Raw genomic sequence first — 54979 nt, 5'->3', positions numbered from 1 at the left:
CTGCTCATCGGGCCGCGGGGAGGTCTCGCGGCGTTCCGCCGCCCGCCGAACATCCCGTTTCCGCGGCCGACTTCAGAAGGCCCACGACCTCAGCAGGCTTCAGTGGCAGGAGCCGCATCGGCTTGACTGTGCGTTGTGTGTATCCGCCATGAGCCCCCTCGCTAAGCCTCGATCCACCGTCGGAACCGTCAGCCTCACCGCGCTACCCCACTATGAGTCCGGCGAACTCAGGCGCACAGTCGCCAATGGGTGGACTTTGCGGAGATGATGCCGCCGGCTGCCAGGCCGGAGGACGGTCACCAGGGTGGCGACGGTTTCGGCGCCGTCGTTGCGGTCAGTTGGCCGCGATCGGTGGCGGGTCTTGGCCGTGAGCGAAGAGCCGTCGCCAGGCGTCCTGCCAGGGCCACCCGACCGGGAGGTGCATGGTGATCCGTCGTGCCGAGGAGGCGATCCGGGCCGGGACGGCGATGAGTTTGCGGCGGATCGTCGCGGTGGTGGCCTTGGCCAGGGCTGGGCCGGTGATGGTCGCGGCGGCTCGGGTGAGGTTGAACGCCATGACCGCCAGCACCAGCCAGGCTGCGTTGGCGTTGAACACCCCGGACGGCATGTGCGCCAGCGCAGAGTTCTTCAGGTCGGAGTGGACCTGTTCGATGATCGCGTGGCCGCGGTGGGTCTTGTCAGCGGCCACGGTGTCTGCCACGGCCGGGTCGGTGGTGGTGAAGAACGCGTGGAAGCGCCAGGTGTCGAACAAAGTGGCCTGACCGTTCTTGGCGCTGGGTTTGAGGTCGGGGATCCGGCGGACCACGAGCCGTCCGGTGACCTGCTCCGCCTTCTTCTTGGAAGTGAACGCGGTGAACGGAATCTCGGCGACCTCGGCGCGAGAGACCCAGGTGCTGGTGGGTTCGTCGAAGATGGCGTCGGTGTACTCGATGGCGGTCCACGCATCGTCATCGATGGTGGCGATTGCGGCTTTGACCTTGGGATCCATCCGGACGGTGACCGAGACATCGGCGCCAGCTCGTAGCGCAGCACCGACCGTGGCGTAGCCGTAGAACGCGGAGTCGGCACGCACCAACGGCGTCGCCGGGGACAACGAGCCGATCGTCTTCAACGCGTCCGCGACCAGCCGGGCCGCGCCCCGCGGTGAACCACACGATCCCTTCCGGAGCCGTTGGGCCACGATCACCGGCGCCGACGCGCTGGTCGACACGGTCGCGAGCAGCGCGTTGAGTCCGCGGACCCCGGAGTAGCCGTAGCTCGAACCCTGCTTGGCGTAGCCGTGGACCTCGATGATGGTGTCGTCGATGTCGACCATCACACCCTCTCGCCGGAGTCACTTGAGGTAGCGACCAGCGGTGCCTGGGCAGCCAGCTGGGTCAGGAACCTCGAGGCGACCGCGTCGAGCTGACGGACGTGACCGAAGCTGAACGAGCGCAGGAACGAACCTAGGGTCGAGGGCGCGTAGGCGCCTGCGAACACCCGTCCCATCCCACCGTGGCGCAGCAGAGCCATGTCATCGATGCTGTCCGCGCCGGCGACCATTCCCGCGACGAGCGAGGTGACCTTCAGTCCGGCGTTCGCGCCCTTGTCGGTCGGGACGATCAGATGCGTCTGGGCCAGTTCTTGGAGCCCCGCGGACTGGGCCAGTGTGAGGACCGGGACCAGCCCGGCCGACGACACGAGATTCGGATCATCGAACACCGCCGAGGTCGCGCGGGGCGTGTGGCAAAGTTGCATCTACGAGATGCCCTTCGTGATGGCGTGAATTGGACCCTAGAGAAGTCAAATTCTTCCAGCACGTAAGGGCATTCTCACTTCACGGCACGCTCACCCGACCGACCTCATCGGTGGATCGAGGCTTAGGTGACCAGGAAGCGAGGTGGACCATGAGCACAGCCCAAACTGAGAACACGGGTCCCGGATTCGTCATTTTCACCGCGCTCGGCAACGCCGCGCTCGACCAACTGGCCGCCTCCCTGGCGGCCGAGTGCGACGGCTCCCCGACGAGCATCGCCGACCTCCTTGAGCGTGTTCTGGAGGCCGACGTCGAGGACCTGGCCGAATCTCTCAGCGAGGCCGCCCATCCGCCGGTGCGACATAGCCGTCCCAGTCGCGACGTCGAAGAGGTCGGTCCCGCGGCCGAGAGTCCGGACGGCGCGGCCCGCCGTCGTCTCACGGTCCGTGCACTGCTCGCCGGCGGCGCGGCCGACGCGCGCGGCATCACCCGTTGAGCAGCGCGCCGCGGGCATACAGGTCGTTACACATGGCTGACGTGTAACAAGATGTATGGGAGATCCTGATGTTGCCGAACCCCTACTCTCCGGGCGAGCTGCCTCGGGTGCTGGCCGGCCGGGAGGAGCAGCAGAACCGCATTCGCGGCTACCTGAGCCGGATCGGAACCTACGGCGAGATGGGTGGTCCGCTCCTGGTCTTTCAGGGCCCGCGTGGTGTTGGGAAGACCTCGCTCCTGCGCGAGGCACAGCGCGACGCTGAGGGGCATGGATTCATCACCGCCTGGGTCTCCTGTCGACGCAGCGCCCCGTTCTTGCCGGACCTGGTAAGCCGGATCGGGAAAGCGATCGAGACTGCCGACATCCTGCCCCGCGCCGAGAAGGGACGGTGGGGTCTCCGCCTGGAGCGAATCGGCGTGGAGATCGGCGTGCCCAGCGTCGTGAAGGTGAGCGCCTCGGCGTCGGCGGACCGCTATGAAGGCGACCCGCCGCGAGGCGCCCGGATCTCAGCCCTCGAGGACCTCCTGCACGAGACGAGTAGGCAGGTGCGCGGCCGCGGCGGCGCGGGCCTGGTCGTCTTCGTCGACGAGCTGCACGCCGCTGCGCGCGACGACCTCGCGGTCCTTCTCAACGCGATGCAGAACCTGGCCGGGAAACGGGAGGACAACCCCTTCGCCGTGATCGGCGCCGGGCTGCCCTCGGCGCCCGCGGCCCTGGTCAAGGCGGCCACGTTCGGGGAGCGCAGCACCTTCCTCACCCTCCCACGACTTCAACCCGCGGCCGCGGAGACGGCGGTGGCCGAGCCCGCGGACGACCTGGGAGTTCACTGGACCTCCCAGGCCCTGCAAGCGGTCGTGTCGGAGGCCCAGGGCTTCCCTTACCTGCTGCAGGTTCTCGCACACGCCACCTGGGAGGCGGCGCGCCCATCACGTGAGGGCGTTGTGCTCGACATCGACGACGTGAACGCCGGGCTTCCGGTCGCCGACGACCAGCTGACCACCATGTACTCCGCACGTTGGGCGGCCGCGAGCGATCTGGAGAAGAAGATCATGGCCGTCATGGCGGGCGCCGGCAGCACGACGGTGACGCGCGCGGAGATCGCCGCGACGCTCGAGCGACCCACCCAGGCGCTGGGTGTTCCCCGTGAACGCCTGATCGACAAGGGCATCATCGAGCCGGTCGGGCACGGCGAGCTCCGATTCACCATGCCCGGCTTCGACCGCTACATCCGGGAGACGCTGGCCACCGGAGCGCCCTCGGACGCCACGGACCCGGCGCTGGGCCGGCTCGGTGCCGGCCGCCGGCGGCGCGAACTCCCGCCCGCCTCCGACGGCGGTCACGACACGCCGCAGCTGTAGAGCTCACGGCAGCTTGGCAACGTAGAACCGCCTCGAGCTCGGCGATGCCATTCGCCGATTGGCGTTGGTCGCGCCACCTCGGCGAGGTCGTCGAGCAGCTCGTCGACGGTGGCGTCCTTAGTGCTTATAGTGCCGGCGCGCAGTAGGCGTTCCACTCCCCACCGCTGCGGCGCGCCGGGGGTAGGCCTCCACGTCGGCCGGGGCGTTGAACCACGCGGCAGTGGCATTGACGCCCTTCGTGCGATCAGAGCCCCCTGGTCGTCCATGGCCGCTCAGTCTCCCGCCCCCGGCCCTGTTGGGAGCCCCTGACCGGTTATCCACAGCCGCGCCGTCGGCCGAGCGAACACCGGCCGCGATCAGCGACACTTCGACAACCAGAGACCACATCATGACCGAAGGAGCAGCAGGTGGACGACGGTGGCGGACTCGAGGCAACAGCGCACGCGAAGGCGGCTCGCGAACACGTCTTCGGCTTCAACCGGATCACGATGTGGGAGCGGGACCGGATCCCGGCCGAGACGTCTGACCAGCTCGCTGAGTTCGCCGACATCGCGGCCGCGTTCCCACAGGCATTCTCGCAGCTGTCCAGCACGCTCGAGCAGGCCCTGGCCAACCAGGTGCTCAGCATGGACTCGATGCCCGACGAGTCCGATCCGTCCATGGCGATCGGCGTCGCGCGACTCCATCTGGAGGAGGCGCGCGGCCTCGCGGTCGACCTCCACAAGCACCTCAGCGCCGCCCACAACGCCACCGCCCACATCATCAGCCAGGGCGTCGACGACGGCCAGGAGTCGATGAACTGGGACCAGCCCTAGGAACACCCACCGGGCTTCGGTGAGCCGGCGCCGGATCCAGATTTCTTCGGCTCGGTGATCGTCCCGGCGGGCCGGGCTTCCTTTGGTGACTGAGACATGTACCCGGTCCACCAAGGAGCTGCCCGTGAGCACGCCCACCGATACCCCCGATCGTGACCCTGTTCAGGAGGTCCGCGATCACCTCGAGCAGGCCCTGGCCTCGCTCGACCGGCTGTGTGAGCTCGTGCCTCCGCCCAGCAGCTCTCCGGCGCCCGAGAGCGGAGGAGGCGAATCGGCATGACGTCCACCGACACCACGCTGCGCGCCGCCGACGCCGTCTTCGTCGCCGAGCGGGCCGTGGGCCGCGCCCGACGGGTGGTTGAGGACATCCAGACCACGATCACCTCCGCACTCCGCGTGCTCGACGACGCCGAGCTCGACTCAGCCAAGGCGAGACTCACCGACCGCGGTGACTTCTACCTCGGGGCGGCCAGCGAGCACCTGGGTCGGCTCCAGACCCGCTGCAACGAGATGCCGGAGCTGACCCGCGAGCTGTTCGGGCACCTCAACCGCGCTTCGGAGTCGCTCGCCGAGGCCCGCGGCTTCCTCGACCTGGCCGAACCCTCCAATCCCGTCGTCGCGGGCGACGTCGCGCAGCTGAAGCCACGCATCGCGGTCGTCGGCGAGATGGTCGCGCTTGCCAAGCCGGTGGCGCAGCTCGCCGCCCAGCACGTCGACAGCGCGCGCCGAGCCAGCCAGGACGTCACTCCGCCGGCGCTGCTCGAACCGGTCACCCTGGACCGCAGCATCCGCACTGCCGGCAAGGAGCTCGGCCGCGCTGATGAGGACGTTCGCCTCCTCGGGGACGTCGTCGACCACGCTGCGACCAGCGCCCGGCAGTCGGCCGGCATCGCCGCCGAGATCTCCGACAACGCCCGCCGCCGGATGTCCGAGCACGGCCGGGACCCGGATGCCAGCGCCGCCGCCCCGGCCACCGGGTCCCCGGCTCGGTAGGGCGGGATGAGGACGCCATAGACCTCGACCATGGCGGCCGGCACCTTGCCCGGCCGGCGCCGTTATGAGCGGGCTCGACGTCGACGAGCAGATCCCGGCCAACATCCCGCTCCCCCGGCCTCCGCGAACAGCAGCGGGCGGTTCCGGCGCCGGCGAGCGGCCCAGCTGCGGGTGGCCAGGTGAAGGCCCTCGGCGGCATCGCCACCGCGGCGATCGCCGTCCTCGCCGCCGGCGGGATCAAGGCTGCCTTGCCCGGCGCCCCCGCCGACCCCGCTGGCAGCGAGGCGACCGCGACCCGAGTCCGGGTCGTGGTGGTCCTCGACGGCGACACGCTTCGCGTCGAGGACCTCGACGGAGGCGATCTCGGCCGAGTCCGCCTGCTCGGCATCGACGCCCCCGAAGTCGCCCATCCCCCGACGCCGGCCGAGTGCTACTCCACCGAAGCCACCGAGCAGCTCGAGCAGCTGGCACCGGTTGGCAGCACCGTCTTCCTCACCACCGACATCGGCCAGCCCGACCGAGACCGCTACGGCCGGATGCTGCGCTATGTCGACCACGCCGGCACCGACGCAGCCCGCGAGCTCCTGGCCGCCGGCGCAGCACGGGTCTACGACACCGACCAGCAGCTCGCTCGCGAGACCGACTTCGCCGCGGCCGCACAGGACGCCCACGGCGCCGAGACCGGCCTGTGGGGCAACTGCTGAGCACCATGTGATCGCCCCCACGCCTGGGCCGGACTTAGGAGACCAGGAGGACCGGCGCAGCCGGTGCCGGTCCGCGGATCCACTGGGAGTAACCATGAGCGACTACACCGCTCGCGAGGAAGTAGCACTTGAGGAAGAGGCCCGCCAGCGCGCCGATGAGATCCGGGCCACCGAGGAAGCCGCCGCGCAGGCCGCGGCCGCCGATACCGGCCCCTCCCCCGACGCCGAGATCGCGCAGGTCCAACGATCGGGCCGGCAGCACGACCACACCGACACCGCCGCTTACCAGCGCCCCCAGCTCGGCCGCCGCCGCGGCCCTCGCCGATAGGCCAGGAGGTGTCAGCGATGGCTGCCCCGATCACCCCGGCCGCCCCCAGTCAGTCGACCGTGCGATGGGTCGACTGCTCGCACAAGCTCGGCCCGCTGCCGTGCATGAACCACAAGCCGCACGTCGGGGACGGCCGCGGCTGCGTCCACCACTCGACGTCCGGCTTCCAGGACGACGACTAGGTGCGTGGACTGCCCACGAGCGGCTCAGCCGGGGACCAGGTGCAGCCGCGGCCGCTGAGGCGGCTCCGCGGCCGCTTCGAGGCGCTGCCAGCCGCTCGAGCGTCATCGGATTGCCCGTAGCGGCGCAGCAGTCCCGCCAGCACCCCGCCCAGCCCGAGCTCGACCACCAGCTGGTCCGCAGCAACCTCCGCCCGGGCCTCGATCACGCGGCCGGCCGTCGGCACCAGGTAGGTCAGCGCGATGACCGCCCCACCCAGCAGCCCCGGCCAGGTCCGGCCCTCAGTGACCGACTGCACCACGCAGATCACGCCCACGACGCCGCGCAGCGTCCAGGCCACCCGCATGAACGGCAGCCAGGCAAACGCCCGACCCACACAGCGGAAGGTGGCCACCACCATCCGCCAAGGCGTCGTGGCCGCCAGCACCGCAGCCTCCAGCCGCGGGCGGATTGCACGACGCCGACCGACAGCATGCGCCAGTACCGCCACCGCCTCCGCGCCGGTCACGCCGCCGCGGTAGGTCCCCTCCACCAGGCCCGGCGTGATGACCACCGCCCTGTGCCCGATCGCCAACGCCACCGGCGTCTGCGGCCGCTGCACACGACGCACGTACAGGGAACCGACGTCGACGCCACGGCCAGCCGGCTCGGCCAGGAACGGCGCCATCACCCGGAACTCGGCCTCCGTCGCCGGCCGCGACTGGGTCAGCAACCCGATCGCCACCACCTCGAGCTGGCCCAGCGCCAACGCGCCCAGCACGGCCGCCGAGGCCAGGAACAGCACCAGGCCCAGCGCCGGCGGCAGCAGCGCGAACACCACCACGGCGAGCACGAAGCTCACCAGCAGCGCAGGCCCGAGGGTCACGACCCTCAGCACCGTCATCGGGACCTTCATCTCGACCACCTCCATCAGTCAACACTAGTGCGAATCTCTCGACTTTGCCGCGGGGTGATCGTCCGACGACCTCCGCGCGACCTAGGCGAACGAGACCAGTTTGTGCCCAGCCGCCGACACAACGGAGTTATCCACAGCCCCAATCCACGCCAGAGCAGGGACCGGCCCCGCCATGGGTTCATGAACCAGACCCGATCCCGGACGACTCCGACCGAAAGGAACCACCCCGTGCACACCCTCACCGCCGATGACACCTGGGACCGCCTCGGCTCCATCGCCCAGCTGCTCCACCAGGCCGCCACCCGCGCCTGGGAAGGGGCGGAACCAGACTCACCGCTGCAGTCCCTCGGTCTCGGCGTCTACCTGGCACAAGCACGGGCCAGCTCGCTCCTCCCCGAGGACTACCGGCTGCCCGACGTCGACCAGGAGGACCTCGAAGGGCAGAGCGCGCTGCAGCTGCTCACGGCCGCGGAGGAACTCACCCGGCCGCTCCCAGCCCACCGCCCCGACCTGGTCAACAGCTCCCAGCTCGTGGTCGACCTGTGCGACCTGATCCGGGAGGCACGCGACCTTGGATGCTGACCACCGGAGCGGCTTCGCCGACGTCGACGACGCGCTCTTCGACACCACGCAGATCCCGCTCACATCTCGGGACATCCGCACCGTCGGCGAGCTGCTGCACGACGTCGACCACACGGCGCGCCACCTCCTGATGGACGTCGCCGGCGACGACGCCGGCCGACTCCTCCACGGCTGGCCCGACCTCGTCGCGGCCGCGGCGACGCTGTGGAGCAGCCTGCCCGGGCAGCAGTTCGGGGCAGGCGCGCACACCCGCGACGAACCCATCACTCGCCTGGTCTCGGTCGGGGACGCGATCGGCAGGAGCCTGCGTAGCACCAGCTGGCCACCGGTGAGCCAGCCCGATCGGCGCATGACCCAGATGACCAGGACCCTCGGTCACGCCAGCGACCTGGTGCACCGCTTCGGCGCCGACCTCCCGGTCCAGCGCACCGAGAGCTACCGCGACCTCGAGGCCGCTCGCGCCCGGATCATGCACGCCCTGTACGTCAGCGCCCACGCCGTCGGTGTCTCCCTGCACCAGCACGGCCACAACCGGTACCAGGACGCCCTCGGCACTAACCGGCCCATCGAGCTCAACCGGCGTCACTCCCCCTACGCCGTACCGCCGACCACCGAGTGGATCCGCCGCATGGCCGTCTCCGAGGCGGCCGCGGGCAGGTACCTCGACGGACGGTTCACCCAGGCGCTCCGGGGCGAAGCCAACCGACCGATCGAGGACGACACCCGGATCTCCCGGGCCCTCGCCGGGTGGGACATCCAGGCCCACCGCACCCTCGCCTCCGACGCATGGCCGACCAACATGGTCCTCATCACCCGCACCCAGGGCCTCATCGCCGGCGCCGCCATGGTGCTCGTCGACGCCGCACAGCTCGCCGGCCACCTCGAGCCCACTGACCGGCTCTCACCGGCGATCGCCGAGGCCGGCCGTGCGTGGAGCAACCTCGCCAGCCGCTGGGGCGACCTCACTGCCCCAGATGCTCGTCTTGACCCCGACCTGATGCACAAGGCCGCCGAAGTTCGTGCCGCCTACCGCGAGCTGACCCACGCCTCCACCACCATGGCCAGCCTCGATGTCATTGCCGCCAGGCCCGGCCTTCTGCCCGGCATCGACGCGACCCTCCACACACTCGAGTCAAGCTCGGAGTGGCGTATGTCGTCGCGGAGAAGGCCGAGGCACCCAACCTGACCGGACCAGCTCGAGCGCTGTCCATCCGAGCGCACAACGACATCGAGGCCGGCCTCGTCGCCGCCGATCCAGTTGGCGACGTCGTATGGATCTCGCCGGTAGACATTCTTGCCCGCAAGATCGTTAGCGCACCTCGCCCTTTCGTCGAGGCTCTTCGTCGAGCCAGCGCGAGAACGGTTGAATCGAGCAACAGGGCGAGCGCGGCGTCACTCAACCACGAGCTCGAGGTGCACGCGGGCAGCCGGGCAAATGCCCCTCGCAGCTGTTCCAATGCCGAGCTACACAGTAAATATCTAGCGGAAGCACCTCATACAGGCGGTCACGCTCCTTCACGCTGAGTCGCCCAACTACACCCAGCGCCACAGGCACCCGCGGCATGGCTCGGGGTGAGTCGATGTTCCGCGGAAGGTGATCGTACGGACGCCACGTCCTTCCTTAGGTGACCAGACACCGTCTCCGGTCTCCAAGGAGCAGCCCCGTGAACGAATCAGTCCACACCACTGAAAGCGCCAACGCTGGCGCGCTGCGGGAGCGCACGCTCGATGACATGGCAAACGCTTACTCGCGCCGAGCACGCGAGGCCCGTGCCAAGCAGGGCAAATCTCCTGTGATCACCGGATCCGGAGTGCTCAATCGACTCGCCGAGATCATGGCTTTGGAGGGCCCGCAGTCTCAGCGATCGGGCCTGCCCGCAGCCTAGATCCTCCAAACCGGCTCACCGATCCGTGAATCGTCGAACCTGTTGTTGATCTTCTCTCGAGGCGCGATCTCGATCCTCTCGACTAGCACCTGGACGATCTCTCGCTTGCGTCGTACAGACGCCGATTCCCACCACTTCTCGATGTCTGGACGGTCTTTCGGCACATCAGACAGCACCGCGTGCAGGTTTGGCGCCCACGTCCCCAGCACGCGTTCTGCCTCGCGCTGGCGGAGCGCCCACCCCTCGCGCACGGCATCCCACTCTTCCTGGTGCAATCGCCCAGCTGCGAACTCCAGGCCGTAGTGCTTCCGCAAGCGACTGATTTCGGCAATTGTCTCCTCGGCCCCGCGTGCCGCAGCACCGTTGGCGGTGCGGCGTTGGGCGGTACCTGAGCGGACCTTGGCCTCCGCGACCGCGTCAATGATGGCCATAGAGACGATCCGATCAGTCTGAGGCCCTGCGATGGTAAGGCCACCGCAGGTGTGCGGTCGGCCCGGCTGCTTGGAGCAGGCATACCGGAACGGACCGCCGTTGCGGGTTGGTGACCCGGCCAGGCTAGAGCCGCACTTGCCGCACTTAAGAATGGCCGCGAGCAGATACTTCGGCTCACGGCCACGCTTTGTCCGGGGTCGGTCTGTAACCAGCCGGATGTCCTCAATCGCTTCCTTGGACAGAATCGGGGTCCAGTCCCCCGGCGAGATCAACTCGCCATAGCCTCCCCGCTGGCCGGGGCTGAACTCGCGCCAGCCACACAGTGATCCGCGGCGAACCATTGCGCGCACGTTCGCAGCCCGCCAGTATGACCGGTCCGCCGGCACGCCGGCCGCAAACAGCATCCGGGCAATGGTCGAGTCGTCCAGACCGTGATCGTGAGACGTGACATGTTCGACCCAGAGTTGGTCGCGGACCCAAGCTGCGGAGCACACCTCGGCGTTTCCGCCAGCCTTCCGCAATAGGCGCGCGAGAGCGCCAGGGGTGAGGGAACTGCTGCTGCGCGCGCCTTCGATGACGGCGGTGACAGCTTGACGCTCGTCCCGTTCGGCGGCCCGCTGAACCCGCCTCGCGTCCCACTTTCCACTACCAGGGGTAGGCACTCCGCGCTCGTTCAGGTCGGCCGCGATCGAGTACAGCGAGTCACCTTCGATGAGCCGGCGTGCAACGTCTCGGATGACGCCAGCCTCCTCGGGGATGATGCGCTGCTCATCGTCATAGCCATACCCGAGCGGTCCATGGGCCCGACCTGCCTGCGCAGCCTGTGCTCGTTGCGCGGAAAGACGGGCAGACTTCACGTCGCCTTCGTTGGCGGCGACGGCAGCGAGGATCCGGGCGAGAAGGCGGCCGGACGGGGTGGTTAGGTCGATTTCGCCAGCCTGGAGAAACACCACCGGGATCGCGGACCGCTGAGCCTCGATCGCATCCAGCACCCGCTCCAAGTCGACCACTCGCCGCAACACTCGGTCGAGGTGCCACGCGACTAGCCCATCGACATACCCGGCTTGCACGTCAGCCAGAAGTTGCTCGAAACGGGGGCGACGCTTGCCAGAGCGTGCAGAAATGTCGTTGTCTGAGTACACCTTCGGCTCAGGCCAGCCGAGCGCCTCGCATCGTTCGCGGCATGCTTCGATCTGCCGCTGGACACCGAGGGCTTGTCCAGTGCGGTCGAGGCTAATCCTCGCGTAGATCGCGGGCGCTTGGGGCAAACCTCGCTGCTGCTGCATGCCACCAGAATCTAGCAGTGGTTTTAGGCATTGCGGTCTTGACCGCCGAGAAGCCACGGCTGATGCCCTCGAGCACCACGTGGAGCCGGTGCCCCTCGGGCAGCATAGCGTCGACGAACGGGCGGCTCATGTCGATGCGCCGCCCGCTCGACTTCAGCATCCGCTCGACCAGCTCGGCGACCTGCGCCTGGGTGAGCATCAGGTTGGTCAGCTCGTGCCGGCCGTTGCGGGCCACGAAGACCCGGCTGGGGTCGTTGATCCACACCTCCTCCACCGTCGGGTCGTCGAGCAGGGGCTGCAGCGCCCCGAACCCGGAGACCCGCGCGACCAGCTCGCCGACCACCGCCTCGGCGTCACCGACCGGCACCACCGCGCCGGTCAGGCTGCGCTCGTCGTGCTCGCGCACCAAGGACTCGGCCAGGCGTCGTACGACGGCGGGGTCGCGCTGGGGGTCGATGCCCTCCCGGCGCACCACCTCGCGCAGCGCGTGGTCGAGGTGCTCGAGGGTCTCGGCGTGCCCCGGCAGCCGGGCGCCCGAGCTGGCCCTGGCGGCGGGGTGCGGGGACGCGGCGGCCCGCCGGGCGTCGGCGTGGGTCATCGCCATGGCAGGCCCTCTCCGAGTAGGGGTCCGAGCAGCAGGGTGCGTCGCCGGTGACGCTATGCGGCCGGACACCTACCCGGGAAGCCCCATTTCTTAACCTGTGGAGAACCCCTGCGGGTGTGCCCAGGTCGGCTAGCCGCCACACCGACATCGCTGGCCCCGGGAACCCCACCAGCCCCGCTGACCCAGCCCAGATCTCGCGCCGACCCGGCCCGAACTTCGCCTCGAGCCGTCCCAGATCTACCGGCGGAGCTGCGTCAGCCGGTGGACAGGCGCTCGAGGAGCTCACCGGAGTGCTTCACCCCGGTCAGCGCGGAGGGATGCACGTCCTCGCCGCGGCGCAGCACCGTGAACCGGCCGTCGGGCTCCACCACCGCGACCGCCACCTCCTGCGGCGAGCGCACGCCAGCCGCACGCAGCTCCGTCCAGAGCCCCGACTCGTCGAGCCCCAGGCGAGTCAGCTCGTGGCGCTGCACCTGCCCGGCCACCATCACCGCCACCGCCCGGTGCCGCCGGCGCGCGACCATCCGCTCGCTGCGCCGTACCCGCCCGGCGACGCCCTCGACGACCAGCAGGGTCGCGAGCGCAAGCAGCCCACCGCTGAGCGTGGGCACCTGGCCCAGGATCGAGCGGCCGACGATCGCACCCAGCACCGTGACCACCGCGAGGTCGAGGCTCGACGGCGAGGCGTAGAGGCGCTGGCCGGCGTGCGAGAGCAGCGTGGTGATCGCCAGGTAGAGCACGATCGTGGACACCACGATCGCCACAGCGCCGAAGAGGGGAAGGCCGAGGTAGTAGCCGAGGTCGTCCATCGGGCCATCGTGTCGCATCGGCGTCAGCGCCCGCTGTACGGCCTTGCCGACGCAGCACGGCTCGGAAGTTCAGGCCGGGTCGGCGGGAAGTTCAGGCCGGGTCGGCGGGAAGTCTGGGCCGGGTCGGGGGGAAGTTCAGGCCGGGTCAGCGGGAAGTTCGGGCCGGGTCGGGGGTCTCGGAGGAGGTGCTGCCCAGGAAGACCAGCACGACGACGGTGACGACGAGGCTGACCAGGGTGGCCATCAGCGCCAGCACCACCAGGCCGGTGCTCACCAGGCCGCCGACGGCGAGGAGGGCGTAGACCCCCGCCACCACGACGTACGTCGTGCGCAGCGTGCGGGCGCTCCCCGCACGGCGCGGCAGGACCGCCATCACCCCGCTCAGCGTGCCCACGACCACGACCAGGTCGACGACCCCCTCCAGGATCCCCAGCCACACCGCGGTCTCGCCGAGCAGGTCGGGGCCCGGCCACAGCGGCGCCGAGACCAGGGCCCCGACCCCGGCTGCCACGGCGCCGAGCCGGAAGCCCTGGTGCAGGTGGGCGAGCCTGCCCAGCGCGACGGCGACGACGATCCAGCCCACGGGATCGGGCAGCAGGTCGAAGGCGGCTCCCCCGCTGCCGATGCGCAGGTCGAGCAGGACGACGACCAGGCCGACGACGACGGTCATCAGGGGCTTCACGCGCCCAGGCTAGTGCCGCACCCGCGGGCAGGGGCTCAGCAGGCGGCGACCTTGCGGTAGACGCCAGCGCTGGTCTCGCGCACCGAGGTCACCGTGGCGTTGCCCTGGCCGAGGTAGTCCTGGCTGCCCAGCGCGTAGAACGGGTTGTAGGGGTTGCTGCCGTAGCTGACCGCCCGGCCCGCGCCCTCGTGGGTGGCGTTGGTGGTCGTCCAGCAGTCCACCGGGCCCGGCGACGTGGTCGGGCTGGGCGTGGGCGTCGGGGTCGGCGTGGGAGTCGGGGTGGGCGTGGGAGTCGGGGTCGGCGTCGGCGTGCCGGTGGTCGTCCCGCTCACGCGGCGGTTGTTGGCGAAGAAGAACGAGGTGACGTAGCGCGGGTAGTCGATGCTGCTGGCCTTGATGTAGCGACCGCCCGGGCCGCCGCCGGCGGGCCAGTTGTGGCCCAGGCCGGTGTTGGTCAGCAGCGAGACCCGCGGGCCCTCGGCGTCGGACCACATGGTGCCGCTGCCGGCGGTGCTGGTGCCGGGCAGCGCCGACATGGTGACCGGTGAGGTCGCGGTGGCGCCGTAGAGCCCGGCCATCACCTCGGCGTTGAGCCGGTTGTAGCCGGTGTTGACGGTGTAGTCGTCGTTGCCGTGGATCACCGAGGTCAGCTGGGTGTCGAAGCCGGCGGTGTGGCTGCCGGCGAAGCGGGTGCAGGTCGAGGTCGCGGCCGACTTCGTGGTGGAGACGCTCGAGATCTGCGAGGAGGTGGTGCCGACCGTGGGTCCGGCGTTGATGCCGACGCCGGCGAAGACGTCGGGGGCCAGGCAGCCCATCACCATCGTCTCGCCGCCACCGGAGGACAGCCCGGACAGGTAGACCTGGTCGGCGTCGAGGTCCAGGGCGGTGCGCCCGAGCAGCGTGTCGACCAGCGCCAGCAGGTTGTCGTCGTGGCGCGCGGGGTTGCTGCGGCTGTGGTTGGCGTCGTAGTAGTCCCAGCAGCCGGCGATCACGCCGCCGTTGGGGGCGGCGGGCACGGCCACGACCATGCCGTAGGAGTCGGCGGTGGCCTGCCAGTTGCCGGCCGTCTGCAGGTCGGTGTTGGTCTGCACGCAGCCGTGCAGGTTGACCATCAGCGCCCGGCCGTCGGCGATCGCGGGCGCCGTGGTCGGCACGTAGAGCCGCACGTTCATGCCGGCGATGGTCTCGCTGGTCCAGCTGCCGGCGGCCCGGGCGCTGGTGCCGCCTCCGGGGCCGAGGACCAGCGTGACGGCGGTGAGCACCACCGCGAGCACGCCGGCCAGGACGGCCGGGCCGCCGCGCCGGGCGGCGCTCGCCGCGGATCTGGGCAGCGGCGCGGGCAGGGACGGGGTCGGTACGTCGATCATGGTGCTCCTCCGAGTAGGGCCAGGCATGACGTGCGGGTGGTGCGGGCAGCAGCGGGTCGGGTCAGGCGGGCAGCTCCCGCGTGGCGGCGACGACGGCCTCAGCCCCGCGGGGGCCCAGCACGATCGTGTAGTGGTTGACGTCGTCGACCTCGACGTCGCGCAGCTGCGGCAGCCACTCGCGGGCTCGCTCGGCGGCGCCGGCCCCGTAGAGCGCCTGCGGCTCGTCCATCAGCCCGCGCGGGGCGCGCAGGAAGGTGGTCGGCACCCGCACGGCGCGCATCGCGGCCTCGTACGCCGCTCCCCCGAAGAGCTGCGCGGCGTCGGCGGCCACCGCCTCGACCACGGCCGAGGGCTTCAGGTGCGGCGCCTCGCCCTCGAGGTCGTAGTCGACGTACCCCTCGACGACCGGGCTCCAGTCGTGGGCGAAGGCGGGGTGGTCGCGCCAGAAGTCGCGGTAGACCTCGTGGCTCTCGAAGGTCATCCGCAGCCGCGCCGCGGCGGGGCCGAGCACGTCGTCGGGCGTCGCCGTCGGCGACGGCGCTCCCCCGGCCGGCGCCAGCAGCGGCAGCCCGCCGTCGACGAGCACCAGGCCGGTGGCCCGCTCGCCGATCCGCGCGGCGAGGGTGAGCACCACGAAGGCGCCCATCGAGTGCCCGACGAGGCCCACCCGGGCCACGTCGAGGTGGTCGAGCACCTGCTCGAGGTCGCGCGCGTGCTGCTCGAGGCCGTACGGCGCCGGCAGCGACGCGCTGCGGCCGCGGCCGCGCAGGTCGGGCGCGACGACCCGGTGGCCCGGCAGCGCCTCGGCGACCAGGGGCCAGCAGCGGTGGTGGGCGGTGATGCCGTGCACGGCGAGCACCAGGGGCGCGTCGGGGTCCTCGGGGCCCCACACGCCGCAGGTCAGCTCGCCGCCGTCGACGGGCACGCGGACGGTGCGCGGGCCGGTCGGGCCGGTCGGGGAGCCGGGCGCCGAGGGGTGCCGGGTGGCGGTGGTCATGGCTGGTCTGCTCCTGTGTCGCTGCTGTCGCTGCTGGGGGTGCTGGGGGTGCTGGGGGCGGGGTGGGCGGCGGCCAGGGCCCGCTCGATGAAGGCCATCACCTGCTCGAAGACGTGGTCGGGCACCGTGGCGGTCGACCCCGGGCCGGGGGCGGCGCCGGGCTCGTCGCCCCACAGCACCCAGCGCATCCCGACCATCTCGCCGATGCCCATCAGCACCCACGCGACGACCTCGGGGTCGATGTCGCCGACGTCGCCGACGGCGCGGGCCCGCTCGAGGTTGGCGATGTAGCCCTCGACGATGCGGGTGTAGTGCAGCTTGAGCGCGCGGGGCGAGACGAACTCGGCCTCGCGCACCACCCGGTAGAGCGCGGGGTGCTCGGCGGTGAAGGCGAAGAACGCCCGGAATCCGGCCCGCTCCCCCTCCAGCCGCGTGGTGGCGCCCGCCGAGCCCTCGGTCATGGCGTGGCGCACCCGGCGGTTGAGGTCCTCGACGAGCTCCTCGAAGACGGTGAGCTTGGAGTCGAAGTAGAGGTAGAAGGTGCCCTGGGCGACCCCGGCCTTCTCGGTGATCCGGGTGATCGAGGCGTCGGCGTAGCCGTGCTCGGCGAAGACGTGCTCGGCGGCGTCGATGATCGCCTTGCGGGTCGCGGTGCCGCGCTTGGTGCTCGGCGGCTTGCGTGCGGTCTCGCTCATGCCCGGACCTCCTGCTCGCGCCACCGGTCGGCCAGCGCGCGCCGCACGACCTTGCTGCTCGAGGAGCGCGGGATCTCGGCGACGACCTCGACGTGGCGCGGCGCCTTGAAGGCCGCCAGCTCGCGGGCGCAGTGCTCGCGCAGGTCCTGCTCGTCGGTGGCCACGCCGGGGCGCAGCACGACGTACGCCGCGCACACCTCGCCCCAGCGCGCGTCGGGCACGCCCACCGCGGCCGCGTCGGCCACGGCCGGGTGGGCCAGCAGCACCTGCTCGACCTCGGCCGGGGCGACGCTCTCGCCGCCGGTGATGAAGATGTCCTTGATGCGGTCGACGATGCGGTAGTAGCCGTCGGCGTCGCGGGTGGCCAGGTCGCCGGTGTGCAGGCCGCGGCGGCGCTCCTGCTCGGCCCGCTCGTGCTCGGGCTCGCGGAAGTAGCCGGCGAAGACGTTGGGCCCGCGCACCACCAGCTCGCCGGTGCCGGGGCCCTCGACCACCGCGCCGGTGGCCGGGTCGACGAGCTCGACCTCGACGTGCGGGTAGGGCGTGCCGGCCATCCCGACGCGTCGGGTGGCCTCCTCGGGCGGCAGGCACAGCACGTTGGGCGCGGCCTCGGTCAGGCCGTAGCCCTGGGTCAGCGCGACCCCGCGCCGGTGCCAGGTGCGCAGCAGCGGCTCGGGCATCGGCGCCCCGCCGACGATGGCGTGGCGCAGGCTGCCCAGGTCGGCTGCCACGAAGTCGGGGTGCTCGGCCAGCATCAGGTAGGTCGCGGGCACCCCCATCGTGGTGGTGATCTGGCGCTCGGCGATCAGGTGCAGCACCCGCCCGGCGTCGAAGGTGCGCTCGAGCACGACGGTGGCGCCCATCCACCACGCGAGCAGCGGCTGCACGTTCCAGCCGCCGACGTGGAACTGCGGCATCAGCGCGAGCACCACGTCGCGGCTGGTGATCTCGGCGGTGCGCGAGAGCGACAGGTTGGTCCAGAAGCAGTTGGCGTGGGTCAGCACCGCGCCGCGGGCCTGCCCGGAGGTGCCCGAGGTGAAGATGATCAGCAGCGGGTCGTCGTCCTCGACCGGCGCGGCCGCCGCAGCAGCGCCCGTCCCTGCCGTCGTACGCCGCTCGCCGCGGGCCCGCTCGGAGCCGCCCGGCGCCGGCGCGTGCCGCTCGACGCCCTGGGCGCCCATCGCGGCCACGGGGACCTGCCCGACGACCAGGTCGAGGGTGGCGCGGGCCAGCGCGGTGAACTCCTCCTCGACCAGCAGCAGCGCGGGGTCGGCCTCCTCGACCTGGCCGGCCAGCTCGCGCGGCGAGAGCCGCCACGACAGCGGCACCAGCACCAGCCCGGCCTTGGCGCAGGCGAAGAACAGCACCACGTGGTCGGCGCTGTTGCCGGTCAGGGTCGCCAGCCGGTCGCCCTTGGCGTAGCCGGCGCGGCGCAGGCACGCGGCGAGCCGCTCGGCGCGCTGGTCGAGGCGCTCGTAGGTGAGCACCACCCCCCTGTCGTCGATCGCGACCCGCTCGGGCGTCGAGGTCGCCCGGTCGGTGGTCCAGCGGCCCAGGGTGTGCAGCCCGTCGGCGGCCGCGGAAGGCGAGGTGGTCATGGGCCATCCTCCCCCGCGGCGAGCGCCCCGGGGCGTGCCGCGCGGCTGCGGGCCCCGGCGAGGCGGGCGCCGAGGCCCACGAGGCCGCCGGGCACGAAGAGCACGACGAGGATGAACAGGGTGCCGAGGATGAACAGCGGCTCGCCCAGCGGCACGCTCAGCACCGCCGGCAGCGACTCGACGGCGTCGGAGGCCGCGAGCGTGGTCAGCCGCTGGTCGAGCAGCGTGTAGACGATGCCGCCGACCACGGCGCCCCAGCGCGAGCCGAGGCCGCCCAGCACCACGATCACCAGGATCGTGAGGGTGAAGTCGGCCGAGGCGATGCGGGGCGTGGCGCCGCTCTGCAGCAGCAGGTAGACCATGCCCACGACCACCGCCAGCACCGAGCCGGTGACGAAGGCGAGCAGCTTGACCGCGAAGGGCCGCAGGCCCAGCACCCGCACCCGCAGCTCGTTCTCACGGGTGGCGGCGGCGACGTGGCCGGCCCGCGAGCGCTCGAACCAGGTCACCAGCGCGAAGACGACCACGAGCAGCACCAGCGCCACCCAGTAGAGGTTGCGGGTGTCGGCGACGCCGACCAGCGCGTCGGGCACGTGGGTGGTGTCGAGGCGCAGCCCCTCCTCGCCGCCCGTGACGTCGCTGTTGCGGCGGATCAGCACCGAGCCGGCCTGGGCGAAGGCCAGGGTCACCATCGCGAAGGAGATGCCGCCGACGCGCAGCCCGACCGCGCCGAGCACCAACGCGACGACCGCGCCGACGAGCAGGGTGAGCAGCATCGCCGGCACCAGGCCCAGGTCGGTGCGCTCGAGCACGACGCCCAGCCCGTAGGCGCCGATGGCCAGGTAGAGCGCGTGCCCGAAGCTCAGCAGCCCGGCCACGCCGAAGATCACGTGGTAGGTCAGCGCGAGCGAGGCGAAGACCAGCGCGAGCGCCATCAGCTGCAGCGTGCCGGGCGTGTACGTCGCTCCCGGCAGCACGCCGGGCACGCTCAGGTCGACCAGCGGCAGCACCGCCAGCAGCACGACGAGGCCCAGCACGACCAGCAGCCGCAGCGGCAGGCCCGCCCCGCGGCGGGGGGCACCGGTGGGGCCGGCCGGGGGCGCGGGCTGCGGCGTACCGGTGTCGGGGTGGGTGTCGGTGGTGGCGCTCATGCGCGGGCTCCCATCAGGCCGGAGGGACGCACGAGCAGGACGGTGGCCAGCAGCAGCACGACCACCAGGTCGCCGGTCCCGGAGAGGTAGAAGTTGGCCATCTGCTGCAGCACCGCGACCACGACGGAGGCGATCGCCGCCCCGAGCAGGGAGCCCAGGCCGCCGATGACGGTGACGATGAAAGCGAAGATCAGCAGCGAGCCGCCCAGCTGGGGCGAGACGTAGCCGAAGTAGTGCGAGGCCAGCACCCCGCCCAGGCCGGCGGCGGCGCCGCCGATGGCGAAGACGACGGTGAAGGCGCGGCGCACGTCGATGCCCAGGGCGGTGACCATGGAGCGGTTCTCGACGCCGGCGCGGATGACCAGGCCGAAGCGGGTGAAGCGCAGGAAGGCCACGATCCCGCCCAGCACCAGCGCCGCGACGCCGATCAGCAGGAACCGGTCGTTGGGCACGCGGGCGCCGAGGATCGTGGTGGTCTCGTCGAACCAGCCGGGGCCGGTGACGAAGATGGCGTCGGTGCCCCAGATGCCGTCGAAGAGCGCGACGGTGGCCAGCGCCAGGCCGACGGTGACCAGCACCTGCTCGATGTGGCGCTCGTAGAGGCGCCGGATCAGCAGCAGCTCGGTGAGCACCGCGGCGAGGGCGCCGACGCCGGCCCCGACCAGCAGCGAGAGCAGCAGCGAGCCCCAGGAGTCGCCGCCGAGGCGGCGGGCGGTCTCCCACCCGGCGAAGGCGCCCAGGGTCAGGAAGGAGCCGTGGGCGAAGTTGAGCACGCCCATCAGGCCGTAGATGAGCGAGAGGCCCGAGGCGACGAGGAAGTACAGCGCCCCCAGGCCCAGGCCGGTGGCGAGCAGCAGCACGACGGTGCTCACGAGCGGACCTCCTGGCTGTGGGTGGACGGGTCGGGGTGGCTGCCGGAGTCATGGGCGGAGCTGCTCGAGCTGGTGGAGCCGACGCCGAGGAGGCTGACGACCCGCTGCTCGTCGTCGAACAGCTCGGCGGCGTCGCCGGTGTGCACGACGCGGCCGTCGGCCATCACCACGGCGCGGTCGGCCAGGCGGCGGGCCACGACGAGGTTCTGCTCGACGAGCAGGATGGGCACGACCTGGGCGGCGCGCTCGAGCGCCTCGGTGACCTCGCCGACCAGCTTGGGCGAGAGGCCCTTGGTGGGCTCGTCGACCAGCAGCAGCCGGTTGTCGTTGAGCAGGGCGCGGGCGAGCGCGACCATCTGCTGCTGCCCGCCCGACAGGGTGCCGGCGGCCTGCTGGCCCCGCGCGATGATGTCGGGGAACAGGTCGGCGACCAGCTCGCGGCGCGGGTTCGCGCTGCGCTCGGCCAGGCGCAGGTTCTCCTCGACGCTGAGGGAGCCGAAGACCTCGCGGTCCTCGGGGACGTAGCCGACGCCGCGCTGCACGATGCGGTGCGTGGGCAGGGTGTCGATGCGCTCGCCGTCGAGCTCGACGACACCGCTGCGCTCGACGAGGCCGAGCACCGCCTTGATGGTGCTGGTCTTGCCGACGCCGTTGCGGCCGAGCAGGGCGGTGACGCCCTGGGCGGGCACCTCGAGGGTGACGTCCTCGACGACCTGCTGCTGACCGATGCGGGCCGAGAGGCCGCGCACCCGCAGGACGGGTCCCGACTGGTTCATGCGCTCGCTCCGAGGTAGGCGCTCTGGACGGTGGGGTCGGCCATCACGGCCTCCGGGGAGTCGCAGGCCAGCAGCTGGCCGTGGTGCATCACCGCGAGCCGGTCGACCAGACCGAGGACGACGTCCATGTGGTGCTCGACCATCAGCACGGTGGTGCCGTGCTCGCGGTGCACCGTGCGGATGAGGTCCATCAGGCCCTCGACGTCGGCGCTGCCGACCCCGGCCATCGGCTCGTCGAGCAGGATCACGTGGGGGTCGCTGGCCAGCAGCATGGCGATCTCCAGCTTGCGCTTGTCGCCGTGGGCCAGGCCCCCGGCGACGGTCTGCTCGTGGTGGGCCAGGCCCACCTGGTCGAGCCGGTCGCGCGCCCGCTCGGTGGCGGCACCGCCGCGACCGGGGAAGCGGACCAGGCTCAGCGCGCCGCCGAGGGCCGCCTGGGCGGCCAGTCGCACGTTCTCGAGCGCGGTGAGCCCGTCGAAGAGGCTCGAGGTCTGGAACGTGCGGCCCAGCCCGGCCCGGGCCCGGGCGTCGACCGAGCGGGCGGTGACGTCGTCGCCGGCGAGGTGCACCGTGCCCGCCGTCGGGCGCATGACGCCCGACAGCAGGTTGAACAGCGTCGTCTTGCCCGCACCGTTGGGGCCGATCACCCCGAGCATCTCGCCGCGCGGCACCGAGAGGGAGACCCCGTCGATGATCACCGCGCCGCCGATGCTCAGGTGCAGGTCGTGCACCGCGAGGACCGGGCCGGGCTGGCTCACGAGGTCGCGACCGGGGGTGCGACGGCGTCGGGCTCGACCTGGTCGGCGAGCTCGGGCACGAACGACCCGCCCTCCTCGGCCAGCGTCGCCGCGAACATCGGCTGGATCAGCGCGTGGTCCTCGGCGCGCACCGTGGTGGTGCCCTTGGGGCCCTCGAACTCCCAGCCCTCGAGCGCCTCGATCATCGCGTCGACGTCGTCGCCGCCGCCCTCCTCGATGGCGTGCACGATCATCTGCCCGGCCACGAAGCCGTCGGGCGAGAACAGGTCGGCCTCGGCGCCGGCCTCCTCGAGCGCCTCCACCATCGCGGCGTTGACGTCGTTGTCGGGGGCGCCGGCGAAGTAGTGCGAGAGGAAGGTGATCTGCTCGCTGGCCGCGCCGTAGGCGCCGTAGCTGGCGATGTCGCCGAGACCGGTGGTCACCGGCACCTCGTCGAAGACCTGCTGCTGGTCCAGGGACTGCCACATGGCGCTGGTGGTGTCACCGGCCCAGGCCACGAAGACCAGGTCGGGGTCGGCGTCGAGGATGCGCCGGGCGAAGGGGGTGAACTCGGTGGCGTCCTCGGGCACGAGCACCGGCTCGACGGTGGCGCCGCCGCCGCCGAGGACGGCCTCGACACCGGCCACGTTGCCCTGGCCGAAGGCGTTGTCCTGGGCGAAGACCACGACGTCCTTGCCCTCGAGGTCGCCGATCAGCGAGCCCGCGGTGGCGACGTCCTGGTAGGTCTGGCGACCCGAGCGGAAGGTGTAGCGGTTGATGCCGGTCACGGCGTCGGCCGCGGCGGGGCCGGAGATGTAGAGCACCTCGTTCTGCTCGGCCTGCTCGGCCAGCGAGAGAGCCACGCCCGAGGAGACGGTGCCCGCGATGATCTGGGTGCCGGAGCCGATGGCGTCCTTGGCCAGGCCGACCGCCTTGGCGGGGTCGCCGGCGTCGTCGGCGAAGTCGAGCTCGATCTCGCGACCGTCCACCTCGCCGGAGCCGTCGGTGGCGTAGTCGATGCCGGCCTCGAGGCCGTTGCGGTAGGCCTCGCCGTACGCCGCGAGCGGGCCGCTCTGCGAGTAGATGATCGAGACCGGGACGGCCGCGCCGTCACCGTCCTCGCCCGAGGAGGCGGAACCGCTGTCGGGCGCGCAGGCACTGAGGCCCAGCACGCCGACGACCGCTGCTGCGGCCACCGCCAGGGAGCGTCGTCCGCCCGTTCGGGCCGGGGTGCGCTGCGTCATGACTTCTCCTTCGTCGTCAAACCTGACAGGTGATTCAGGTCTCATGACGTGACCGTAGCCACAGCCTTTACTCATGTCAACGACCGGTACAGACCCCCTCGTAGGCTCGGGGCGTGAGCACCCCTCCCGCCGCCCTGCCCGACGCCCTGCTGCGCCTGGGCACACCGGAGCACCCGACCTTCGGGCTCGACACCTTCGGCGACCTCGAGCTCGGACCCGACGGGCGACCCGTGCACGAGGCCGAGGCCATCCGCCAGGTCGTCGCCGAAGGAGTCCTCGCCGACCAGGTCGGGGTCGACTACCTCGGGCTCGGCGAGCACCACCGCGACGACTACGCCATCGCCGCGCCAGACGTGGTGCTCGCCGCGATCGCCGGGCAGACCTCGCGGCTGCGGCTGGGCACCGGCGTGACGGTGCTCTCCTCGGACGACCCCATCCGGGTCTTCCAGCGCTTCTCCACCCTCGCCGCCATCAGCGGGGGACGTGCCGAGGTGCAGCTGGGGCGTGGCTCGTTCACCGAGTCCTTCGCGCTCTTCGGCCACGACCTGTCCGACTACGAGGTGCTCTTCCACGAGAAGCTCGACCTCTTCGCCGCCGTCCAGTCCGAGCAGCCGGTCACCTGGTCGGGCACGATCCGCCCGCCGCTGCGCGACCAGGTCGTGCACCCGCGCACCGAGGCCGGCCTGCTGCCCGCCTGGATCGCGGTCGGCGGCACGCCCCAGTCGGTGGTGCGCGCCGCGGCGTACGGCATGCCGCTGGTGCTGGCGGTCATCGGCGGATCACCGGCCGGCTTCACCCAGCTCGCCGACCTCTACCGGCGCGCCCTGGTCGAGTACGAGCGCCCCGAGCTGCCGATCGGCATGCACTCCCCCGGCCACGTCGCCGCCACCGACGAGCAGGCGCGGGAGCAGATGTTCCCGCACCAGGCGGCCGCCTTCACCCGCATCGGTCGCGAGCGCGGCTGGGGCCCCTACACCCGCGAGGCGTTCGACCAGGGCGCCGGCGAGCAGGGGGCGCTCTTCGTCGGCTCCCCCGAGACCGTGGCCCGCAAGATCGTCCGGGCGGTGCGGACCCTGGGCCTCTCGCGCTTCCAGATGAAGTACGCCGTCGGCGCGCTGCCGCACGCGCAGCGCCTGGAGTCGATCCGGCTCTACGGCACCGAGGTCATCCCCCGGGTGCGGGAGCTGCTGGCCCAGGAGCGTGCCTGACCGGACAGCCGGCCACCCCCGGCGTCGGGAAGGTGCCGAGCTGCTCGATGTCGAAGCCGTCGGGGTAGGAGCGCACCCACGGCAGGTCGGCGACCGTCTGGGCGCTGAGCCGCGCGGGGAAGAGCCGCAGCAGCCGTCCCCGGGCCCGCAGCGCCGCCCGCGAGGCACGCTCGACCGCGCCCGGGGGCGCGTCGTACCCCAGGGCCTCGCGCAGGGGCGGGTCCATCAGGGCTCGCGAGAAGACCTCGACGCCGCGGGCGGCGAACGAGGGCTGGAAGGTGAGCATCAGCGCCAGCGTCGACGCGGCGACCGCGCGTCCACCCTCGTCGGGCCCGAAGTGCTCCGCCTCGTAGTCGTCCATCAGCCTCGCGAAGCCCTCGTAGGTCTCGGGCACATCCGGGATCGCCATGTGCCGACCCAGGGTGCGGTAGTAGTTCACCGAGGCGCGCAGCTCGGTGGCGGTCAGGGGGCGCTTGCCGTAGTCGTCGAGCCAGCGCTTGGGCACCACCACGAAGGTGGACAGCACGTAGCGGAACTCGTGGTCGGGGATGTCGTAGGCGCGGTGCATCTGGTTGACCCGGCGGATCGCCGCCCGGGCGTCGGGGTGGTCGAAGCCTTTCAGCGAGGGCTGCTCGAGCAGCAGCGCCGTGTCGTCGTAGCGGCGCTGCACCTGCTCGGTGAACGCGCCGGTGCGGGCGAGCAGCGCACCGATGCCGGGCACGGCATAGGTGCGGAAGAGCGCGAAGGACAGCGCCTGGTTCATGTCCCAGGGGAACTCGTGCACCACCGCGTTGCGGTAGATCTCCACGAAGTCGCTCTCGGGGTCGAGCGCCTCGTTGACCCGCTGCCAGTGGTCACGCGGGACCCCGCCGAACCTCTTGCCCCGCCACGTGAACGACCTCATGGCCCAAAACTAGAGCACCTGCTCCATTGTGGCTAGGCTCCCGGCATGCGCGCCCCCCTCCAGTCCCGCAGCGAGTCGTCGGCCGAGCGGATGCTCGACGCGACGCTGCGCCTGCTCGAGGACGGCGGCGAGGGTGCGGTCACCGTGGCCGCGGTGGCCAGGGCGGCCGGCACGTCCAACGGCTCGCTCTACCACCGCTTCGGCGACCGCCACGGCCTGATGCTCGCGGCCCAGACCCGAGCGCTCGGTGCGATCGAGGCCGAGACCGGTGCGGCCTTCGCCCGCGCCGACGAGGAGGTCGACGACGAGCGCGCCGTGGGCCTGCTGGCCGCCGCCGCCGTCGACATCTTCGGGCGGCACCGGGCGGCCATGCGGGCCTTCCTGGTGGGCCGGGCCGGCTCGGTGGAGGCCGAGGCGCTCAGCACCGCCTTCACGCACCGCGTCGGGGCGGGGGTCACCCGGTGGCTGGGCGAGCGCTTCGGGGCCCGGGCCGGCGACGCCGAGGCCGCGTGGCGGCTGCTCTTCGGCCTCGGGGCGACCCGGGCGCTCTTCGAGGACGAGCAGGTCTCACCGGCACCGGTGGGCCCGGCCGAGCTGTCCGCGTCGCTGGCCCGGGCGGTGCTGGCCGTCGTACGGCGGGAGGCGGGGCCGGTGCGGCCCGGGCGCGACCGCGGCTAGCTGTGATGCCCAGCCAGGTTGTCCAACCTGGTGATGGGGGCTGCCTTGCTGATTGCTGAGTGGGGCCGGTGGTGGTTGTACTCGTGGATCCATCCTGGCAGAGCCGCGAGCCGGGCTGACTCGGAGTTGTAGAACTTCTTGAACGCCCAGCCCTCGGCCAGGGTGCGGTGGAAGCGTTCGATCTTCCCGTTCGTCTGCGGCCGGTAGGGCCGGGTCTTCTTCGGCGTGATCCCCAGGTCGGCGCAGGTCTCACGCCACAGGTGCGACTTGTAGCAGCTGCCGTTGTCGGACAGCACGCGCTGGACGGTGACGCCGCGGTCGGCAAACCAGGCCACGGCGTTCTTGAGGACCTCGGTCGCGGTTTCCTTGGTTTCGTCGTCGTGGGCCTCGACGTAGGCGACGCGGGAGTGGTCGTCGATGACGGTGTGCAGGTAGCAGGTCCCGATGAGTGGTTGGTGGTACTTGTTCTTGGCACCGCCCGTTCGCAGCGTGGTTGCTGATCGGTTCTTCAGTCCCTGCTGACGACCGACGTAGCGCCAGCCCCCGCCGTCGGGGACCCGCCCGAGCTTCTTCACGTCCACGTGGAGCAGATCGCCAGGTTTCTCGTGCTCGTAGCGACGGATCGGTTCACCGGTGGCCCGGTCGACGTGGGTGAGGCGATTGATCCGGCACCGCACGAGGACCGCGTGCACCGTCGAGGAAGCCATGCCGAGCCGATCGGCGATCTCGACCGGGCCGAGTCGCTGTTTCCAGCGCAGGTGCACGATCTTGCGCACCACCGGTGCCGGGGTCCGGTTCGGCTGGTGGCGTGGGGCCGAGGAGCGGTCGTGCATCCCGGCCGGGCCTTCGGCCCGGTACCGATCAGCCCACTTCTTCGCGGTGCGCCAGGACACGTCGTAGCGCTCGGCCGCTCGAGCTGGCGGCCAACCGTGCTCAACGACCAGGCGTGCGAGTCGGAGGCGGGCGCGAGGGGTCAGGGCTGCATTGGAGTGGGTAGCGTGGGACACGAAGGCCTCCTTGGTGGCGGAGCGGTTTCTAGACAGCTCCACTCCACACCGGGGAGGCCTTCGTCCATCTACAGATCAGACCGTGTCGTCACACGATCTCGACCAACGTGCCTGGGCATCACAGCTAGCGGGTCTCCCAGCCCAGCAGCGCCGCGACGTCGCGCGGCAGCTCCATCGGGCTGAAGGGCTTGGCCAGCACGCCGGACACGGCGAGGCCGTCCCAGGGCTGGTTCGGCCCGACGTGGCTCTTGGCGGTGAGCAGCACGACAGGGATGCCACGCGTCGCGGGGTCGTCCTGGAGCAGCCCGAAGGTCGTGATGCCGTCCATGTCCGGCATCATCAGGTCGAGCAGGATCGCGTCGGGGCGGGCATCGCGGGCCACGTCGATCGCCTCGCGGCCGCGGGAGGCCTCGAGCACGTCCCAGCCGCCCACCTTGGTGAGCGAGAGGCACGTGACCATGCGGACGTCGTCGTCGTCGTCCACCACCAGCACGGTCGGCATCGTTTCCTCTCGACGGGGCGCAGTCCCAGGGCGGCTGCTGGTGGAGAGGATACCGGCGCGGGCACCCGATCCGGCATCCGTGGGGCACCCGTCCGGGTGGCTCAGGCCGGCGGCGGGCCGTGCATCTCCACGACGGAGTAGGTCTGGGCGTCGACCTGCTCGACCGTGCAGTCGGCGTGGGAGTGCAGCAGCTCGCCGATCATCGTGGAGAAGCCCAGCACCTCCTCGTTGTAGGCGCACACGTCCCACCCGCAGACCCCCCGGTCCTCGAGGACCCGCGCGATGATCTGCTCGATCATCGACTGGAAGACGTGGGTGCGCTGGTGCCGCGGGGCGACCAGGGTGAATCCCAGGTAGAACACCGCGTTGCGGGCCGTGTGCTCGGGGTAGTGCGCGGCGAAGTACTCCGGGCTGATCCACGGCACCGTCTCGAGGTCGCGGGTCAGGGTGGTCAGGCCGACCACGTCGCCCGCGGGGTCGCGGGCGACGTACTTCATGACCCGTGGGTCGCTCATCTCCTCGACGAACTCCTCGCGGTGCAGCACCTGGCGGGCCACGGCCCGTGTGGCCATCGGCGCGAAGGTCTCGGCGTAGAGGGCGTGGAAGCGCTCCACGACGTCGGGGTCGAGAGCCCCCTCGACGTCGATGGTGATGCTCAGCCCGTCCAGGGTCCGCTCAGGCACCGCTCGTCCACCCCTGCACCTCGTAGGCGGCCACGGCGAGCGCGCAGACCGGGTCGTCGACACACTCCGCGGTGGCCACGACGGTGCTGCTCTCGACCTGGCTCCAGCCGCGCGAGGCGCACAGGTCCTCGAGGCTGAGCGTGATCTGGGTGCGCAGGGCCTCCTCGCTGCCGCTGTGGTGCTCCACGAAGACACCCGCTCCCGTCCGGGTGTCCCGGGCCCAGCCGAGCCCCGCCCAGACGACCTCGCCGTGCTGCTCGGCCCCGGCCGAGGCGAGCACGCACCAGAGCCGGTCGCCGTGCTGGTGCTCGAGCGGCTCGTGCGACTCCACGACGGTGCTGCCCGGCGGCACGACCGAGGAGAGGGTGATCAGGTTGAGGTCGGCCACGCCGGCCTCGCGCAGCGCCGCGTCGAAGGCCGAGAGCCGGGTGCGGCCGGTGCCGCTGCCGGTGCGCACGGTGATGCGGGGGCCCGCCGCCGAGGCGGGGCTGTCGAGGGACGGTGCGGGTACCAACGTGGCCTCCGATGCAGGGAAGCCCGGCGGAGCGGACGCCGCCGCCGGGTGGACGACGCCCGATTGTTCCTTGACCTTCACCGCGAGGTCGCGGAGGGTCCCGTCAACGGGGCGACCTCCGGCGCCGCTCGTAGGCACAGGTGGGCCGTCGTGCCGACGCCGACCTCGCTCTCCAGCCACACGCGGCCGCCGTGCCGCTCGACGATCCCGCGGCAGATCGCAAGCCCCAGGCCCGAGCCGCCCTCGCGTCGCATGTCGGAGGAGTCGACCTGCACGAAGCGGTCGAAGATGGTGTCGAGCCGTTCGGCAGGGATGCCGCGTCCCCGGTCGCGCACCTGGATCTCGACGTCGCCGTCGACCAGGCGGGCGTCGAGCTCGACGACGGAGCCCGGCGGGGAGAACTTGACGGCGTTGCCGATCAGGTTGGTCAGCGACTGCACGATCCGGTCGTGGTCGGCCAGCACCCGCGCCGGGCAGTCGACGTGGCGCACCAGCCGGACGTCTCGGCTCGTCGCCAGCCCCTCCATCTCCCGGTCGGCGATCGCCAGCAGGTCGTCGACGTCGTGGGGCTGGACCTCCAGGGCCAGCGTGCCCGACTCGATGCGCTCGAGGTCGAGGATGTCGTTGATCATCCGCGTCAGCCGCTCCGAGCTCATCAGGGCGCGGTCGACCATCGACGCGGCCTGCTCGGGCAGGTCCCCCATCACACCGCCCGAGAGCAGGCCGAGCGAGCCGCGGATCGAGGTGAGCGGGGTGCGCAGCTCGTGGCTGACCACCGAGAGGAACTCGTTCTTGACCCGCTCGACCTCCTGCCGGGAGGTGATGTCGCGGAAGACGACCACCCCACCGCGGACCTCGCCGGTGTCGTCGTCGACCAGCGGGCTCGCGGTGATCTCCACGGGGAAGAGCGCACCGTCGGCGCGGACGTAGCGGTCCTCCTCGCCGTTGCTGACCCGGCGCAGGAGCACCGCGTCGGCGATGTAGCAGTCCTGGGCCGGGTAGGGGTGCCCGTCCTCGTCCGGGGCGTGGAAGACGTCGTGGGCGAGCTGGCCGGCCAGGTCGTCGACCGCGTAGCCGAGCATCTGGGCGCCGGACGGGTTGACGAAGGTGACCCGGCCGTCGAGGTCGACCCCGTAGATGCCGTCGGCGACCGAGGAGAGCAGCACCTCGGTCTCGCGCGCCATCTGGCCCAGGTCGGCGGTGCGCTCGCGCACCTGCTCCTCCAGGTTGCGGCGCAGGTCGCGGTTGTCCCGCGCGATCAGTCCCTGCCGCATCCCCGCTCCCCCGATCAGCAGGAACCACAAGAGGGTCTCGATGCTGAGCAGGCCGCCGGCACCGTTGCCCATCACCTCGACCATGGTGGCGACCAGGAGCACGCCGAAGACCACCGCGGTGTCCCAGTCCTCCGCGCCCGCGACGCCGTCCTCGCGCGTCACGTCGCTGACCCGGGTCGGCCACCAGGCGGCCAGGGCGAGCAGGAGGTAGCCCGAGATCCAGCCCAGGTCGAGCAGCGAGCCGAACTCGAAGGTGCCCGCGGCCACGCGCACGGCGTACCCGAGGTCGGTCATCGTGTAGACGATGAAGCCGGCCGCGACGAGCCCCAGGGCGACCCGGTCGGGGCCGCGGGTGCGGCGCAGCAGGATCAGGGCGACGGTCGCCAGCACGACGTCGAGGATCGGGATCACCGCGCCGGCCAGCAGCGAGACGTTGTTGCCCGAGGCGAGCAGCTCGTCGTAGACGAGGCTGGCGGCGATCATCAGCACCGCGGCGCCGAGGATCAGTCCGTCGAGGGCCATCACCGCCAGGTCGACCCGGCTGCGGGTGACCTGGGTGAAGGTGGCCAGGCTGGCGATCGAGAGCAGCAGCGCCACGGCGATGGCGACGTCACCGACGGGCGCGGTCCCCTCGCTCCCCGGGGCGCGCAGCAGGGCCGAGGCGACGTTGCCGGCCAGCGCGGTCAGCCCGGCCAGCGACAGCAGCCGCCACGCCCGCCTCCGGCCACCGCTCGACCAGCGCGCCCGGTTGGCGGTGCTCGCGGTGGCCAGGAGGCCGGCCACGAGCAGGCCCAGCGCGCTGACGTCGCCGCGCGTCGTGGCGGGCAGAGGGGAGGCCAGGAGGGCCCAGAAGAGCACGAAGAGCGCAGCGGCGACCACGGCGGCGACGACGAGGAAGAGTCGCTGGCGCCTCGCGGCAGGTGGGCCGGACGGCATGCGCGGAGACTACTGCCCGGCCGGGCCGCGGGGCGGTTCCGGGTCTGCGTGGGCCCACTGCTCGACGAGGTCGACCAGGTCGGCCACCGACTCGTGCACCACGGTGGGCCGGTAGGGGAAGGTGCCGACCTGCTCGGGTGGCGTCGACCCGCTGGTGACCAGCACCGTGCGCAGCCCCGCCTCGAGGCCGGCGATGATGTCGGTGTCCATCCGGTCGCCCACCATCACGGTGGTCTCGGAGTGGGCGTCGATGCGGTTCAGTGCGCTGCGCATCATCAACGAGTTCGGCTTGCCGACGTAGTAGGGGGCCCGGCCGGTCGCGGTGGTGATCAGCGAGGCGACCGCGCCGGTGGCCGGCAGCTTGCCGTCCTGGCTGGGGCCGCTGGGGTCGGGGTTGGTGGCGATGAAGCGCGCCCCGCCGTCGATCAGTCGGATCGCGCGGGTGATCGCCTCGAAGGAGTAGGTGCGGGTCTCGCCGAGCACCACGTAGTCGGGGTCGCGGTCGGTCATCACGTAGCCCGCGTCGTGCATCGCGGTGGTCAGCCCCGTCTCGCCGACGACGTACGCCGATCCGCCGGGGCGCTGGTCGTGCAGGAACTGCGCCGTGGCCAGGGCCGAGGTCCAGATGGCCGACTCGGGCACGTCGATGCCGCTGCCCAGCAGCCGGGCGCGCAGGTCGCGCGGGGTGTAGATGGAGTTGTTGGTCAGCACCATGAAACCGAGCCCGGAGCGCTGCAGGGCCTCGATGAACTCCTGGGCGCCGGGGATCGGCACCTCTTCGTGCACGAGGACGCCGTCCATGTCGGTGAGCCAGGTCAACACCTCGCGCCGCGGGGCGGCCGCGTCGCGCTCGCGCTCGGGACTGGCCACCGGATCAGCCGTCGGCTGCGGAGGACGTGGTCGACGAGGAGGCGGGGCGCGGGGCGGGGCCCTCGAGCCGGAAGCCGACACCGCGCACGGCCACGATCTTGTCGGTGACGCCGACGCCCTCGAGCTTCTGGCGCAGCCGGCCGATGGTCACGTCGAGGGTCTTGGTGGAGCCGTACCAGTTCTCGTCCCACACGTCGGCCATCAGCCGGCTGCGGGCCACGACCTTGTCGCGCTGCGAGGCGAGGATGTTGAGCACCTCGAACTCCTTGCCCGTCAGGGGCACCTCGCGATCGCCGGAGTGGACCCGTCGCGCCGCCACGTCGATGCGCAGCCCGTGCGGGTCGACCTCGGAGCCGGCCGCGAAGCCGCTCGCGGTGCGGCGCAGCAGCGCCCGGACCCGGGCCTGCAGCTCGGCCAGCCCGAACGGCTTGGCCAGGTAGTCGTCGGCGCCGTAGTCGAGCCCCACGACACGGTCGAGCTCGCCGGCGCGGGCGGTCACGATCATGATGGCGCCCTCGTAGCCGGCCTCGCGGGCCCGTCGGCAGACCTCGAGGCCGTCCATGTCGGGCAGCCCCAGGTCGAGGATCACCACGTCGGCGGGGATGCCGCTCAGGTCGTCGAGGGCACGCTGCCCGCTGTCGACCCAGGAGACCTCGTAGCCCTCGCGCTCGAGGGTGCGCACGAGGGGGAAGGCGATGTCTTCCTCGTCCTCGACCACCAACACGCGCTGACCCATGTCTCGAAGCATAGGGGCACGGGCATGCCGGCGCGGGCCCAACGCCCCAGTTGATCGTCTGCGCACTGCTGCCCGGCCCCGCTCAGGGCGTGGTCTCCCAGGCGTAGCTGGCGGTGGCGGGCTGTCCACCTGCCGAGAACGGCACCGCCTCCGCAGGGAGCGAGACGGTGAAGGTGAACGTGCTCTCGCCGCGTGCCGCCACCCAGCCCACGTCCTGGCTCACGTCGGCCATGGCGCCGAAAGGACCCTCGTAGACGGTCCGCTCGTCGTGCTCGATCCGCAGCACCAGCGCCCCTCCCGCGGCGGTGGTGGGGGCGGCGTTCTCGACCAGGGCCAGGCGCACGTCGGAGCCCTCGGGGTTGCGGATCGTCACGGTGCGGCTGGCGCTGGCGCCGGCGTCGAGGCTGGTGATGCTCAGGGTGGTGCCCTGCTCCCCCGCGCTGAGCGACATCCCGGCCCCCGAGTCGACGTCGGCGGCGCGCAGCGGGATGCCGCTGAGCCACACCGTGCCCGCCAGCACCAGGAGCACGACCGCGACGACGCCGCCGGAGCGCAGCTGCGAGCTGCTCAGGCTCGGCAGCTGCGGTTGGCCGTGCCGTGAGAGCTGGATCGAGGTCATGGCGGGTCCTCCCCTGGTCTCGGGCCGGACGAGCGCCGGTCCTCCTCGACCGTAGGTCTCCGCGCGCACGGCGCGGCCACGTCGCCACCACGCCGACACCACGACGTGTGCACGGTTGGGTAACACCCCGCTCCGCGGCGGCCGGCAGGACGCTCAGGACGGGTCGGGGAACAGATCGCCGCGCTCCTCGACCCGCTCCACGACCTCCTCGAAGCGCAGCTGCTCGAGGCCCAGGGGATCCTCCGCGCCGGCCTCGACCTCGCTCCACGACACCGGCGCGGCGACGTACGGACGCTCTCGCCCGCGCAGCGAGTAGGGCGTGATGGTGGTCTTCGAGCCGGCGTTCTGCGACCAGTCGAGGAAGACCTTGCCGCCGCGCCGTGCCTTGGTCATCGTGGCGGTGACCCGGCGCGGGTGGGCCGCCGACAGCTCCTCGGCCACCTGCTTGGCCAGCTCGGTCGAGTCAGCCGGCGCCAGCCGTCGCGGCAGGGTGGCGTAGAGGTGCAGGCCCTTGCTGCCGCTGGTCACCGGGCGGGCCTCGAGCCCGCGCTCGGCGAGCCGCTCGCGCACCAGCAGCGCCACCTGGCAGCACTCGTGCAGGCCGGCCGGGTCGCCGGGATCGAGGTCGATGACGATGCGGTCGGCGTTGCGGGGCCGCCCGTTGCGGCCCACCCGCCACTGGTGCACGTGCAGCTCGAGGGCCGCGAGGTTCGCCAGCCAGGTCAGCGTCGCCAGGTCATCGACGACCGGGAAGACCAGGCGGTCGCCGTGCCGCGACTCGCCGCGGCTGCCAGTGGTGGGCACCGAGACGGTGCGCACCCACGACGGCGTGCCGCCCGGCGCGTTCTTCTCGAAGAAGCTGCTCCCCCCGGTGCCGTGCGGCCAGCGGATCCGGGTCACCGCCCGGTCGGCCAGGTGCGGCAGCAGCGTCGGCGCGATGCGGGCGTAGTACTGCAGCACCTCGCCCTTGGTGGTGCCGGTGGCGGGGTACATCACCTTGTCGAGGTTGCTGATGCGCAGGGTGCGGCCCTCGACGTCGACGAGCAGCTCCTCGCCGGCCATCAGCGAGGCCCCCTCACGACTGGTCCCGCAGGTCGTCGGGCGACAGGTCGTCGCGCAGGCCGCGGTACGACGGCTGGCGCAGCCGGGCGTGGCCGGTGCCGTGGGTGTCGACGTCGACGACCAGCACCGGCTCGAGCCAGTGCGTGCCGCGGGCGTCGACGGCGGGCACCTCGTCAGCGAACGGGCTGGTGGCGCGGGCCAGGCCCGCGACCAGCTCGGTGAGCCGGCGCGAGACCCGGCCGCCGATGCCGCTGCCCACCCGGCCGCGGTAGGCGAGGCCGTCGGGCGTCGGCTCCCCCACCAGCAGCGCGGCCAGCCGGTCGCTGCTGCCCTCCTGCGGGCGCCAGCCGCCGACCACGTAGGAGCGGCGGTGCCGGTGGGCGAGCTTGAGCCAGTGCGGGCTGCGCTGCTCGAAGGTGTAGCGCGAGGCGAGGCGCTTGCTCACGACGCCCTCGAGCCCCTGCTCGAGGGTCGCGGCGTGCAGCATCGCCCCGTCGTCGTACGCCGCCGGCACCTGCCAGCGGCCCAGGTCGAGGTCGGCGAGCCGGGCGCGCCGCTCGTGCAACGGCAGGTCGGTGAGATCGGTGCCGTCGAGACGCAGCAGGTCGAAGACCATGAACGTCGCCGGCAGCGAGCCGGCCAGCCGCTCGGCGGTGCTCGCGCGGCGTACGTGCAGGCGCTCCTGGAGCACCCGGAAGTCGGGCACCCCCGCCTCGTTGAGCACGATCACCTCGCCGTCGACGAGCAGGTCGCGCGCGCCGACCTGGCTGTCGACCACGTCGGGCCACGCGACGCCGACCTCGTTGGCGTTGCGGCTCCACAGCCGGGCGGGGCCGCCGTGCGTGGCGGACAGGTCGGCGAGGATGCGCACGCCGTCCCACTTCACCTCGTGCGTCCACTCCGGGCCGGTGGGCAGGCTGCTGGCCTTGGTCGCGAGCATCGGGCGCGGCGGTGGCACGCGCCCATCCTGCCCGAGCCGGTCGCCGACCGCGCCCACCCGGGCGATGACGAGCGGGCGTCCCACCCGTCACACTGGTGGGGCGCCCGGGCGGGCGCACGTCGACAGGGAGGCTCGTGATGCGCGCGATCTGGAAGGGTGCGGTGTCCTTCGGGCTGGTCAGCGTGCCGGTCAAGCTCTACTCGGCGACCGAGTCGCACGACGTGTCCTTCCGCCAGGTGCACGCGAAGGACGGCGGTCGCATCCGCTACCAGCGGGTCTGCTCGATCGACGGCGAGGAGGTGCCCTACGCCGACATCGCCAAGGGCTACGAGACCGAGGACGGCGAGATGGTCATCCTCACCGACGACGACATGGCCGAGCTGCCGTCGACGTCGTCGCGCGAGATCGCGGTCGAGAAGTTCGTGCCCTCCGAGCAGATCGACCCGATGCTCTTCGAGAAGAGCTACTACCTCGAGCCGGAGAAGTCCGGCGCCAAGCCCTACGCGCTGCTGCGCCAGGCGCTGGTCGACGCCGACCGGATGGCCGTGGTCACGGTCGCGCTGCGCCAGCGCACCACCATCGCGGTGCTGCGGGTGCGCGACGACGTGATCGTGCTGCAGACGATGATGTGGCCCGACGAGATCCGCACCCCCGACTTCTCGGTCGAGACCGGCGAGGTCAAGGACGCCGAGGTCAAGATGGCCACGATGCTCGTCGACACCCTCGCCGGCGACTTCGACGCCGCCGAGTTCGAGGACGACTACGCCGCGGCCGTCGAGATGATGGTCAAGACCAAGATCGAGGGCGGCGAGATGAAGCGCACCCCCACCTCGACCAAGTCCTCCGGCGAGGTGGTCGACCTGCTGGCGGCCCTGCAGCGCTCGGTCGACGCCGCCAAGTCGGGGCGCCGCGAGAGCGACGAGGACGACGCGGACTCCGACGAGGACTCCGCCGAGGACGAGGGCGAGGGCGAGAAGAAGTCGGGGTCCGGCCGGAGCACCACCAAGAAGGCCCCCGCCAAGAAGGCGGCCGCGAAGAAGAGCACCGCCAAGAAGACGACCTCGAAGAAGGCTCCCGCCAAGAAGACCGCGGCCAAGAAGTCGACCTCGAAGAAGTCGGCGGCCAAGAAGGCCAGCTGAGCCACGAGAGATTCATCGGCCGGCCGATGAACCTCCCGCTGCCTGGCTGGACCTTCGGTCAGGTGGCGACAGGTTCGTCGGGTACCCGATGAACCTTCGCGGGGGCGGTGGGGGCGGGGTCGGTGCTGCGGGCGGCGGCGGAGTCGGCGAAGGTCCGGTCGGCGCGGGCGAACAGCACGTCGGTGAGCCGGGGCGCGAGCAGGTTGAGCACCTCACCGACGTTGCCGGCCAGCGTGCTGACCAGCACCGGCCGCTCCTCCATCGCGCGTACGACGCGTGCGGCGGCTTGCTCGGGGCTCGCGCCCCGCCCGGCGTAGGCCTCGGTGGGTGCGGTCATCGCCGTCTCGACCAGCCCGAAGCGCATCGAGGTGAAGGTGACCCCGTCGGCCCAGGTCTCACGGCCCGCGACCCGGCTCCAGGCGTCGAGGGCGGTCTTGGAGGCGATGTAGGCCGAGAACTTCGGCGCCTTGAGCTGCACGCCCCACGTCACGATGTTGACCACGTGCCCCGACCCGCGCTCGCGCATCGAGGGCAGCAGACCCATGGTCAGGCGCACCGGGGCCAGGAAGTTGATCGCCATCGTGCGCTCCACGTCGTGGAAGCGCCCGCCGCTCAGGGCCAGTGAGCGCCGGATCGAGCGCCCGGCGTTGTTGACCAGGTGGTCGACGTGGCCGTGCTCGTCGAGCAGCCGCGCGGCCAGCGCGTCGACGGCCGGGCCGTCGGTGAGGTCGCAGGGGTAGGTCGTGGCGCGCCCGCCCTGCTCGCGCACCCGCTCCGCCACGCGCTCGAGCTCGTCGGCGCGGCGCGCCACGAGCAGCACGTGGGCGCCGGCGGCCGCGGCGGCGTACGCCGTGGCCTCGCCGATGCCCGAGGAGGCCCCGGTGACCACCACGTGCGCGTCACGCAACGGGCTCGGGCGCCCGGTGAGGGGCCGTGCCAGCCGCTCGAGGCGGGCCAGCGGGGTGCTCAGCAGGTTCATGCACGCTCCCATCGGAAGAGACGGGCCGCCACGAGCGTGACGACCACGGCGAAGAGTGCCAGCACCCCGATCGGTGCGAGCGCGGCGGAGGGGCCCTCGCCGCGCACCATCACGTCGAGCATGCCCTCGTTGAGGTGGCGCAGCGGCAGCGCCTGCGACACCGTCTGCAGCCACTGCGGGGCCGCGTCGAGCGGGAAGAACGAGCCGCTGAGGAAGGCCATCGGCAGCACCACGAAGTTGGCCGCGTTGACCGCGCCCTCGGTGCTGCGCGTGACCGCGCCGGCCAGCAGGCCCAGCGACATGAAGCTCAGGGTCCCGGTGACCAGCAGCGGCACCGCCATCCACCACGACCCGGTCAGGCTGAGCCCGAAGAGGACCGTGCCGAGTCCCAGGAAGATCGCCATCTGCACCAGCGCGATCACCAGGGTCACGCTCACCCGGGCGCCCACCACGGTGCGGGTCGCGACCGGGGCCAGCTGCAGTCGGCGCAGCAGCTTCGACTGCCGCCAGCCCTGCAGCGTCGCCGCGGCCCCGAACGCCGCGCTCATCGCCACCGCCCAGCCGAGCAGGCCGGGGGTCACGAACTGGATGGCGCTCAGCGACTCGTCCTCGACCTGCTCGACGGCCAGCTCGTACGGCGGCGCGCGGCCGGCGTCCTGCGCGAGCAGCGAGACGTTGGTGCCGTCGACGAAGGCCTGCAGCGAGCCGCGGGTGACGGCCGCGGCGACCTGGTCGGTGAGGGTGATGTGGGCGACCAGGGTGTCGCCGCGCATCTCGACCGCCACGTCGGCGTCGCCGCTGCGTACCAGCTCGACGGCGGCGTCGACGTCGTCGGTGCGGGTGACGGCGAAGGTGTCGTCGAAGGCCTCCTGTGCGCCCTCGGGCAGCTCCTGGAGGACCGGCACGTCGCCGACCTGCACCATGTCGAGCTCGGAGCGGCTCTGGTCGGCGAAGATGCCGCCGAAGAGCACCAGGAACATCAGCGGGAAGACGAGCGAGAAGAAGACCGACGCCTTGTCGCGCGTGAAGCCGCGCACGATGGCCAGGGAGAGGGCCCAGAACTGCCTCATGCGCGGTACTCCCGCCCGGTGAGGGTCAAGAAGACGTCCTCGAGGGTGCCGGTCTGCACCTGCACCCCGTCGAGCAGGTCGAGCTCGGCGAGCCGGCTGACCACCCGCGCGGGCTCCCGGGTGACCAGCACGGTGCCCTCGACCCGCTCCTCCGCGTCCTCGACCCCGTCGAGGGCGCGGCCGGCGGACCGGTCGATCAGCCCGGGGGCCACGGTGATCCGGGCCGGCGCGTCGAGGCCGCGCACCAGCGCGGCCGGGCTGTCCATCTCGAGGAGCCGGCCGTGGTCCATGATCGCCACCCGGTCGCAGAGGGCCTCCGCCTCGTCCATGTGGTGCGTGGTGAGCACGACGGTGCGACCCGACTCGTTGAGCCCCGAGAGCAGGTCCCACAGGTTGCGCCGCGCCTGCGGGTCCAGCGACGCGGTGGGCTCGTCGAGGAAGAGCACGTCGGGGTCGTGCACCAGCGCGCAGGCGATCGAGAGCCGTTGGGCCTGGCCGCCGGAGAGGTCCTCGACCCGGGTGCCGGACTTCTCGGCCAGGCCGACCCGCTCGAGCCAGTCGTCGGCCTCGCGCGCGGGACGGGAGTAGAGCGCGGCGAAGGTGCGGATCTGCTCGCGCGCGGTGAGCCGCTCGAAGAACGACGAGGCCTGCAGCTGCACGCCGATGCGCGGCAGCAGCGCGGCGTTGCGCGGCCACACGGGCTCGCCCAGCACGGTGGCGCTGCCCGACGTGGGACGCCGCAGCCCCTCGACCATCTCCAGCAGCGTGGTCTTCCCGGCCCCGTTGGGGCCCAGGACGCCGACGAACTCCCCCTCGGCGACCTGCATCGAGACGGCGTCGACCGCCCGCAGCGTGCCGTAGGTCATCGTCAGGTCGACCGTCTCGATCGCTCCCATGCCCCGGACCCTAGTACGCCGCCGCGGGGGTCCGCCCGTCTAGGCCAGCGAGGCCTGCCAGGCCTCGTGCAGCGCCGAGAACCGGCCCTCGCCGGCGGCGACGAGCTCCTGCGGGCTGCCGTCCTCGACGACGCGCCCGTGCTCCATCACCAGCACCCGGTCGGCGATCTGCACGGTGGAGAGCCGGTGCGCGATGATCACCGCCGTGCGCCCGGCCAGCACCGTGTGCAGCGCCTGCTGGACCAGCCGCTCGGAGGGCACGTCGAGCGAGGACGTCGCCTCGTCGAGGATCAGCACCGCGGGGTCGGCCAGGAAGGCCCGGGCGAAGGCCACCAGCTGCCGCTGGCCGGCCGAGAGCCGACCGCCCTGGTTGGCCACGTCGGTCTCGTAGCCCTGCGGCATGGCGGCGATGAAGTCGTGGGCGCCGAGCGCGGTGGTGGCGGCCACGACCTCGTCCATCGTCGCCCCGGGTCGCCCGAAGCGGATGTTGTCGGCGATGGTGCCCGAGAACAGGTAGTTCTCCTGGGTCACCATCACCACGTGGTCGCGCAGGGTGTCGCTGGCCAGGTCGCGCACGTCGACCCCGTCGAGCAGCACCCGCCCGGCGCTCGGGTCGTAGAAGCGGGTGGCCAGCTTGGCCAGGGTGGTCTTGCCGGCCCCGGTGGTGCCGACCAGCGCGACGGTCTGGCCCGCGGGCACGACCAGGTCGAGGCCGGGCAGCACCGGGCGGCCCTCGACGTACTCGAAGCGCACCGCGTCGAAGCGCAGCTCCCCCGCCGCCTGCTCGAGCGGGCGGGGCTGGGCCGGCTCGGGCACGTCGGGCTCCTGCTCCAGCACGCCGGCGAGCTTCTCCAGCGCCGCCGACGCGGACTGGAAGGTGTTGTAGAACTGGCTGATCTCCATCATCGGCTCGAAGAACTGGCGCAGGTAGAGCAGGAAGGCGGCCAGCACGCCGACGGTCACCTCGCCGCGGTAGGCCAGGTAGCCGCCGTAGAGCAGCACGACGGCGATGGTGATGTTGCCGATCAGCCGGATGCCGGGCATGAACCAGGCGACGAGGCGGAAGGCGACGAGGTTGGCGCGGCGGTACTGGTCGTTGACGTCGTCGAAGATCGCCTGGTTGCGCTCCTCGCGGCGGAAGGCCTGCACCGCGCGCACGCCGCCCATCGACTCCACGAAGTGCACGATGACCAGCGCGACCTTCTCGCGGGTGACCCGGTAGCTGCTCGCCGAGGCCTTGCGGAACCAGTTGGTCAGCAGCGCCAGGAACGGCCCGCACAGCAGGGCCACCAGCCCCAGGCGCACGTCGAGGAAGAGCAGGATGCCGGCGGTGCCGACGAGCGTGAGCGCCGCGGTGACCAGCCCGTCGAAGCCGGTCTCGAGCATCTCGTGGATGGCGTCGACGTCGCTGGTCTGGCGCGAGATCACCCGCCCCGAGGTGTAGCCGTCGTGGAAGGCCGGGCTCAGCGCCTGGAAGTGCCCGAAGACGCGGCGGCGCAGCGCCAGCAGGACGTCCTGGCCGACCACGCCCTGGCGCACCAGGAAGCGGTTGCGCGCCACGGCCTGGGTCAGCGTGGCGAGCAGCACCGCGCCGACCACCATCAGCAGGGTGGACAGGTCGTCGCGCTCACGGATGGGCGGGATGCCCGAGTCGATGCCGACCTTGACCAGGTAGGGGATCGCCAGGCGGGCGGCGTTCTCGACCAGCACGATCAGCACCAGGACCTGCAGGGCGCGGCGGTAGGGCGTCAGCAGCTCGCGCAGCAGGCGCCCCGCGCCGCCGCCCAGCGAGCCGGCGGTCAGCCGCTCGGCGGCCTCGTCGGCGTCGACCTGCGCCTCCCCGCGCCACGAGCGCGACGGCTGCTCGCTCATGCGGGCACCTCCGCGCTCTCGTCGCCCGCGAGCAGGTCGCGGTACGCCGGCACGGTGGCCAGCAGCTCGCGGTGCCCGCCCACGTGGGTGATCCGGCCGTCCTCGAGCAGCGCGACGCGGTCGGCGAGCTGCACGGTGGAGGCCCGGTGGGCCACGACGATCGCGGTGGTGGAGGCCAGCACCCGGCCCAGCGCCTCCTCGACCAGCGCCTCGGTGTGCACGTCGAGGGCGGACAGGGTGTCGTCGAGCACCAGCACGTGGGGACGGGCCAGGACCGCGCGGGCCAGCGCCAGGCGCTGCCGCTGGCCGCCCGAGAGCGCCATGCCCTGCTCGCCGATGCGGGTGTCGAGGCCCCACGGCAGGTCGTGGACGAAGCCGGCCTGGCTGATCTCGAGCGCCTCCTCGATGTCGGCCTCGGTGGCGTCGGGACGGCCCAGGGTGAGGTTCTCGCGGGCGCTCATCGAGAACAGGGTGGGGTCCTCGAAGGCGGTGGCGACCAGGCTGCGCAGGTGCTCGATGCGCAGCTCGCGCACGTCGACGCCGTCGAGGAGCACCCGACCGGCGGTGACGTCCCACAGCCGGGGCACCAGCGCGGTCAGGATCGTCTTGCCCGAGCCGGTGGCGCCGACCAGGGCGATCGTCTCGCCGGGTCGCACGTCGAGGTCGACGCCGCGCAGCACCGGCTCGTCGAGGGCGTCGGGGAAGGCGAAGTGCACGCCCTCGAGGCGCAGGTGGCCGCGGGGCTCGGCGATCTCGCGCTCGCCGCTGCGGATCGCGGGCTCGGTGTCGTAGATCTCCAGGATCCGTGCCGACGCCGTCATCGCCTCCTGAGCCATCGCCAGGATCACGCCCAGCGAGGAGACCGGCCAGACCAGGCTGAGCATCAGGGTGATGAAGGCGACCAGCTCACCGATCGAGAGCTGTCCGCGCCCGACCCCGATGGCGCCGAGCAGCAGCACGACCACGACGGCCACGTTGGGGATGACCTCGAGGAAGGTCCAGAACTTCGCCGAGAGCCGTGCCTTGTCGACGCTGGTGGCGTGCAGGCGGCGCGCGGCGACGTCGTAGAGCTCGCCGACGTGGGTGCTGCGCCCGAAGGACTTGATGACCCGGATGCCGACGGCGCCCTCCTCGGCCAGCGTCGCCAGGTCGCCCTGCTCGTCCTGGACCTGGCGCGAGATGACGACGTAGCGCTTCTCGAAGCGCATCGAGAGCCACACGATCGGCACGGCGGCGGCGGCCACGACCAGGCCCAGCGGCCAGTACATGTGCAGCAGCACTGCGGTGGTGGCCACGAGCTGGACGACGTTGATGAGCAGGAAGAGCAGGCCGAAGCCCGAGAACCGGCGGATCGCCGCCAGGTCGGTGGTCGCGCGCGAGAGCAGCTGGCCCGAGCCCCAGCGGGCGTGGAAGGCCATCGGCAGGCGCTGCAGGTGGGCGTAGAGGTCGCGCCGCATCGTCGTCTCGAGCCCGAGCACGGCGTTGGACTGCACCCACCGGCGCCAGAACACCAGCACCGCCTCGAGCACGCCGAGCAGCAGCGCCAGGCCGGCCAGCGGCAGCAGCGCCCCCAGGTCGCGGTCGGTCACCGGTCCGTCGATGATCGCCCGGGTCACCAGCGGGATGCCGATCGCCAGCGCGACCCCGCCCAGGGAGGCCACCAGCATGATGGCCAGCGAGCCGACGTAGGGGCGCAGGTAGCCGCGCAGGCGCCACAGCGAGTGCACGCCGGCGGCCGGCGGCCGGTCCGGGTCGGGACCGAGCTGGTCGGCGCTGCTGGGGGATCCGAGAATGGTTGACATCGTCGACGATCCTAGGCGCCGCCGCCGACACCCTTCATCCTGGTTTCCTCACCCCCGGGGCCGCGGGACGGGTCAGCTCGTCAGCAGCCCACGCACGATCCGCAGCCCCACCGAGAGCCGCGCCAGGTCGGCGTCGTCGTCGGAGCAGATCTCGCCCAGGGTGGTCGCCGCGCGGCCCACGGCGGTCGCATCGGCCTCCTCCCAGGTCGCGATGCGGGCCGGGGCCGACTCCTCGCCGTCGCTGGCCTCGATGACGCGCAGCGTCAGCTGCAGGTGCACCGAGTGCAGGTCGTCGCGCAGCGCCGCCCGCGCCATCGTCTGCCACCGGTCCTCGCGTGGCAGCGAGAGGATGCGCAGCACCAGTGCGGGCAGGCCCAGCCGCTCGCCGAGCGCGAAGTGCACCCGGGCCACCTCGGCGGGGTCGAGCCCCTCGCGGTTGGCGGCGTCGACGATGCCCAGCACCATGTAGGCCGGCGGGAGCACCGCGACGCGCGCGGCCAGGTCCTCGGGCACCCCGCGCTCCACCAGCTTGTCGCGGCGCTGCTCGAAGGCGGACAGCTCGCGCCCGGTCATCAGCTCGGGCAGCCGGGCGACGGTCTCCTGCACCGGTCCGCTGAGCTGCTCGACCGTGCCGCTGCTGTCGAGCGGGGCGCGGCGGTTGGCCACCAGCCAGCGGGTGGCGCGCTCGACCAGGGTGCGCATCTCCAGACGCATCCGGGTCTGCACCGACGCGTCGAGCCGGTTGTCGTAGGAGCGCAGCTCCTCGCGCAGCGGCAGCGAGCCGAAGATCTCGCGGGCCACGAAGTTGGCGTGGGTCAGCTCGGCCGGCCCCACGCCGGTCTCCCCGCCCAGGCGCGGCCAGAAGGTCATGCCGGCACCGTTGACCAGGTCGTTGACCACCTGGGTCACGATGATCTCGCGGCGCAGCGGGTGGTTGCGGATCTGCTCGGTGAACCGCTCGCGCATCGCGGAGGGGAAGTAGACCAGCAGGTCCTGGTCGAGGTACGGGTCGTCGGGCACGTCGGAGGCGAGCAGCTCCTGGGCCAGCACGATCTTGGTCCAGGCCAGCAGCACCGAGAGCTCGGGAGCGGTCAGCCCCTCGCCCCGGTCGGCACGCCGGCGCACCTCGCGGCTGCTGGGCAGCCCCTCGACCGCACGGTCGAGGACGCCCTCGCGCTCGAGGCGCTTCATGAAGTCCTCGTGCACGTGCAGCAGCGACGGCGCGTGCGAGAGCGCGTTGGCCAGCGCCAGGTTCTGCTCGTAGTTGTCGCGCAGCACCAGCTCGGCGACCTCGTCGGTCATCTGCGCCAGCAGCTCGTTGCGCTGCTTGCCGGTCAGGTCGCCCTCGGCGACCACCCGGTCGAGCAGGATCTTGATGTTGACCTCGTGGTCGGAGGTGTCGACGCCGGCGGAGTTGTCGATGAAGTCGGTGTTGACGCGTCCGCCGCCGGTCTCCGGGTCGCCGCCGAAGCGGGCGTACTCGATGCGGCCGGCCTGGGTGAGGCCCAGGTTGCCGCCCTCACCGATGCAGCGCGCCCGCACGTCGCGCCCGTCGACCCGGATCGGGTCGTTGGCCTTGTCGCCGGCGTCGGCGTGCGTCTCGTCGCGGCTCTTGACGTAGGTGCCGATGCCGCCGTTCCACAGCAGGTCGACCGGGGCGGTCAGGATCGCGCGCATCAGCTCGGCCGGGGCCATCGAGGTCACGTCGTCCTTGATGCCGAGCGCCTCGCGCACCTGCGGGGTGATCGGGATCGACTTCCTGGACCGCGAGTGCACCCCGCCGCCCTCGGAGATCAGGGAGGTGTCGTAGTCGGCCCAGGTGGTGCGCGGCTGCTCGAAGAGCCGTTTGCGCTCGGCGTACGACGCCGCGGCGTCGGGCGTGGGGTCGAGGAAGATGTCGCGGTGGTCGAAGGCGGCCACGAGCCGGATGTGCTCGGAGCACAGCATCCCGTTGCCGAACACGTCGCCGGACATGTCGCCGATGCCGACGCAGGTGAAGTCCTCGGCCTGGCAGTCGATGCCCCGCTCGCGGAAGTGGCGCTGCACCGAGACCCAGGCGCCGCGTGCGGTGATGCCCATCGCCTTGTGGTCGTAGCCCACCGAGCCGCCGCTGGCGAAGGCGTCACCGAGCCAGAAGCCGTAGTCCTGGGACAGCTCGTTGGCGATGTCGGAGAAGGTCGCGGTGCCCTTGTCGGCCGCGACCACCAGGTAGGAGTCGTCGCCGTCGTGGCGCACCACGTCGGAGGGCGGCACGCTGGCGCCGTCGACGAGGTTGTCGGTGATGTCGAGCAGGCCGCTGATGAAGGTGCGGTAGGAGGCGATGCCCTCGGCCATCCAGGCCTCCCGGTCGGAGGGGTCGGGCAGCTGCTTGGCGAAGAAGCCGCCCTTGGCGCCGACCGGCACGATCACGGTGTTCTTGACCATCTGCGCCTTGACCAGGCCCAGCACCTCGGTGCGGAAGTCGTCTCGGCGGTCCGACCAGCGCAGCCCGCCGCGGGCCACCGACCCGAAGCGCAGGTGCACGCCCTCGACGCGCGGGGAGTGCACGAAGACCTCGTACTCCGGGCGCGGCCGGGGCAGGTCGGGGATGGCCGACGGCTCCAGCTTGAGGCTGAGGTAGCTCTTGGGGTCACCCTGCTCGTCGCGCTGGAAGTAGTTGGTGCGCAGGGTGGCGCCGACGTGGATCAGGTAGGAGCGCAGGATGCGGTCGTGGTCGAGGCTGGCGACGTCGTCGAGCGCGCCGGCGAGCTCGTCGCGCAGCGTCTCCAGCCGGGCCTCCCGGTCCTCGCAGGCCGGGTCGAAGCGGGTCTCGAAGAGCCGCACCAGCAGCCGGGTGATGTCGACGTTGCTGCTCAGCGCCTCCTCGATGGTGTCGAGCTGGAACGGCGAGCCGCCCTGGCGCATGTACTTGGCGTAGGCGCGCAGCACCGCGACCTGGCGCCAGCTCAGCTCGGCGGCCAGCACCAGCACGTTGAACCCGTCGGTGTCGGTGCGCCCGTCCCAGATCGCGTGCAGGGACTGCACGAACAGGTCGCGCGAGCGCTCCGGCAGCGACCGGCCGTAGCGCAGCCCGAACTCGTAGACGTAGCAGTAGCGCTCGGGGTGCTCGATCTCGTAGGGCCGCTCGTCGACGACCTCCACGCCCAGGCTCGAGAGCATCGGCAGCACCTCGGAGAGCGAGAGCGGGCTGCCGACGCGGTAGACCTTCAGCCGCACCTCCCCGCGACCGGCGTCGAGGTGCTCGTGCAGGGACAGGTCGAGCCCCTCCTCGCCCTCGATCGCCTCGAGGCGACCCAGGTCGACCGCGGCGGTGCGCGCCGAGTAGTCCTCCTTGTAGGCCTCGGGGAAGGAGTCGGCGTAGCGCCGGCCGAGCACGGCGCCGGCCTGCTCGCCGTACTCGGCGAGGACCGCGGCCAGGAAGTCGTCGCGCTCGAGGTCGTTGGTGTCGAGCGCGCGCAGCTGGCCGGTGACGGTCGGGTCGGTCTCGCCGCGCGGCAGGTGCACCACGAAGTGCACCCGCGCGGTGGTCGACTCGTTGATGCGCACCGTGAACTCGATCGACTCCCCGCCCAGGCGCTCGAGGAGGATCTCGCTGAACCGCTCGCGCACCGCGGTGTTGTAGCGGTCGCGCGGCAGGTAGACCAGCACCGAGACGTAGCGCCCGTAGGTGTCGGGGCGGATGATCGCGCGCACCGCACGCCGCTCGCGCGCCAGCATCGCCGACTCGGCCATCGTGGCGAGCTGGGCGACGTCGGTGTGGAAGAGCTCGTCGCGCGGGTAGGTCTCGAGGGTGTCCATCAGGGCCCGGCCGGCGTAGGAGCGCGGGTCGAAGCCGCTGCGGCGCAGCACCTCGCGGGCCTTCTCGCGCAGCAGCGGGATGCGGGTCAGCGACTCGGCGTACGCCGTCGAGGAGAACAGCCCCAGGAAGCGCTGCTCGCCGACGACCTGGCCGCTCTCGTCGAACGTCTTGACCCCGACGTAGTCGAGGTAGGCCGGGCGGTGCACGGTGGCGCGGGAGTTGGCCTTGGCCAGCACCAGCAGGCACTTCTCGCGGGCCTTGACCTTGACCGGGTCGGGCAGCCGCGCGAAGGCGGTGCTGTGGGTCTGGTCGGCGCGCAGGATGCCCAGCCCGGTGCCGGGCACCGCGCGCAGCACGTCCTCGTCGACGCCCTCGATCTCGGCGGTCTCGAGGCGGTACTCGCGGTAGCCCAGGAAGGTGAAGTGGTCGTCGACCAGCCACTCCAGCAGCTCCGCGCCCTGTCGGACCTCCTCGGCGGTCAGCTCGACCGGCGGGTCGCTGCGCAGGCCCTCGACGATGTCGAGCATCCGCTGGCGGGTGCGCGGCCAGTCCTCGACGGCCTCGCGCACGTCGCGCAGCACCCGCTGCACGTCGTCGACGATCTGGTCGACGTCGTCGTCGTCGGCGAGCCGGTCGATCTCGACGTGCATCCACGACTCGCGCACCGAGGAGTCCTGCGGCTCCATCGCGCCGTCGTCGACGACCCGGGCGCGCTGGAGCTCACCGGTGATCGCGCGCTCGACGTCGAAGTGCGGGTGCACGACCAGGTGCACCGCGCGCAGCTGGCGCGAGAGCTCCATGGTCAGCGAGTCGACCAGGAAGGGCATGTCGTCGGTGACGACCTCGACGACGCTGTGCCCGCCGGCCGACCAGCCGTGCTCGGCCAGGCTGGGGGTGAAGACCCGCACCTCGGCGCGTCCCTGGGGACGCTGCTGGGCCAGGCGGTAGTGGCTGGCCAGGGCGCCGTACACGTCGCTCTCGCCGCGCTCGGCGAGGTCCTCGGGGGCCACGTGGCGGTAGTAGGCGGCGAGCAGGTCGCCGACCTCCTCGTGCGGCGGGCCACCGCTGCCGCGGCCCGCTCGGGCCAGCTCCGCGGCCCTGGAGATCAGCTCGGACTTGTCGAGATCGTGCGTCGTCGTTGACACGATCTCGACCCTAGGACCACGGCGTGACGCGGACAACACGGGGGCGAGGCCCAGGGGGCCGTCTCCCGGCGTCTCCTCACAGCTGTGAGCGCAGCTCCCACAGCAGCGGGTAGTACTGCAGCGGCAGCCGCGAGCGCAGGTACGTCGACCCGCTCGACCCGCCGGTGCCCGACTTGGCCCCGATCATCCGCTCCACCATCACCACGTGGCGCGCCCGCCACGAGGCCGCCAGCTCGTCGTGCTGCAGCAGCGCCTCGGCCAGCGCCCACAGCGCGGCGTGCGAGTCGCGGTCGTGGGCCACGGTGTGCAGCGACCGGGCGACCTGCTCGTCGTCGTCGACCGCGAGGCCGGCGCCGGCGAGGGCGGCCACGAAGGCGTCCCACAGCGTCGGCTCCTCGAGCCGGCGGCGCAGCCGCTGCTGCTCGTCGTCGCTGAGCCCGCGGAAGCGCTCGAGGTAGCCCGGGTCCTTGGCCCCCGAGAGGAACTCCAGCTCGCGGAACTGCACCGACTGGAAGCCGCTCGCCGGGGCCAGGCGCTGGCGGAACTCCAGGAAGTCCTGCGGGGTCATCGTCTCGAGCACGTCGACCTGCTGGACCAGGGTCCGCTCGATGACGTGCACGCGGGTGAGCAGGTGCTGGGCCCACCACAGCCGCTCGCGCCCCGTGCCCGCGGGCGCCAGCAGGGCGTCGCGGGCGGCGGTCACCTCGTGCAGCAGCTGCTTGAACCACAGCTCGTAGACCTGGTGGATGGTGATGAAGAGCAGCTCGTCGTGGGCCGGCGGGTCGGACTCGAGGTGCTGGCTGTCGAGCAGCTGGGGCAGCCGCAGGTAGGACCCGTAGGTCAGCTGGGCACCCTGCTCGCCGAAGGACACGAAGGTCTCACTCATGCCCCGCACCCAATCACGCCCCGGCCCCGGCATGATGTCGGCCATGAAGTTCACCCACGAGCTCACCTACGACGCCTCCCCGGCCGACGTCTACGCCATGCTCAGCGACCCCGCCTTCCGCGAGGAGGTCTGCCGGGCCCAGCAGGTGGTCTCCGCCGAGGTCACGCTGACCCCGCGCGACGCGGGTGGCTTCCACCTGGTCGTCGACCAGGTCCAGGACACCGCCGGCCTGCCCTCGATCGCGCGCAGGATCACCGGCGACACCACGCAGGCCGTCGTCGAGGAGGACTGGTCGAACCGCTCGGGCGGCACGGTGTCGGTGACCTCCCCCGGCAAGCCGACCTCGGCCACCGGCACGGTGGTGCTCGAGGCGGCGGGCCCCGGGGCGGCCGGCACCCGCGAGGTGGTCGAGCTCGACGTGAAGGTGAAGGTGCCGCTGGTGGGCGGCAAGCTGGAGGCCCTGATGGCCGACAACATCAAGAAGGGCCTCGAGGTCGAGCAGGGCGTCGGGACCGCGTGGCTGGCGGGGGCGCGCTGATGTCGAAGCAGCTGCGTCAGGACCTGACGTACGGCGCCCCGCTCGCCGCCGTCGCGGCGATGCTGGCCGACCCCGCCTTCCGCGAGGAGGTCTGCGAGCGCCAGCGGGTGCTGCGCCACGACGTGCGCGTCGACTCCACCGGCGAGGGCGTCGAGGTGCGCATCGAGCAGGTGCAGGACGCCGCCGGCATCCCCTCGTTCGCCAAGAAGCTGATCGGCGACGAGATCACGATCGTGCAGGAGGAGCGCTGGGCGAGCCCCGAGGCGGGCGACATCACCGTGACCATCCCGGGCAAGCCCGGCGACATGCGTGGCACCGCCACCCTGGCCGAGAGCGGCGGGGTCACCACCGAGACCGTCGACCTGACGGTCAAGGTGTCGATCCCGCTGGTGGGCGGCAAGGTCGAGGGCCTGGTCGCCGACATGCTGCGCAAAGCGCTGCTCGTCGAGAACAAGGTGGGGCGCGACTACCTGTCCCGCTGAGTCGGGACCTGCTCCCCGTCGTCCTGGTCGTCCTGGTCCTGGCGCGAGCGCCACCAGACCACCGCGCCCAGCACCACGAAGGGACCGAAGGCCAGCGCCAGGGTCAGCACGCGCTCCACGGGGTGCAGCGAACCCAGGTGCAGCACGGCGAGCTGGGCCACCAGCGCGAGGTCGAGGGTCGTCATCACCACGATTGTCCCTCACCCCCGCGGTCGGAATGCCGTGGGGGCGCGAGCGGGTTGGACCAGGCATGCCCTCCCTCTTCGAGCCCCTGACCGCCGGCGCCCTCGCGATGCCCTCGCGCCTGGTGATGGCCCCCCTGACCCGCAACCGGGCCGTCGGCACCGTGCCCGGCGACCTGCACGTCGACTACTACGCCCAGCGCGCCTCCGCGGGCCTGGTGATCACCGAGGGCAGCCAGCCCGTGGCCGAGGGGCAGGGCTACCCGAGCACCCCCGGGTTCCACTCCCCCGAGCAGCTGGCCGGCTGGCGCCGCGTCGCCGACGCCGTCCACGAGCGGGGCGGGCGGATCGTGGCCCAGCTGATGCACGCCGGGCGCATCGCGCACCCCGACAACACCGGCGGCGAGGACGTCGTGGCCCCCTCCGCACTGGCCGCGCCCGGTGAGATGTTCACCCCGACCGGTCCGCAGCCCCACCCGACCCCGCGGGCCCTGGCGACCGACGAGATCCCCGGCGTGGTCGCCGGCATCGCGCAGGCCGCGCGCAACGCCGTCGAGGCCGGTCTCGACGGTGTCGAGGTGCACGCCGCCAACGGCTACCTGATCCACCAGTTCCTCGCCCCCGGGTCCAACACCCGCACCGACGAGTACGGCGGCTCCCCCGTCGACCGGGCCCGCTTCGCCGTCGAGGTGACCCGGGCCGTGGCCGAGGCCGTCGGTCCCGAGCGGGTCGGCATCCGGATCAGCCCGGCGCACAACATCCAGGGTGCTACCGAGGAGGACGCCGACGACGTGCGCGCGACGTACACGCACCTGGTCGAGCAGCTCGCCCCGCTGGGCCTGGCCTACCTCAGCGTCCTGGCCGACCCGCGGCTCCCGCTGGTGCAGGACCTGCGGGCCGCGTTCGGCGGCGTCGTCATCGCCAACGACGGCTTCGGCGAGGTCACCACCCTGGAGTCGGCCCAGGCGATCCTCGACGAGGACCTGGCCGACGCGGTCGCGGTCGGCCGCCTCTTCATCGCCAACCCCGACCTGCCGCGGCGCTGGGCCGAGGGCGCCGGGCTCAACGAGCCCGACGCCGCGACCTTCTACGGCGGCGGCGCCGAGGGCTACACCGACTACCCCGCGCTCGGGGCGTGACCTCGACCCGGCCGGTCTGAACCGGCCGGCTCGCGACCCGGCTGGTGCAGACCAGCCGGGTCGCGCACGGCCTCAGCCCATGTAGGGGTAGCGGTACTCCTTGGGCGGCACGAACGTCTCCTTGATGGAGCGCGGGCTGGTCCAGCGCAGCAGGTTGACCGCCGCGCCGGCCTTGTCGTTGGTGCCCGAGGCGCGCCCGCCGCCGAAGGGCTGCTGGCCCACCACGGCGCCGGTCGGCTTGTCGTTGATGTAGAAGTTGCCGGCCGCGAAGCGCAGCGCCTGGCGGGCCCAGGCGACCGCGCCGCGGTCCTGGCTGATGATCGCGCCGGTCAGCGCGTACGGCGCGAACGACTCCATCTGGGCCACGACCGACTCGAAGGCGCCGTCCTGGGAGTCGTCGTAGACGTGCACGGCCAGGATCGGGCCGAAGTACTCGGTCTTGAACATCTCGTCGTCGGGCTTCTCCGAGACCACGACGGTGGGGCGGACGAACCAGCCCACCGAGTCGTCGGTCTGGCCGCCGGCGACGACCTCGAGGCCCGGGGTCGACTGCGCCCGCTCGATGGCGGCCACGTGCTTGGCGAAGGCGCGGTCGTCGATGACCGCGCCCATGAAGTTGGACAGGTCGGTCGGGTCGCCCACCTTGATGGCCTCGACCTCGGTCACGAGGTCGTCCTTGATCTGCGCCCACACCGAGGCCGGCACGTAGGCGCGCGAGGCGGCCGAGCACTTCTGGCCCTGGAACTCGAAGGCACCGCGGACCATCGCGGTGCGCAGCACGGCGGGGTCGGCGGAGGGGTGGGCGACGATGAAGTCCTTGCCGCCGGTCTCGCCGACGATGCGCGGGTAGGAGCGGTACTCGGTGATGTTCTCGCCGACGGTGCGCCACAGGTGCTGGAAGGTGGGCGTCGAGCCGGTGAAGTGGATGCCGGCCAGGTCGCGGTGGGCCAGCGCCACCTCGGAGACCTCGAGGCCGTCACCGGGCAGCATGTTGATGACGCCCGGCGGCAGCCCGGCCTCCTCGAGCAGCTCCATGATCAGCGAGGCGGCCAGCTGCTGGGTGGGGCTGGGCTTCCAGAGCACCACGTTGCCCATCAGCGCCGGGGCGGTGGGCAGGTTGCCGGCGATCGCGGTGAAGTTGAAGGGCGTGATCGCGTAGACGAAGCCCTCGAGCGGGCGGTGGTCGGTGCGGTTCCACACGCCGGGGCTGTTGGCGATCGGCTGGTCGGTGAGGATCTGCTTGGCGTAGTGCACGTTGAAGCGCCAGAAGTCGATGAGCTCGCAGGCCGAGTCGATCTCGGCCTGGAAGGCGGTCTTCGACTGGCCCAGCACGGTCGCGGCGTTGAGCCGCTGGCGCCAGGGGCCGGCCAGCAGGTCGGCGGCCTTGAGGATGATCGCGCAGCGGTCGTCGAAGGGCAGGTCGCGCCAGGCGGGCGCCGCCGCGAGGGCCGCGTCGATCGCGTCCTGGGCGTCGGCCCGGGTGGAGTGGTGGGCGGTGCCCAGCACCTGCTGGTGGTCGTGGGGCTGCACGACCTCGATCGGCGCCCCGCCACCGTGGCGCCACCGGCCACCGATGTAGGCGGGGAGCTCGCGGGGCTCCTTCTCGAGCACCGCGATCTGGTCGAGCAGCGCCTCCCGCTCCGCGGAGCCGGGGGCGTAGTGGAGGTTGGGCTCGTTGACCGGAGCCGGCGGGAAGGAGATCGCGTCCATGACCCGACCCTAGGCGCCGTCGGCCCCCTGGACCAGTTGGCCGATCTCCTGGGTGGCGAACCACGCGAGGTCGTCGTCGGGATCGGCGCCGGCCTCGATGTCGACGTGCACCGCGACCACCTCGCGCACCGTCACCGGGTCGCCGGGCCGCCCGACCTCGGCCACCACGACCACCCGGCGCCCGCCCGTGCCGACGAGCTCGGCGGAGACCTCGGCGGCGGTGAGCAGCGCGGCGTACTCGCTGTCCTCGCTGTCGTCGTCGGCCTCGACCGCGGTCATGGTGGCGAGCTCCTCGCCGGCGTGCAGGCGGGCGAGCACCTCGAGGCTCGACGGCAGGTAGAGGCGCGTCACGAGCGGTCCGCGCCCTTCTTGCGGCGTCCCCGGGGCGCGCGCGGGCGCGCGCCGGAGACGGTGTCGAGCAGCTCGTCGAGCGACTCGGACAGGCACTGGCCCAGCACGTCGGCGTCGGGCACCTTGTCGCGGTCGGCGGTGATGCCGTAGGAGACCTGGCCGTCGTACGACGTCACGCCGATCGCCAGCAGGTGCCCGGGCAGCAGCGGGGGCACCGGGTAGGTGGCCACCATCCGCGCGCCCGCGGCGTAGAGCGGCGACTGCGGGCCCGGCACGTTGGTGACGATCAGCTGGTCGCTGCGCCCGGCCTCCCAGGCCGCGACCCGGGAGCCGATGGCGTGGAAGGTGCTGGGCGCGAAGCCGGCGATGCCCGCGAGGCGGTTGGCGGCCACGCCGCGACCGGTCTCCTGGTGGCTCTGGAAGGAGTAGGAGACCTGGTGCAGGCGCACCACCGGGCTGGCCTCGCCGACCGGCAGGTCGACGACGTGGGCGGCGATCTGGCTGCCCAGCGAGGTCGCCTCGAGCTCGCTGTCGATCACCGAGACCGGCACCACCGCGCGGATGCGCCGCAGCCCGGCCATCGACTCCGAGCGGTTCATCAGCCAGGCCCGCAGGGCGCCCGAGATGGTGGCCAGCACGACGTCGTTGACGGTGCCGCCGTGGCCGTCGCGGATGCGTTGGTGGTCGGCGAGGGCGGTGTGCACCGACACGACCCGGCGCTGCTGGGAGTGCCGCCCGCTGATCGGGGTCTCGCGCTCGGCGCCGCGACCGGTCAGGGCGCCCAGCACGCGGCCGGCCCGCTCGCCGCTCGTCTCGGCGGTGCGGGCCACCGAGGCCGAGACGCTGCGCAGCGTCTGGCCCAGCACGTCGGGGCGGGTGAGGTTGTCGCGCACCGCGCCGGCGACCAGGCTCGGCGCGGAGGGGCGCTTCCAGGCGTCCCAGTCGTCGCCGCCGAGCAGCTTGGGCTCGGGCGAGGTGTCGAGCAGCACCTGGGCCAGGTCGACGGTCTGCACCCCGTCGACCAGGGCCTGGTGGGCCTTGTAGAGCAGTGCGACCCGGCCGTCGGCCAGGCCCTCGACGACGTAGACCTCCCACAGCGGCTTGGACCGGTCGAGAGGGCGGGAGACGATGCGGGCCACCAGCTCGCGCAGCTGCTCGGGGGTGCCCGGGCGCGGCAGCGCCGAGCGGCGCACGTGGTAGCCGAGGTCGAAGTCGGGGTCGTCGATCCACACCGGGTTGGCCAGCCGCCCCGGGACCGCCTGCAGGCGCTGGCGGTAGCGGGGGACGAAGCTGATGCGGTCCTCGATGAGCTCGAGGAGCCGTTCGTGGTCGAAGCCGGACTCGCCGGGCTCGAAGACCTCGACGGTGGCGTTGTGCCGCGGCGTCGACGCCGTCTCCTCGGCCAGGAAGGCCAGGTCGCGCGCCTGCACCCGGGTGGTCATCTGGCGGGGCCCCTCTCACCGTCGGCCTTGTCCTGCATGGGATTCTGTCAGAGTCGTCCCCCCGCGGCCGACCGGCCATGCCGCGCCCCAGCCAGCATCACGCCCGCACCCAGGCAGCACCACGACAGCACCGCGACAGGAAGAGCCTCATGCACCGCGCCCCGACCCGCCCCTCGTCCCGCGGCCTGGCCGCCCTGGCCGCGCTCGCGCTGCCCCTGGCCCTGAGCGGGTGCGGCTCCGACGAGCCCGAGACCGGCTCGCCCACCTCCGAGGAGCCGACGGCGATCGAGATCACGGTCGAGGACGGCACGATCACGCCGAAGGGCGACCGGATCGAGGTCGGCGTGGGCGAGGAGGTCACCTTCACCGTCACCTCCGACGCCGCCGGCCAG

General features: G+C 72.2%; 54 protein-coding genes and 1 pseudogene (1 of these 55 cut by a window edge). 18 read left to right on the top strand and 37 right to left on the bottom strand.

Translation table 11 applies throughout. The features are described from left to right. Window positions 1-334: 334 nt before the first annotated feature. Window positions 335-1737, bottom strand: a pseudogene (locus ABKW28_RS01750) (IS1380 family transposase). 149 nt (window positions 1738-1886) lie between these two features. On the opposite strand from ABKW28_RS01750, the gene ABKW28_RS01745 reads away from it, so the two are divergent. From ABKW28_RS01745 to ABKW28_RS01710, 8 genes are all read left to right on the top strand, one after another. Then, a complete protein-coding gene (locus tag ABKW28_RS01745; RefSeq protein WP_056678577.1) occupies window positions 1887-2231 on the top strand; it encodes a hypothetical protein in 345 nt (114 codons plus the stop codon). A 68-nt stretch (window positions 2232-2299) separates the two neighbouring features. Further along, on the top strand, window positions 2300-3589 hold the full coding sequence (locus ABKW28_RS01740) for an ATP-binding protein (protein ID WP_056678579.1): 1290 nt from the start codon (window positions 2300-2302) through the stop codon (window positions 3587-3589). A gap of 407 nt (window positions 3590-3996) precedes the next feature. Beyond that, window positions 3997-4404, top strand: a complete 408-nt coding sequence (locus ABKW28_RS01735; protein ID WP_056678582.1) for a hypothetical protein — start codon at window positions 3997-3999, stop codon at window positions 4402-4404. A 124-nt stretch (window positions 4405-4528) separates the two neighbouring features. Beyond that, the gene (locus tag ABKW28_RS01730; RefSeq protein WP_156393528.1) at window positions 4529-4684 is read left to right on the top strand and encodes a hypothetical protein; all 156 of its coding nucleotides are present in this window, start codon (window positions 4529-4531) and stop codon (window positions 4682-4684) included. Next, the gene (locus tag ABKW28_RS01725; protein ID WP_056678585.1) at window positions 4681-5397 is read left to right on the top strand and encodes a hypothetical protein; all 717 of its coding nucleotides are present in this window, start codon (window positions 4681-4683) and stop codon (window positions 5395-5397) included. Before ABKW28_RS01730 ends, ABKW28_RS01725 begins: the two co-directional genes overlap by 4 nt. 179 nt (window positions 5398-5576) lie before the next feature. Further along, window positions 5577-6101 carry a thermonuclease family protein gene (locus ABKW28_RS01720; RefSeq protein WP_056678587.1) on the top strand — a complete coding sequence of 175 codons (525 nt, stop codon included), beginning with the start codon at window positions 5577-5579 and terminating at the stop codon, window positions 6099-6101. Window positions 6102-6195: 94 nt separating this feature from the next. Further along, window positions 6196-6429, top strand: a complete 234-nt coding sequence (locus ABKW28_RS01715) for a hypothetical protein (RefSeq protein WP_056678591.1) — start codon at window positions 6196-6198, stop codon at window positions 6427-6429. Between the two features lie 17 nt (window positions 6430-6446). Beyond that, the gene (locus ABKW28_RS01710; RefSeq protein ID WP_156393529.1) at window positions 6447-6611 is read left to right on the top strand and encodes a hypothetical protein; all 165 of its coding nucleotides are present in this window, start codon (window positions 6447-6449) and stop codon (window positions 6609-6611) included. Here ABKW28_RS01710 and ABKW28_RS01705 read toward each other — a convergent pair. Further along, on the bottom strand, window positions 6608-7519 hold the full coding sequence (locus tag ABKW28_RS01705; protein WP_056678594.1) for a hypothetical protein: 912 nt from the start codon (window positions 7517-7519) through the stop codon (window positions 6608-6610). The genes ABKW28_RS01710 and ABKW28_RS01705 overlap by 4 nt on opposite strands. A 213-nt stretch (window positions 7520-7732) precedes the next feature. Here ABKW28_RS01705 and ABKW28_RS01700 point away from each other — a divergent pair, with 213 nt between their 5' ends. The 3 genes from ABKW28_RS01700 to ABKW28_RS01690 all read left to right on the top strand — a co-directional run bounded on the left by ABKW28_RS01700 (window position 7733) and on the right by ABKW28_RS01690 (window position 9972). Then, complete coding sequence (locus tag ABKW28_RS01700; RefSeq protein ID WP_056678597.1) at window positions 7733-8086, top strand: hypothetical protein; 354 nt, start codon at window positions 7733-7735, stop codon at window positions 8084-8086. After that, complete coding sequence (locus ABKW28_RS01695) at window positions 8076-9272, top strand: hypothetical protein (protein WP_056678598.1); 1197 nt, start codon at window positions 8076-8078, stop codon at window positions 9270-9272. Before ABKW28_RS01700 ends, ABKW28_RS01695 begins: the two co-directional genes overlap by 11 nt. 478 nt (window positions 9273-9750) lie before the next feature. Beyond that, the gene (locus ABKW28_RS01690) at window positions 9751-9972 is read left to right on the top strand and encodes a hypothetical protein (protein ID WP_156393530.1); all 222 of its coding nucleotides are present in this window, start codon (window positions 9751-9753) and stop codon (window positions 9970-9972) included. Here the strand turns inward: ABKW28_RS01690 and ABKW28_RS01685 are convergent. The 13 genes from ABKW28_RS01685 to ABKW28_RS01625 all read right to left on the bottom strand — a co-directional run bounded on the left by ABKW28_RS01685 (window position 9969) and on the right by ABKW28_RS01625 (window position 23222). Next, window positions 9969-11690 carry a recombinase family protein gene (locus tag ABKW28_RS01685; RefSeq protein WP_162250922.1) on the bottom strand — a complete coding sequence of 574 codons (1722 nt, stop codon included), beginning with the start codon at window positions 11688-11690 and terminating at the stop codon, window positions 9969-9971. The genes ABKW28_RS01690 and ABKW28_RS01685 overlap by 4 nt on opposite strands. Beyond that, window positions 11638-12294: a hypothetical protein gene (locus ABKW28_RS01680; RefSeq protein ID WP_348605943.1), complete on the bottom strand. Its 657-nt coding sequence runs from the start codon at window positions 12292-12294 to the stop codon at window positions 11638-11640. Before ABKW28_RS01680 ends, ABKW28_RS01685 begins: the two co-directional genes overlap by 53 nt. 254 nt (window positions 12295-12548) lie before the next feature. Further along, window positions 12549-13103 carry a YetF domain-containing protein gene (locus ABKW28_RS01675; RefSeq protein WP_348605941.1) on the bottom strand — a complete coding sequence of 185 codons (555 nt, stop codon included), beginning with the start codon at window positions 13101-13103 and terminating at the stop codon, window positions 12549-12551. Between the two features lie 145 nt (window positions 13104-13248). After that, window positions 13249-13785: a hypothetical protein gene (locus ABKW28_RS01670; RefSeq protein WP_348605939.1), complete on the bottom strand. Its 537-nt coding sequence runs from the start codon at window positions 13783-13785 to the stop codon at window positions 13249-13251. A gap of 35 nt (window positions 13786-13820) precedes the next feature. Next, window positions 13821-15152, bottom strand: a complete 1332-nt coding sequence (locus ABKW28_RS01665) for a PHB depolymerase family esterase (protein ID WP_348605937.1) — start codon at window positions 15150-15152, stop codon at window positions 13821-13823. A gap of 61 nt (window positions 15153-15213) precedes the next feature. After that, window positions 15214-16149 (bottom strand): alpha/beta fold hydrolase, encoded by a 936-nt coding sequence (locus tag ABKW28_RS01660; RefSeq protein WP_348605935.1) that lies wholly within the window; start codon window positions 16147-16149, stop codon window positions 15214-15216. After that, window positions 16146-16844 (bottom strand): TetR/AcrR family transcriptional regulator, encoded by a 699-nt coding sequence (locus ABKW28_RS01655; RefSeq protein ID WP_348605933.1) that lies wholly within the window; start codon window positions 16842-16844, stop codon window positions 16146-16148. Before ABKW28_RS01655 ends, ABKW28_RS01660 begins: the two co-directional genes overlap by 4 nt. Continuing rightward, entirely contained in the window at window positions 16841-18442 is a 1602-nt protein-coding gene (locus tag ABKW28_RS01650; protein ID WP_348605931.1) for an AMP-binding protein, read from the bottom strand. The genes ABKW28_RS01655 and ABKW28_RS01650 overlap by 4 nt, the downstream gene beginning before the upstream one ends. Next, complete coding sequence (locus tag ABKW28_RS01645; protein WP_348605929.1) at window positions 18439-19593, bottom strand: branched-chain amino acid ABC transporter permease; 1155 nt, start codon at window positions 19591-19593, stop codon at window positions 18439-18441. Before ABKW28_RS01645 ends, ABKW28_RS01650 begins: the two co-directional genes overlap by 4 nt. Beyond that, the gene (locus ABKW28_RS01640; RefSeq protein ID WP_193669115.1) at window positions 19590-20465 is read right to left on the bottom strand and encodes a branched-chain amino acid ABC transporter permease; all 876 of its coding nucleotides are present in this window, start codon (window positions 20463-20465) and stop codon (window positions 19590-19592) included. The genes ABKW28_RS01645 and ABKW28_RS01640 overlap by 4 nt, the downstream gene beginning before the upstream one ends. Next, window positions 20462-21241 carry an ABC transporter ATP-binding protein gene (locus ABKW28_RS01635; RefSeq protein ID WP_348605927.1) on the bottom strand — a complete coding sequence of 260 codons (780 nt, stop codon included), beginning with the start codon at window positions 21239-21241 and terminating at the stop codon, window positions 20462-20464. The genes ABKW28_RS01640 and ABKW28_RS01635 overlap by 4 nt, the downstream gene beginning before the upstream one ends. Beyond that, a complete protein-coding gene (locus tag ABKW28_RS01630) occupies window positions 21238-21999 on the bottom strand; it encodes an ABC transporter ATP-binding protein (RefSeq protein ID WP_348605925.1) in 762 nt (253 codons plus the stop codon). Before ABKW28_RS01630 ends, ABKW28_RS01635 begins: the two co-directional genes overlap by 4 nt. Beyond that, window positions 21996-23222 carry a substrate-binding domain-containing protein gene (locus tag ABKW28_RS01625; protein ID WP_193669112.1) on the bottom strand — a complete coding sequence of 409 codons (1227 nt, stop codon included), beginning with the start codon at window positions 23220-23222 and terminating at the stop codon, window positions 21996-21998. Before ABKW28_RS01625 ends, ABKW28_RS01630 begins: the two co-directional genes overlap by 4 nt. 113 nt (window positions 23223-23335) lie before the next feature. Between ABKW28_RS01625 and ABKW28_RS01620 the strand changes: the two genes are divergently transcribed. Further along, a complete protein-coding gene (locus ABKW28_RS01620) occupies window positions 23336-24430 on the top strand; it encodes an LLM class flavin-dependent oxidoreductase (protein WP_348605923.1) in 1095 nt (364 codons plus the stop codon). On the opposite strand, the gene ABKW28_RS01615 is transcribed toward ABKW28_RS01620, so the two are convergent. Continuing rightward, window positions 24387-25334: an oxygenase MpaB family protein gene (locus tag ABKW28_RS01615; RefSeq protein ID WP_348605921.1), complete on the bottom strand. Its 948-nt coding sequence runs from the start codon at window positions 25332-25334 to the stop codon at window positions 24387-24389. The two genes, ABKW28_RS01620 and ABKW28_RS01615, sit on opposite strands and share 44 nt — an antisense overlap. A gap of 45 nt (window positions 25335-25379) precedes the next feature. On the opposite strand from ABKW28_RS01615, the gene ABKW28_RS01610 reads away from it, so the two are divergent. Beyond that, the gene (locus ABKW28_RS01610) at window positions 25380-26012 is read left to right on the top strand and encodes a TetR family transcriptional regulator (RefSeq protein WP_348605919.1); all 633 of its coding nucleotides are present in this window, start codon (window positions 25380-25382) and stop codon (window positions 26010-26012) included. Here the strand turns inward: ABKW28_RS01610 and ABKW28_RS01605 are convergent. The 10 genes from ABKW28_RS01605 to ligD (ABKW28_RS01560) form a co-directional block, all read right to left on the bottom strand. After that, window positions 26009-27019, bottom strand: a complete 1011-nt coding sequence (locus tag ABKW28_RS01605) for an IS481 family transposase (RefSeq protein WP_348605947.1) — start codon at window positions 27017-27019, stop codon at window positions 26009-26011. The two genes, ABKW28_RS01610 and ABKW28_RS01605, sit on opposite strands and share 4 nt — an antisense overlap. A gap of 124 nt (window positions 27020-27143) precedes the next feature. Continuing rightward, window positions 27144-27521 carry a response regulator gene (locus tag ABKW28_RS01600; protein WP_348605917.1) on the bottom strand — a complete coding sequence of 126 codons (378 nt, stop codon included), beginning with the start codon at window positions 27519-27521 and terminating at the stop codon, window positions 27144-27146. Between the two features lie 101 nt (window positions 27522-27622). Continuing rightward, complete coding sequence (locus ABKW28_RS01595; RefSeq protein WP_348605915.1) at window positions 27623-28204, bottom strand: hypothetical protein; 582 nt, start codon at window positions 28202-28204, stop codon at window positions 27623-27625. Further along, window positions 28197-28718: a pyruvoyl-dependent arginine decarboxylase gene (locus ABKW28_RS01590; RefSeq protein ID WP_193669107.1), complete on the bottom strand. Its 522-nt coding sequence runs from the start codon at window positions 28716-28718 to the stop codon at window positions 28197-28199. Before ABKW28_RS01590 ends, ABKW28_RS01595 begins: the two co-directional genes overlap by 8 nt. 77 nt (window positions 28719-28795) lie before the next feature. After that, window positions 28796-30928, bottom strand: coding sequence for an ATP-binding protein (locus tag ABKW28_RS01585; RefSeq protein ID WP_348605913.1), 2133 nt, complete (start codon window positions 30926-30928; stop codon window positions 28796-28798). 9 nt (window positions 30929-30937) lie between these two features. Further along, entirely contained in the window at window positions 30938-31729 is a 792-nt protein-coding gene (locus tag ABKW28_RS01580; RefSeq protein WP_193669176.1) for an HAD-IIA family hydrolase, read from the bottom strand. A 73-nt stretch (window positions 31730-31802) separates the two neighbouring features. Continuing rightward, window positions 31803-32534 carry a response regulator transcription factor gene (locus tag ABKW28_RS01575; RefSeq protein ID WP_348605911.1) on the bottom strand — a complete coding sequence of 244 codons (732 nt, stop codon included), beginning with the start codon at window positions 32532-32534 and terminating at the stop codon, window positions 31803-31805. Between the two features lie 82 nt (window positions 32535-32616). Beyond that, window positions 32617-33153: a hypothetical protein gene (locus ABKW28_RS01570; protein WP_348605909.1), complete on the bottom strand. Its 537-nt coding sequence runs from the start codon at window positions 33151-33153 to the stop codon at window positions 32617-32619. Between the two features lie 153 nt (window positions 33154-33306). Beyond that, a complete protein-coding gene (gene ligD / locus ABKW28_RS01565) occupies window positions 33307-34215 on the bottom strand; it encodes a non-homologous end-joining DNA ligase (RefSeq protein WP_348605907.1) in 909 nt (302 codons plus the stop codon). 13 nt (window positions 34216-34228) lie between these two features. After that, window positions 34229-35173: a non-homologous end-joining DNA ligase gene (gene ligD, locus ABKW28_RS01560; protein ID WP_348605905.1), complete on the bottom strand. Its 945-nt coding sequence runs from the start codon at window positions 35171-35173 to the stop codon at window positions 34229-34231. A 119-nt stretch (window positions 35174-35292) separates the two neighbouring features. Here ligD (ABKW28_RS01560) and ABKW28_RS01555 point away from each other — a divergent pair, with 119 nt between their 5' ends. Beyond that, window positions 35293-36294, top strand: a complete 1002-nt coding sequence (locus ABKW28_RS01555; RefSeq protein ID WP_348605903.1) for a Ku protein — start codon at window positions 35293-35295, stop codon at window positions 36292-36294. A gap of 58 nt (window positions 36295-36352) precedes the next feature. On the opposite strand, the gene ABKW28_RS01550 is transcribed toward ABKW28_RS01555, so the two are convergent. From ABKW28_RS01550 to ABKW28_RS01520, 7 genes are all read right to left on the bottom strand, one after another. After that, window positions 36353-37273 carry an SDR family NAD(P)-dependent oxidoreductase gene (locus ABKW28_RS01550; protein ID WP_348605901.1) on the bottom strand — a complete coding sequence of 307 codons (921 nt, stop codon included), beginning with the start codon at window positions 37271-37273 and terminating at the stop codon, window positions 36353-36355. Beyond that, complete coding sequence (locus ABKW28_RS01545) at window positions 37270-38343, bottom strand: ABC transporter permease (protein ID WP_341230552.1); 1074 nt, start codon at window positions 38341-38343, stop codon at window positions 37270-37272. The genes ABKW28_RS01550 and ABKW28_RS01545 overlap by 4 nt, the downstream gene beginning before the upstream one ends. Further along, window positions 38340-39239 carry an ABC transporter ATP-binding protein gene (locus tag ABKW28_RS01540; protein ID WP_348605899.1) on the bottom strand — a complete coding sequence of 300 codons (900 nt, stop codon included), beginning with the start codon at window positions 39237-39239 and terminating at the stop codon, window positions 38340-38342. The genes ABKW28_RS01545 and ABKW28_RS01540 overlap by 4 nt, the downstream gene beginning before the upstream one ends. Before the next feature lie 39 nt (window positions 39240-39278). Then, window positions 39279-41111, bottom strand: coding sequence for an ABC transporter ATP-binding protein (locus tag ABKW28_RS01535; RefSeq protein WP_348605897.1), 1833 nt, complete (start codon window positions 41109-41111; stop codon window positions 39279-39281). Beyond that, complete coding sequence (locus tag ABKW28_RS01530) at window positions 41108-42913, bottom strand: ABC transporter ATP-binding protein (protein ID WP_348605895.1); 1806 nt, start codon at window positions 42911-42913, stop codon at window positions 41108-41110. The genes ABKW28_RS01535 and ABKW28_RS01530 overlap by 4 nt, the downstream gene beginning before the upstream one ends. A 72-nt stretch (window positions 42914-42985) precedes the next feature. Then, window positions 42986-47857, bottom strand: coding sequence for an NAD-glutamate dehydrogenase (locus ABKW28_RS01525; protein WP_348605893.1), 4872 nt, complete (start codon window positions 47855-47857; stop codon window positions 42986-42988). Between the two features lie 76 nt (window positions 47858-47933). After that, a complete protein-coding gene (locus ABKW28_RS01520; RefSeq protein WP_348605891.1) occupies window positions 47934-48743 on the bottom strand; it encodes a tryptophan 2,3-dioxygenase family protein in 810 nt (269 codons plus the stop codon). 43 nt (window positions 48744-48786) lie between these two features. On the opposite strand from ABKW28_RS01520, the gene ABKW28_RS01515 reads away from it, so the two are divergent. Beyond that, on the top strand, window positions 48787-49281 hold the full coding sequence (locus tag ABKW28_RS01515; RefSeq protein ID WP_348605889.1) for a DUF2505 domain-containing protein: 495 nt from the start codon (window positions 48787-48789) through the stop codon (window positions 49279-49281). Beyond that, the gene (locus ABKW28_RS01510) at window positions 49281-49763 is read left to right on the top strand and encodes a DUF2505 domain-containing protein (protein ID WP_348605887.1); all 483 of its coding nucleotides are present in this window, start codon (window positions 49281-49283) and stop codon (window positions 49761-49763) included. Before ABKW28_RS01515 ends, ABKW28_RS01510 begins: the two co-directional genes overlap by 1 nt. Here the strand turns inward: ABKW28_RS01510 and ABKW28_RS01505 are convergent. Then, window positions 49748-49948 (bottom strand): hypothetical protein, encoded by a 201-nt coding sequence (locus ABKW28_RS01505; protein WP_348605886.1) that lies wholly within the window; start codon window positions 49946-49948, stop codon window positions 49748-49750. The genes ABKW28_RS01510 and ABKW28_RS01505 overlap by 16 nt on opposite strands. Window positions 49949-50013: 65 nt before the next feature. On the opposite strand from ABKW28_RS01505, the gene ABKW28_RS01500 reads away from it, so the two are divergent. Next, window positions 50014-51084, top strand: a complete 1071-nt coding sequence (locus ABKW28_RS01500) for an alkene reductase (protein WP_348605885.1) — start codon at window positions 50014-50016, stop codon at window positions 51082-51084. Between the two features lie 72 nt (window positions 51085-51156). Here ABKW28_RS01500 and pruA read toward each other — a convergent pair whose 3' ends face one another. From pruA to ABKW28_RS01485, 3 genes are read right to left on the bottom strand one after another with little or no spacing between them, the layout of a single operon-like run. Continuing rightward, the gene (pruA, locus tag ABKW28_RS01495) at window positions 51157-52794 is read right to left on the bottom strand and encodes an L-glutamate gamma-semialdehyde dehydrogenase (protein WP_348605883.1); all 1638 of its coding nucleotides are present in this window, start codon (window positions 52792-52794) and stop codon (window positions 51157-51159) included. Between the two features lie 9 nt (window positions 52795-52803). Continuing rightward, entirely contained in the window at window positions 52804-53145 is a 342-nt protein-coding gene (locus ABKW28_RS01490; protein WP_348605881.1) for a hypothetical protein, read from the bottom strand. Then, on the bottom strand, window positions 53142-54587 hold the full coding sequence (locus ABKW28_RS01485; RefSeq protein ID WP_348605879.1) for a wax ester/triacylglycerol synthase family O-acyltransferase: 1446 nt from the start codon (window positions 54585-54587) through the stop codon (window positions 53142-53144). Before ABKW28_RS01485 ends, ABKW28_RS01490 begins: the two co-directional genes overlap by 4 nt. A 149-nt stretch (window positions 54588-54736) precedes the next feature. On the opposite strand from ABKW28_RS01485, the gene ABKW28_RS01480 reads away from it, so the two are divergent. Beyond that, window positions 54737-54979, top strand: the 5' portion of a protein-coding gene (locus ABKW28_RS01480; protein ID WP_348605877.1) for a hypothetical protein. It continues 144 nt past the right edge of the window; only the first 243 of its 387 coding nucleotides appear in the window; its start codon is at window positions 54737-54739; the stop codon falls past the right edge of the window.

It is taken from the genome of Nocardioides sp. 31GB23 (assembly GCF_040012395.1).
GTDB lineage: Bacteria > Actinomycetota > Actinomycetes > Propionibacteriales > Nocardioidaceae > Nocardioides > Nocardioides salarius.
The sequence above is the reverse complement of the archived record's forward strand: the minus strand, read 5'-3'. Positions and strand labels throughout refer to the sequence as shown.

What these genes read in the sequence shown, in the direction of transcription:
- ABKW28_RS01745 (WP_056678577.1), top strand. Translation starts at nt 1,887, where the DNA reads ATGAGCACAGCCCAAACTGAGAACACGGGTCCCGGATTCGTCATTTTC.
- ABKW28_RS01740 (WP_056678579.1), top strand. Translation starts at nt 2,300, where the DNA reads ATGTTGCCGAACCCCTACTCTCCGGGCGAGCTGCCTCGGGTGCTGGCC.
- ABKW28_RS01725 (WP_056678585.1), top strand. Translation starts at nt 4,681, where the DNA reads ATGACGTCCACCGACACCACGCTGCGCGCCGCCGACGCCGTCTTCGTC.
- ABKW28_RS01715 (WP_056678591.1), top strand. Translation starts at nt 6,196, where the DNA reads ATGAGCGACTACACCGCTCGCGAGGAAGTAGCACTTGAGGAAGAGGCC.
- ABKW28_RS01710 (WP_156393529.1), top strand. Translation starts at nt 6,447, where the DNA reads ATGGCTGCCCCGATCACCCCGGCCGCCCCCAGTCAGTCGACCGTGCGA.
- ABKW28_RS01705 (WP_056678594.1), bottom strand. Translation starts at nt 7,519, where the DNA reads ATGGAGGTGGTCGAGATGAAGGTCCCGATGACGGTGCTGAGGGTCGTG.
- ABKW28_RS01685 (WP_162250922.1), bottom strand. Translation starts at nt 11,690, where the DNA reads ATGCAGCAGCAGCGAGGTTTGCCCCAAGCGCCCGCGATCTACGCGAGG.
- ABKW28_RS01680 (WP_348605943.1), bottom strand. Translation starts at nt 12,294, where the DNA reads ATGGCGATGACCCACGCCGACGCCCGGCGGGCCGCCGCGTCCCCGCAC.
- ABKW28_RS01675 (WP_348605941.1), bottom strand. Translation starts at nt 13,103, where the DNA reads ATGGACGACCTCGGCTACTACCTCGGCCTTCCCCTCTTCGGCGCTGTG.
- ABKW28_RS01665 (WP_348605937.1), bottom strand. Translation starts at nt 15,152, where the DNA reads ATGATCGACGTACCGACCCCGTCCCTGCCCGCGCCGCTGCCCAGATCC.
- ABKW28_RS01660 (WP_348605935.1), bottom strand. Translation starts at nt 16,149, where the DNA reads ATGACCACCGCCACCCGGCACCCCTCGGCGCCCGGCTCCCCGACCGGC.
- ABKW28_RS01655 (WP_348605933.1), bottom strand. Translation starts at nt 16,844, where the DNA reads ATGAGCGAGACCGCACGCAAGCCGCCGAGCACCAAGCGCGGCACCGCG.
- ABKW28_RS01650 (WP_348605931.1), bottom strand. Translation starts at nt 18,442, where the DNA reads ATGACCACCTCGCCTTCCGCGGCCGCCGACGGGCTGCACACCCTGGGC.
- ABKW28_RS01645 (WP_348605929.1), bottom strand. Translation starts at nt 19,593, where the DNA reads ATGAGCGCCACCACCGACACCCACCCCGACACCGGTACGCCGCAGCCC.
- ABKW28_RS01635 (WP_348605927.1), bottom strand. Translation starts at nt 21,241, where the DNA reads ATGAACCAGTCGGGACCCGTCCTGCGGGTGCGCGGCCTCTCGGCCCGC.
- ABKW28_RS01625 (WP_193669112.1), bottom strand. Translation starts at nt 23,222, where the DNA reads ATGACGCAGCGCACCCCGGCCCGAACGGGCGGACGACGCTCCCTGGCG.
- ABKW28_RS01615 (WP_348605921.1), bottom strand. Translation starts at nt 25,334, where the DNA reads ATGAGGTCGTTCACGTGGCGGGGCAAGAGGTTCGGCGGGGTCCCGCGT.
- ABKW28_RS01610 (WP_348605919.1), top strand. Translation starts at nt 25,380, where the DNA reads ATGCGCGCCCCCCTCCAGTCCCGCAGCGAGTCGTCGGCCGAGCGGATG.
- ABKW28_RS01600 (WP_348605917.1), bottom strand. Translation starts at nt 27,521, where the DNA reads ATGCCGACCGTGCTGGTGGTGGACGACGACGACGACGTCCGCATGGTC.
- ABKW28_RS01585 (WP_348605913.1), bottom strand. Translation starts at nt 30,928, where the DNA reads ATGCCGTCCGGCCCACCTGCCGCGAGGCGCCAGCGACTCTTCCTCGTC.
- ABKW28_RS01580 (WP_193669176.1), bottom strand. Translation starts at nt 31,729, where the DNA reads ATGGACGGCGTCCTCGTGCACGAAGAGGTGCCGATCCCCGGCGCCCAG.
- ABKW28_RS01575 (WP_348605911.1), bottom strand. Translation starts at nt 32,534, where the DNA reads ATGGGTCAGCGCGTGTTGGTGGTCGAGGACGAGGAAGACATCGCCTTC.
- ABKW28_RS01570 (WP_348605909.1), bottom strand. Translation starts at nt 33,153, where the DNA reads ATGACCTCGATCCAGCTCTCACGGCACGGCCAACCGCAGCTGCCGAGC.
- ligD (WP_348605907.1), bottom strand. Translation starts at nt 34,215, where the DNA reads ATGGCCGGCGAGGAGCTGCTCGTCGACGTCGAGGGCCGCACCCTGCGC.
- ABKW28_RS01555 (WP_348605903.1), top strand. Translation starts at nt 35,293, where the DNA reads ATGCGCGCGATCTGGAAGGGTGCGGTGTCCTTCGGGCTGGTCAGCGTG.
- ABKW28_RS01550 (WP_348605901.1), bottom strand. Translation starts at nt 37,273, where the DNA reads ATGAACCTGCTGAGCACCCCGCTGGCCCGCCTCGAGCGGCTGGCACGG.
- ABKW28_RS01545 (WP_341230552.1), bottom strand. Translation starts at nt 38,343, where the DNA reads ATGAGGCAGTTCTGGGCCCTCTCCCTGGCCATCGTGCGCGGCTTCACG.
- ABKW28_RS01540 (WP_348605899.1), bottom strand. Translation starts at nt 39,239, where the DNA reads ATGGGAGCGATCGAGACGGTCGACCTGACGATGACCTACGGCACGCTG.
- ABKW28_RS01535 (WP_348605897.1), bottom strand. Translation starts at nt 41,111, where the DNA reads ATGAGCGAGCAGCCGTCGCGCTCGTGGCGCGGGGAGGCGCAGGTCGAC.
- ABKW28_RS01530 (WP_348605895.1), bottom strand. Translation starts at nt 42,913, where the DNA reads ATGTCAACCATTCTCGGATCCCCCAGCAGCGCCGACCAGCTCGGTCCC.
- ABKW28_RS01520 (WP_348605891.1), bottom strand. Translation starts at nt 48,743, where the DNA reads ATGAGTGAGACCTTCGTGTCCTTCGGCGAGCAGGGTGCCCAGCTGACC.
- ABKW28_RS01515 (WP_348605889.1), top strand. Translation starts at nt 48,787, where the DNA reads ATGAAGTTCACCCACGAGCTCACCTACGACGCCTCCCCGGCCGACGTC.
- ABKW28_RS01510 (WP_348605887.1), top strand. Translation starts at nt 49,281, where the DNA reads ATGTCGAAGCAGCTGCGTCAGGACCTGACGTACGGCGCCCCGCTCGCC.
- ABKW28_RS01505 (WP_348605886.1), bottom strand. Translation starts at nt 49,948, where the DNA reads ATGACGACCCTCGACCTCGCGCTGGTGGCCCAGCTCGCCGTGCTGCAC.
- ABKW28_RS01500 (WP_348605885.1), top strand. Translation starts at nt 50,014, where the DNA reads ATGCCCTCCCTCTTCGAGCCCCTGACCGCCGGCGCCCTCGCGATGCCC.
- pruA (WP_348605883.1), bottom strand. Translation starts at nt 52,794, where the DNA reads ATGGACGCGATCTCCTTCCCGCCGGCTCCGGTCAACGAGCCCAACCTC.
- ABKW28_RS01485 (WP_348605879.1), bottom strand. Translation starts at nt 54,587, where the DNA reads ATGACCACCCGGGTGCAGGCGCGCGACCTGGCCTTCCTGGCCGAGGAG.